Genomic DNA, 57,671 nt, shown 5'->3' with positions numbered 1-57,671 from the left:
GCTGGCCTTCGCGGGCCGGGTCGATGCGTTCAAAAACTTCGACCCTTCGTTCTCGCCCCGCGTGGCCGCCGTGTACTCGGTGGGCGAGCGCAAGCAGCATAACTTCCGGGCCAGCTACGGGCAGGCCTTCCGCAGCCCTTCGCAAACCGACCAGTACCTGCAGTCTGACCAACGCTCGTTTATTCTGCTGGGCAACGTGGGCAATGGCTTCCAGGGCTACGGTTTAACCAATGCCCAGGGCCAGTCATACAATCCGGGCGTGACGCCGCTGGCCGGCTTCCAGGTGTCGTTCGACAAGCTGCGGCTGGAGCGCGTGAACACCGTGGAAGTGGGCTACAAGGGCGCAATTCTGCCCAACGTGTACGTCGATGCCAGCTACTTCAACAGCCGCTACAACGACTTCATCGGCGGCACGGCATTTATTGGCAACCTGGACGGCAGCCGCCCCACCGAGCAGCAGGTGAACGCCGGCCTGCCGTCGGGCTTCACCGATTCCAAGGCCTCGCCGGCCCGTGCCATTTTCGTGTCCTACAACTTCGCGCAGGAAGTGCGGACGCAGGGAGCCACCTTCGCCCTGACCTACTACCTGAACCGCGCCCTGAACCTGACCGGCAACTACTCGCTGAACGTGCTGGACCGCAGCAACCTGCCCACCGGCTTCCGCACGTTCTTCAACACGCCGAAGCATAAATTCAACCTCGGAGCCAACGGTACGGTGCTGAAGCACCTGACCTACTCGGCCAACTACCGCTGGATTGAGGGCCACTACCAGGAAATGCCGCTCGCCGCCGGCCAGGTGCACACCTACCGCACCGCCGATGCTTACCTAGGCTATACCCTGCCCAAAATTGCCACCACGCTGCAGCTCGGCGGCTCAAACCTGTTCGATGACGCGAACATCCAGATTATTGGCGGCCCGCAAATTGGCCGGCTCGTCTACCTGGGCTTGCTATTCAATGTGAAGTAAGCGCCCCAATCGGAGCGAATAGTAAAAAGGCCCGCGTCATCGACGCGGGCCTTTTTAGTTGATAAACGTCGCTGAAAATAGCGACTAACCAGCTTTTTCAGCCATTGAGGCCAGCAGCGGTACCAGCGGCGCGTGCACGGTGCCGGCCCGCTCGCGCAGTGGCCGCCCGTTGCGGTGGTGCTGCCGCGCCTGAATCTCGGCCACGATGGCCAGTGCAATTTCTTCGGGCGTTTCGCTGCCCAAATCGAGGCCGATAGGGCTGTGCAAGCGGTTGTGCAGCACATCGGCAATCTCACTTTCGGTTAATTCCAGTTCCTCGCGCAGCAGCCGGCCGGCCTTGGCGCGCGGACCAAGCAGGCCAATGTAGGGCGTGGCCGTGGGCAGCAGGATTTGCAGCGCGGCTAGGTCGTAGGTGTAGTTATGGCTGAGCAAAACGTGGTAAGCGCCCGCATCGGGCACCTGCGTTTCCAGCTCACGCACCGGCACGATGCGGACCTCCGCTGCCTCAGGGAAGCGGGCGGCCGTGGCCAGATTGGGCCGGCCATCCATTACGGTGATGTGCCAGCCGAGCGAGGCCGCCAGGTGCACCAGCGGCTGTGCGTCGTTGCCCGCGCCGTAGACCACCAAGCGCAGCGGCGGCACCAGCACCTCCAGCAGTGCCCGCACCGGGCCGGCATCGGTTTCAATATCGAGCACCCGCGACAGACCCTGCGCCAGCGTGGCGCGGGCCGCCTCGGCTAGCGGGCCGGCCAATAGGGGAGTACCGCGCAGCGCGCCGGCGGCCGAGAGCAGCACCCGCTGCCCCACGGCCGCCTTCAAGCCCAAAGCATCGGTTTCGAACACGGTGGCCAGCACAGCCGGCTCAGGGTGTTGGGCGAAGCCGCGCAGCAGTTCCACGGGGTTGTCAGCGGCGGCAAAATCCAGCGGCTCCAGCAGGATGCGGACCACGCCCTGGCAGCCGGGGCCGAGGCCGTGGCGCAGGTCGTCTTCGTCGCGGGTGTCGTAGGTAACCAGCGCCGGCTGGCCCCGGAAAATGGCCTGGCGGGCCCGCTGGCGGGCATCACCCTCCAGGCAGCCCCCGCTGATGGCCCCGGTCAGCTCGCCGTCTTCGGTGACGAGCATGCGGGCCCCGGGACGGCGGTAGGCCGAACCCAGCACTTCGACCACCGTGGCCAGGGCGCAGGGGCGGGCCTCGGCGCGGTGGCGGTCGTAGGCGAGGAGCAGGCGTTGGAGTTCAGTCATGGGTCAGGCGTTGGCTGACGGAAATACGCCCCAGAGCGGGGCGGGGTTATGATAACCCGGTACCGGTGGGGGTAGTTTTATGGGGGCTTCCAGCGGCAGTAGTTTCTGAGCTATCAAACGGGATGTTCAACTACAGTTGGATAAATTGCCGCACCAACAATCAGGTGACCACAGAGATGAATCAGCAAGAGGAGCTATCTGGCAAATCCACCTAGTTTTACCGTTCCAAAAGCCCGCTTTGGGTAACCGAGGAAGTCCTCGACTTGTAGGGACACGCCCCCGAACAACTCAACGCCATGAAGGAGCACCTTGAGCGACTGAAGCAACTGGGGATTGAGGCGATTGAGAGAACCCGAAACTTAAAATCATTGAATTGCCGGCCGACAGCGTCAAATACGCTCTATCATCAAAAAACTATGACTGACCAACAGGTAAAAGAATATCATGAGAAAGTTGCGGATGCCATGAAGAAATATGGTTATCACTCAACCTTTGTCTTTGGTGATAGTACGCCTTCATTTTGTTATTCAACTGGGGTTTATAAGAGATTCGGAATACCAGAGATTTTTATTTCAGCTTTGCCCCAAAATTTATCACATGAACTCATTGCAAATTATGTGAGCAAATTCAAGGATAATGGCTTAATTCCGTTGAACGAAAAACTGCAAAACCTCACTGATAGGTTTCCAGCTTATCTGATTGAGGTATCGAAAGATATGTTAACGGATTATATCCTTTCTAGCCTTCGATTCTACGGGAATGAAGATTTTGAGTATGTGCAATTAGTCTATCCAGATACTAAGGGGCACTTTCCTGACGATATTGGTTATGATTATGACCAAGTGATATTGGGACGATTCAAAAATTAGAGCGATACATTTGATAAAGCATGCCTTCTAGTCTTTTAAAAAAAACTTCACAAACCCCAACACCATGATAAAAATTTTCAAAAAATTTGCTCTGTATTTCTTGCTTGTGTGCCTTAGTAATGGTTTTTTTAGTTGCACAAACATCTATTATGTAGGACAAACTTCTGAACCGACAAAACTATATGCGGCATCTGATACAGCTACTACACTTACTTATACTGTCCCAGTTGGAAGCAGAGTTTTAAGCAGGAAAAAATCAAAGAAATATCACTACATCATTTTTGAAACGTATACTGGTTACGCTTATAATCCTGTTCTCGGGAATTACCACAAGTACAACTCTGCTATTGATGGAAATCTTTATGGATATTCCTCAACCAAATCAACATCCACTTATAACTCTTCTTCTAGCAGCTCGAAAAGCTCTGGTGGCCCAGTTCATGTTAAAGGATATACTCGCAAAAACGGAACGTACGTTCAGCCTCATACCCGTAGTGCGCCAAGAAGGCGTTAGTTTGGAAAACGTCTGCTAGCGTAAACGGTACAAATTCTCTAATAAGAAACGCCCCGCAACAAACCAGTTGCGGGGCGTTTCTCTGTGCGGCAATAGCTGTTTCAGCTACGCGCGGGGGCTTGGTTACTTCCAGCCGCCACCCAGGGCGCGGTACACGTTCACCGAGGCGTTAAGCTGCTGCATGCGGGTTTCGATGAGGTCGAACTTCGATTCCAGGGCGTCGCGCTGGGTGAAGAGAACTTCCGTGTAGTCGGCGCGGGCGTAGCGGAAGAGGCTGTTGGAGATTTCCACCGACTGGTTGAGGGCTGCCACTTCCTTGGCTTTCGCGTCGTAGCTCTGGGCCAGGTTGCTGATGCTGGCGACCTGGTTCGACACTTCGACGTAGGCGTTTAGCACGGTCTTTTCGTAGCGGTACACGGCCTGCGTTTGCAGGGCGTTGGCGTTGTAGTAGAACGCCTTAATGCCGTTACGGTTAAACAGCGGGCCGGCCAAGTCAGCACCCAGCGCGTAGAGCAACGACTGGGGCGAGGATACCAGCAGGCCGGGTGTGAAGGCCGCCAAGCCGACGCCGCCCGTGATGCCCAGCGAGGGGTAGAAATTGGCCCGGGCCACCTGCACGTCGATTTTGGCGGCGGTGAGCTGCTGTTCGGCCTGCCGGATATCGGGGCGGTTGGCCAGCAGCTGTGCGGGCGAGCCAGCCTGGATGGTCGCCGGCAGCCGGTCGTTAAACGACTGCGCGTTGCGGGCCACCGGCTGCGGGTAGCGGCCGGCCAGGTAGTTCAGCCGGTTCTCGGTTTCGACGATGCTTTGCTGGAGCTTGAACTGCAGGGCGCGGGTGTGCTGCACCTGGGCCTCGAAGCGCTTCACGGCCAGCTCGGTGGCACGGGCCGATTCCTTCTGGAACTTCACCAACTCCAGCGCATTGGTCTGGATACCAATGTTCTGCTGCACGATGGCCAGCTGGTTGTCGTAGGCCAGCAACTCGTAGTAGGAGTTGGCGATTTCGGCAATCAGGTTGGTCACCATGAAGTTTTTACCCTCCACAGTGGCCAGGTAGCGAATGGCGGCGGCCTTCCTGGCGTTGCGCAGCTTGTGCCAGATATCGACCTCCCAGGTGGCAAACGCACCCACCTGGAAGTTGGTGAGCGGGTCGGGCGTGCGGCGGCCTTCCTTGATGTCGATATTCTCCTCGGTCGCGCCTTGCAGGGTGTAGCGACCCACTTTTTCCGCGTCGGCCCGGGCACCGAGGCGCACGAAAGGTAAATACTCGCCCTGACGGGCGCGGATTTCGTTTTTGGCAATCTCGATTTCCTGGAGCGTGATGTTCAGCTCCTGGTTGTTTTGCAGGGCGGTGCCAATCAGCGCCTGCAGGTTGGGGTCGGTGAAAAACTGCTTCCACTGCACGCTGGCCGTGTTGGCGCTATCGAGGGAAGTGGCCGAGGTGGCGGTGGCGGTCGAATAGCTGGCCGGCACGTTGCGGCTTTCGTTCTTCACCACCAGCTCGGGCGTTTTGCAGGCCCCCACGGCGAGGGCCAGGCTGGCCGCGCCGAGGCATTGATAAATTCGTTTTTTAAGCATAATGAGCTTGATTTCTTCTGGCTTGCTGGCGCGCGTCTGCGACGCGTGCCGACTGGTTTCGAGCCTGCGGCTCGGGTATCGGATTTATTGGTAATCGTGAGTGGCGGTTCATTTTTTCCAGTCGGCACGCGTCGCAGATGTGCGCCAGCAAGCCGATTGTTCTCCCCCGAGCCAAAGGCTCGAACCCAGTCGGCACGCGTCACAGACGCGCGCCAGCTATTCGGATTCCACTAGGCGTAAGGCTCCATTTCCTCCAGCGTCACGCGGGGCTCTACACCTTCGAGGATGGGCGACTCGTTTTCGTCGCGAATCAGCTTGTTGTCGCCAGCCAGGGTGCCGAAGAAGTAGTACAGGCCGGGGATGATAATTACCCCGAACACCGTGCCGAACAGCATGCCGCCGAGTGCCGAGCTACCGATGGTACGGTTGCCGATGGCGCCCGCGCCGGTGGCCACCACCAGCGGAATCAGGCCGGCGATGAAGGCGAACGAAGTCATCAAAATCGGGCGGAATCGCACTTTGGCACCTTCAATGGCCGCATCGCGGACGGACATGCCTTCCTCGTGCTTCAGGGCCGCGAATTCGACGATAAGTACCGCGTTTTTACCCAGCAGACCTACCAGCATGACCAGGCCCACCTGGGCGTAGATGTCGTTGGCCAGACCGAACATCTTGATGAACAGGAACGACCCGAACACCCCGGCTACCAGCGAGAAGATAACGGCCAGCGGCAGCAGGAAGCTTTCGTACTGCGCGGCCAGCACTAGGTACACGAACACAAGCACGACCAGGAAAATCACGGTCGATTCGTTGCCGCGGCCCACTTCGTCTTTCGACAGGCCGCCCCAGTCGATGTCGTAGCCGTGGGGCAGGGTCTTGGCTACTTCCTGCACGGCTTTCAGGGCCTCGCCGCTGCTGAAACCTTCCGCCGCGCCGCCCCGGATGGAGGCGGTGGTGTACATGTTGTAGCGGTTGATTTCGTTGGCACCCTGCGACTTCACGATTTTCATGAAGGCCGAGAATGGCACCATTTCGCCCTTGTCGTTCTTGGCCCACATGTTCAGGATGTCCTCCGGCAGCCGTCGGTATTCGGGCGAAGCCTGCACGTACACCTTGAAAAAGCGCTGGTATTTGATGAAGCCCAGCTCGTAGGTCGAGCCTACCATGATGCTCAGCGTATTCATGGCGTTGCCGATGCTCACGCCTTTCTGCATGGCCAGCTCGTTGTCGATTTTCAGCTCGTACTGCGGGTATTCGGCCGAGAAGAAGGTGAACAGGCCGGCCAGCTCCTTGCGCTTTTTCAGCTGAACCATGAACTCATTGTTCACTTTTTCCAGCGCTTTGTAGTCGCCCGAGTTGGTTTTATCCAGCAATTGCAGCTGGAAACCACCCGCCGCGCCGTAGCCCGGCACTGCCGGCGGCTCGAAGAATTCGATGGTCGCGCCGGGAATCTGCTTGGCTTTTTTCTCCAGGTTTTCCACGATTTCGGCAATCGATTCCTTGCGTTCCGACCACGGCTTCAAGTCGAGCAGCAGTGTGCCAGCGTTCGAGCCCCGGCCTTCGGTCAGTACTTCGTAGCCGGCCAGGGAGGAGATGTTGGCCACGCCGGGAATGTCCTTGGCCAGGCCGGCCAGGCGCTGCGATACGGCGTTGGTTTGCTCCAGCGTGGTGCCAGGCGGCGTTTGCACAATGGCATAAATCAGGCCCTGGTCTTCGCTCGGAATAAAGCCAGCCGGCAGCTTCGCCGCAATGGCCCAGATACCGAGGCCGAAGGCAATCAGCATCCCGAAGGTGATGAGCCGGTTGGCCACAATGCGCGACAGCAGGCCGGTATAGGCGTTGGTCAGCTTCTCGAAGCCCCGGTTGAACCAGTCGAAGAAGCGCTGCATGGGCGTTTGCTTCTTGGCCTCACCGTGGTGGTTTTTCAGAATCATGGCGCAGAGCACCGGCGTCAGCGTGAGGGCCACGATGCCCGAAATCACAATGGCCGTGGCCATGGTAATGGAGAACTGACGGTAGAAAATGCCCACCGGGCCGCTCATGAACGATACCGGGATGAACACGGCCGTCATCATGATGGTGATGCCGATGATGGCCCCGCTGATTTCGCCAACTACTTGCCGCACTGCATTATAAGGTGACAGGTGCTGCTCATCCATCTTGGCGTGCACGGCCTCAATCACCACAATGGCGTTATCGACCACGATACCGATGGAAAGCACCAGCGCAAACAGCGTAATCATGTTGATGGTGAGGCCAAACGCCTGCATCGCCATGAACGAGCCCACCAGCGACACCGGCACGGCCAGCGCCGGAATCAGCGTCGAGCGCCAGTCTCCCAGGAACAGGAACACCACCAACGCCACCAGAATAAAGGCGTCGCGCAGGGTGTGGATTACGTTCTCAATCGAGGCATCGAGGAAGTTCGACACGTCGTAGGTGATTTTGTAGTCCATGCCCGGCGGGAAGGTTTTCTTCAACTCTTCGAGCTTGCCTTTCACCTCTTTAATTACGTCCGAAGCGTTCGAGCCGTAGGTCTGCTTCAGCACGATAGCCGCCGACGGGTACTGGTTCAGGTTGGAGTAGATGTCGTAGAACTCCGAGCCCAGCTCCACATTGGCCACGTCTTTCAGGTGCAGGCTTTCCCCGTTGGAGTTGGCCTTGAGAATCACGTTTTTATACTCGTCTATTTCGTTGAAACGGCCCTTGTAGCTCAGCACGTATTCCAGCGACTGTGCCTGCCCGCCATCGGAGCGGCCAATCCGGCCCGGCGAGCCAATCACGGACTGCTCATCCAGCGCCTTCATCACGTCATCGACGGAGATATTGTAGGCCCGCATCCGGTCGGGTTTCAGCCAGATACGCATGGCGTACTGCCGGCTGCCCAGAATGCTGGCCCGGCCAATGCCACCCAAGCGCTGCAACTCGGGTATCATGTTCACGCCGGCGTAGTTGAACAGGTACTTCATGTCCGTGTTCTTGTCTTTCGAGTACAAGTTCACGTACATCAGCATGTTAGGCACCACGCGGTTCACAATCACGCCCTCGCGCTGCACCAGGATTGGCAGGCGGTTGAGCACCTGCGCGATGCGGGTGTTCACGTTCACCACGGCCTGGTCGGGGTCGGTGCCCAGGTTGAACACAATCTGGATGTTGGCCTCGCCGGCGCTCACGGCGTCGGAGGTCATGTACTTCATGCCCGGCACGCCGTTCACGGCCTGCTCCAGCGGAATCAGCACCGACTCGGTGAGCACCTTGGCGCTGGCTCCGGGGTAGGCCGCGCTCACCATCACGAGCGGCGGCGAAATCTCCGGAAACTGCGACGTGGGCAGCTTCATAATAGCCAGCCCGCCCATCAGCAGGATGACAATCGAAATAACAATGGCAAATACTGGCCTACGAATGAATTTACTAAACATATTCTGCTGGCTGGTTTGATAATAGGAAAAGGGGCCGCCTGCTCCGGTCTGACCGCCTAGGGCGGTCAGACCGGCGGACGTTACTCGCTGTACACCTTCAAATGCGAGATGACCGTCTGCGGGGCTTTGAAGTCGTAGCGTATTTTATCGCCGTCTTTCACCTTGCGCAGGCCTTCGAGCAGGATGCGGTCGGTAGCTTTGATGCCGGAGTTGATGATGTACAAATCAGGCATTTCGGAGGCGATGCCTACCTCGCGCTGGTGCACCACGTTGTCTTTGTCGACTACGAAGACATACTTTTTCTCCAGAACCTCGAAGGTGGCTTTCTGCGGGATAATCAGCGCCCCTTTCAGCGGCACGGTCATGAGCACGCTGCCGGTTTCGCCGTTGCGCAGCAGGCCATCGGGGTTGGGGAAGGTAGCGCGGAAGGCAATGTTGCCGGTTTCGTTATTGAAATCAGCCTCAATGGTTTGCACAATGCCGGTCTGGTCGAATACCTCGTTGTTGGCCATCCGCAGCTTCACATGCGCCGCCTTGTCGCTGGCTTTGGCGTGCTCCTTGTAAGCCAGGTATTCGGCTTCGGGCACGTTGTAGTACACCCACATTTTGCTGTTGTCGGAGAGCGTGGTTAGCAAGTCGCCCTCATCCACCAGGCTGCCCAGGCGGCCCTGGAAGTGGTCCATGATGCCGCTGAACGGGGCTTTCACAGTCGTGAATTGCAGGTGCGTCTGGGCCAGCGATACGTCGGCGTTGGCCTTGTCGTACTTGGCCTGGGCCAGCGCCAACTCGCTGCTGGACACGATGTTCTTGTCGGCCAGCTTCTTGGTGTTCTGGTACTCCATCTGCACGTAGTGCGCCTCGGCCTGCGACTTTTTCAGCTCGGCCTGGTATATCGTGGGCTTAATTTGAAACATGGTTTGGCCCTGCGAAACATGCTGGCCTTCATCCACAAAAATCTTCTCCAGATAGCCTTTCTCCAGAGCCCGCAGCTCGATGCGCTGGTAGGAGTGCACCTGTGCCACGTACTCCTTGGTAATGGTGGTGTCTTTCTGCAAGGGGCTGGTGGCGACCAGCTTAATCTGCTCTTCTACTTCCTTTTTCTCTTCCTTGCAGCTGGTGGTGTAGAACAAAACGCCGCAGCTCAGCAGCATGATTACTCTTTTCATAAGAACCTTGGGTAACGTGACAGGCGGGTGGTATTGCATAGGGAATGGTCATTCAGGTAGTTGCACCGGGCAGTTGGCTAGGTCCGCGATGCCTTGGGAAAGCCGGCTGGCCGGTAACTAATCAGGCCGGGGAACTGCACCGTGGCCCACTGGCACGGGGAGATTGGCAATCATCTCACAAAAGCCATCGGGGCCGGAGGTGCCTGATTGGGGGTATACATACTGCACGGAAGGCTTCGCTCAAACAGCAAAACGCCCTTGGCCGCCGGCAAACCTGCCGGCTCCAAACCAAGCCGAAAGCGCACATCGCAGGGTGGGAGGGGCGAAGCCGCGCAGCTTGTGTCGTGGGTTGACAGTACAAACTTCCCCCCGCCGGCATGAAGCGGAAATGAAGGTATCCCGGAGTGCTATTAATTTTTGCGCCCGCATCTGCCGCGTCCAGAGGTGCTTTTGGGCCTGTGTTCTAGCAATCATATGCGCCAAAAACAAGTGCTTAGATTGGCTATTGGTACACAGGTGGAGTTGTTATAGCGTGCATAACCGCCCTTTATTCTATAGATTGGGCCGTTAAAGCTATGAGGTTGCCCTTAATGGATTGGCAAAGAGGTACAGATGAACCAAACGCAGCAAAAGAGGGTCTGTAAAACAAACAAAAAATAAACCTATAGGTTGATTTAATGGAAGTCGTTTCTATATTTGCGGAGAATCTGTACTCTTTTCGCTATGACGGCGAGACAGAAAATGAGTACGACAGAATGATGGACTTATGGACAGATACAGAATATCTGCGCGAATACGCTATACAAAATGATGTAGCTGACGTATATGGGTTTATAGAAGATATATCAAGGTGTGCGGAAGTTGTTCAAGACTTCTTAGAAGATATAATTCATAGTCGAGATGACCTTGAACTATACTTTGAAGCATTGCAAGAGTCAGAAAGAAAAAGGGTAACGCTTTCTTTGCAGAAAGGAAAAATAAGAAGAAATAAGCTTAGACTATATGCAGTAAAAATTGATTCTAATTGTTTTGTGATTACTGGGGGTGCAATAAAAATGAGCCAAAGAATGGACGAGCATCCAGATACTGAAATGGAGTTAAAAAAATTAAATGCAGCAAGAGAGTATTTCAGAAGTAACGGTGTGTTTGATGAGGATTCATTCTTCGAGTTATTAATCGAAAATTAGTGATGACCAACAAAGAAAAGTTTCTGGCCTTAGTTTCTAAAGAGAAAAGTTCTACTTTAGAAAAAAACAAAGAGCGAATCAAGAATAGAGAAATGTTGCGCGAATCGCAGCAAATTGCTATTAAGGTTATGAAAAAGCTAGATGAGATGGGATGGTCGCAGAAGGACTTGGCTGCAGCAATGAATGTTAGTCCCCAGCAGGTTAATAAAATTGTGAAAGGTCAAGAAAATTTGACACTTGAGACACAGCTAAAATTGCAGCTTGTCTTGGATATACCTATTCTAGCTAGCTATTATGAGGTGAAATGGAACTCGGTTAGAGAATCTGTTTTTGCTATGGAAAAGGTGGTTCAAAATCTTGATTCATATGCAGATAATACCCCAAGTTGCTATCAGTCTTCTGCTAAAATTTTTAAATTAGAGCCGAATAAATACTCTGATGAGTATTCATACTCAGAGGTAGGATAATGGATAAGAAAGATTCACAAATAAGTTTTTCCTTCAAAGGAATCAAAGTTGAGCAATTTGCTCTTCTTGAGGAAAGCTATGGGCCTAAAAAGGAAGAAGTCAAATTAGGTACAGAACTGCAGTTCAAGGTAGAACAGAGTAATAAGCAAATAGGAGTATTTGCAAGTTTCGAATTCAGCCAAGCCAAGAATGCTTTCTTGAAAATTGTCATAAGTTGTCATTTTAAAATTCAAGAAAAATCTTGGAATAGCCTTTCTAATCTAGAAGAGCAGAAGATAATCATTCCAAAAGGCTTTCTTATTCATTTGGCAATGCTTACAGTAGGAACTTCGAGGGGTGTTTTGTTTGCTAAGACAGAAGGCACTGTTTTTTCGAAATTCATTATACCAACCGTTGACGTTACGAAGATGATTCTTGAAGATGTTGTGATTAACGTTGTTGCAGTATAACAATTAAAACTCATTTGACACAACAAGAAAACGCCCCGCAACGAATTCGTTACGGGGCGTTTCTTTTGAGGCTTCAGCTAATTCCACACCTCACGGGGCGGAAGCGCTAGCGGGCGGTATTACGACTTGGCCAGGTCGAAGCGGCCGAGGTTCATCACCTTGGCCCACACGGCTACGAAGTCCTTCACGAACTTCTCTTTTGAATCGGCGCAGGCGTACACCTCGGCCAAGGCGCGCAGCTCGGAGTTCGAGCCGAAAATCAGGTCGACGCGGGTACCGGTCCACTTCACCTGGTTGGTTTTGCGGTCGCGGCCCTGGAAGGCGTTTTGTGCATCTGAGGTGCTGGCCCAGGTGGTGTTCAGGTCCAGCAGGTTCAGGAAGTAGTCGTTGGTGAGCGCGCCGGCGTGGTTGGTGAATACGCCGTGGTTCGAGCCATCGAAGTTGATGTTGATGGCGCGCAGGCCACCGAACAACACCGTCAGCTCGGGAGCGGTCAGGGTCAGGAGCTGGGCTTTGTCAATCAGCAGCTCCTCGGCGGCGGCGCGGTGGTGCGTTTTGAGGTAGTTGCGGAAGCCATCGGCGGCCGGCTCTAGGGCGGCGAACGATACCACGTCGGTCTGCTCCTGGGTGGCATCGGCGCGGCCGGGGGTGAAGGGGACGGTCACCTCGTGGCCAGCAGCTTTGGCAGCCTGCTCGATGCCGACCACGCCGGCCAGCACGATGAGGTCGGCCATCGAAACCTGCTTGCCGCCGGTCTGGGCGCTGTTGAAATCCTGCTGAATGCCGCCGAGCTTGTTCAGCACGGTGGAGAGCTGCGCCGGGTTGCTCACTTCCCAGTAGCGCTGCGGGGCCAGGCGCAGACGGCCGCCATCGGTGCCGCCGCGCTTGTCAGAGCCACGGTAGGTGGAGGCCGAAGCCCAGGCGGTGGATACCAATTGTGGCACCGTGAGACCGGAATCGGCTATTTTGCCTTTTAGCGCGGCCACGTCCTGGTCTTCAACCACCTGGTAGGTAATGGCGGGAATCGGGTCTTGCCAGAGCAGCTCTTCAGTAGGCACCTCGGGGCCGAGGTAGCGCTCCTTGGGGCCCATGTCGCGGTGCGTCAGCTTAAACCAGGCGCGGGCGAAAGCGTCGGCAAACTGGTCGGGATTTTCGTGGAAACGGCGCGAAATCTTCTCATACGCTGGGTCGGCGCGCAGGGCGATGTCCGAGGTCAGCATGAAGGGGGCGTGCGTCACGGCCGGGTCATGGGCATCGGGGATGGTGCCCGCGCCGCCGCCGTTCACGGGGCGCCACTGGTGCGCGCCGGCGGGGCTCTTGGTCAGCTCCCACTCGTAGCCGAACAGGTTGTCGAAGTAGTCGTTGCTCCACTTGGCGGGCGTGCTGGTCCAGGCACCTTCAAGGCCGCTGGTGATGGTGTGCTCGGAGTGGCCTTTGCCGAAGCTGTTGCGCCAGCCCTTGCTCATTTCCTCGATGGCAGCCCCGGCGGGCTCGCGGTTCACGAATTTGGCGGGGTCGGCCGCGCCGTGGGTTTTGCCAAAGGTGTGGCCGCCGGCAATCAGGGCCACGGTTTCTTCGTCATTCATGGCCATGCGGCCGAAAGTTTCGCGAATGTCGCGGGCCGAGCGCTCGGGGATGGGCTCACCGTCCGGGCCTTCGGGGTTCACATAGATGAGGCCCATCTGCACAGCGGCCAGCGGGTTTTCCAGCTGCCGGTCGTCTACGTAGCGCTTGTCGCCGAGCCACTCGGTTTCGGGGCCCCAGTACACGTCTTCCTGCGGCTCCCAGCCATCGGCACGGCCGCCGGCAAAGCCGAAAGGCTTCAGGTTCATCGACTCCAAGGCGCAGTTGCCGGTCAGGATGATAAGGTCGGCCCAGGAGATTTTATTGCCGTATTTCTGCTTGATGGGCCAGAGCAGCAGGCGGGCCTTGTCGAGGTTGGCATTATCGGGCCAGCTGTTGAGGGGGGCGAAGCGCTGCATGCCCATGCCCGCGCCGCCGCGGCCGTCGGAGATGCGGTAGGTGCCGGCGCTGTGCCAGGCCATCCGAATGAAGAAGGGGCCGTAATGGCCGTAGTCGGCCGGCCACCAGTCCTGCGAGGTCGTCATCAACTCGAACAGGTCCTGCTTTACAGCATTCAGGTCGAGCTTCTTAAACTCTTCGGCGTAGTTAAAGCCCTGGTCCATGGGGTCGGACAGGGTGGAATGCTGGCGCAGAATGCTCAGCTTGAGCATATTGGGCCACCACTCGCGGTTGGTGCGGCCGCCACCGGCCGTCTGCTTCACCGCGCCGTTGAGAAAAGGGCACTGGGCGGCGTCCGCGTTTAGGTCGTGGAGGATGGAGTTGTCTGCGGGGAGGTCGTGCAGGTTGGCGCTCATCTTGGAAGTGGTTTAATATAGCCTTATGAAAAGGCTGAATGGACTAAAGGGCTGCTGTCCGTACTGTATGGAGTAACGCTTGGAACAGTTGATTTCTACAAATTTAATTGGTGTGAAATCATAATCAAAATTGATTTTATTTATAACTTTATAACCAAAGTGTATATTAGCGCTTCGGCTGCTCTTTATGAATTTCCAATAGCTTGGGTACCTCGTAGCGCTGGATAAGCATTGCCGGTTTGGCCTCGGTACAAAGCTGGGCTACCGATTTTTAGCCCGACCATTGCCAGGTTATAAACCGTTGTACATAAAAACGCCCCGCAACCAGGCAGTTGCGGGGCGTTTTTATGTCACTCCAGCGGCACTGGCCGCCGTCGTTTCTACAGCAGCTTGTCAATCGTAATGGGCATGTCGCGCACGCGTTTGCCGGTGGCGTGGTAAATGGCGTTGGCCACGGCGGCGGCCACGCCCAGCAGGCCCACTTCACCCAGGCCTTTGATGCCGAGGGGATTGACTTTGTCATCTTCCTCGCTCACGAAAACGACGTCGATGTCGTGGATGTCGGCGTTCACGGGAACGTGGTATTCGGCCAGGGAATGGTTCATGTAGCGGCCGAAGCGGTGGTCCATCACTGATTCTTCCATCAGGGCCATGCCCAAGCCCCAGACCACAGAGCCGAGCACCTGGCTGCGGGCCGTTTTGGGGTTGATGATGCGGCCGGCGGCCACGGCATTCACCACGCGGGTGACGTGCACGGTCATCAGCTCGGGGTCTACTTTCACCTCCACAAACACGGCGTTGTGGGCGTGCATGGAGTATCTCGGCGGTTTCAGCATTTCCAGCTTGGCCAGCACGGTGGAGTTTTCGGCATCGATTTTGGGCTCGCCGCTGGCCTGCACCACATCGCGCAGTACCACGGCCTGCGTATCATCAGCGCGCAGGCGCATCTGGCCGTTGGCAAACTGCACGTCGTCTATTTTGGCGTCTTTGAACGCCGGGTGGTCCATTTTCTGGGCCTGTTTGAGCAAGGCTTCACCCAGCTTGGTGCAGGCCTCCACCACGGAGTTGCCCACCGAAGCGGCCGTCCAGGAGCCGCCCTGGATTGGCGACTGGGGCAGGGTAGTGTCGCCCAGCACGAAGGTGACGGCCTCGATGGGCAGGCCCATGCTTTCGGCCGCAATCTGCGTCATAATGGTGTAGGTGCCGGTGCCGATTTCGTTCGTGCCGCTGCTCACGGTGAGGTGGCCGTCGGCGTCGAGGCTGGCTTTTACGGTGGCGGGCATCTTGGAGGCATCCCACACGCCGCCGCCCATGCCCCAGCCCACCAGTAGGTTGCCGTCGCGCATCGAGCCGGGCTCGGGCGTGCGCTGCTCCCAGCCGAATTTGGCGGCGCCTTCGTGGTAGCACTTGCGCAGGGCCTTGCTGGAGTAGGGCAGGTCCTGGGCCTGGTCGATATCAGAGTAGTTGCGCAGGCGGAATTCGAGCGGGTCGAGGCCGGCGGCGTAGGCCATCTCGTCCATCGCAATTTCCAGCGCGATGGAGCCTGAGGCTGCGCCGGGGGCGCGCATATCCAGCGGCGTGTAGATGTCGCCCTTGGCCAGGCGGTAGCCCAGCTCCACGTTTTTGCAGTTGTAAAGCATGCCCGACCAGCCCACCACGTTTTCGGTGAAATCCTCAAACTGCGAGGTTTCGGCCACGGCGAAGTGGTTGATGCCGGTGAGCGAGCCGTCGGCCGCCGTGGCCAGGGCTACGTGCTGCAGAGTTTCGGCCCGGTGGCCGAAACTGAACATCTGCTCGCGGGTGAGCGAAACGCGCACCGAGCGTTCCAACTGCAGCGAAGCCATCACGGCCAGCAACAACTGGTACTGGGGCCGCAGGCCGGAGCCGAAGCCGCCGCCGGTGTACTTCGAAATCACCCGCGCCTGGTCCTTGCTCAGTCCGAAAACTTTGGTTACCAGCAGCTGGCTGTTGAAGGCGCCCTGCGTTTTGTCGTAGATGTTCAGGTTCTTGTCGCCCAGCCACTCCACGGTGGTGGCAAACATCTCCATGGGGTTGTGGTGCTGGGCGTGGTGCGAGTACTGCGCCTCCATGTGGGCCACGCCTTCCTTCCAGCCCTTGCCGAAGTTGCCGCGCGACTTGGGCGGCTGGTAGCCGGCTTTGCCGCGGCCAGGCTCATAGGCCTCGTCGATGTGCTGGCTCAGCTCGGTTTCATGGGCAGCTTCCTCGTACTCGATGTGCAGGATGGATGCAGCGTAGCGGGCCAGCTCAAACGTGTCGGCCACTACCAGCGCTACCGGCTGCAGGCTGTACTTTATTTCGGCATCGTGTAGCGGCCGGAACGGCGAGCCGCCGGGGGCAATCTGGTCCTTGTAGCTGCGGTCGAGCAGGGCATAATGCGGCACGTTCTCGTGCGAGAAAACCTGCTGCACGCCGGGCAGTGCCAGCACCGGCGCGGCGTCGATTTTCGTGATTTTACCCTTAGCAATGGGGCTGCTCACCACATAGCCGTACAGCAGGTTCGGCACGTTGTATTCGGCGGCGTACTTGGCGGTGCCGGTCACCTTGGCCGGGCCATCCACGCGGCTGGTGGGCTTGCCGATATAGTCGGTTTGGAGAGTCATAAGGATTCAAAAGCTATTACCGTGATTGATAAGCCAGGCCGTCATGCTTCGACTGCGCTCAGCAGAACAGCCCAACGGTTACGGGTTGGAATTCAGGAAAGCATTGGTATCGACTTCCTGCTTCATTTCAGTAGCCTGCTTGAGCGCCCGCACGATGGCGCGCTTAGCCAGCTCAATCTTAAACGTGTTTTCCCCGTAGCCTTTGGCATTTGCGAGCACCTTAGCTGCCACGCGGCGGAAGGTATCGGCCGTGGCGGGCTGGCCGATGAGCATTGCCTCGGCCTCCTTATCGCGCCAGGGCTTGTGGGCTACGCCACCCAGCGCCAGGCGCGCATCTTTTATGGTGTTGCCGTCCAGCTCCAGCGCGGCCGCCACGCTCACCAGCGCGAAGGCGTAGCTGGTGCGGTCGCGCAGCTTGAGGTAGCTGAAGTTCTTCGCGAAGCCTTTTTCCGGCAGGTCGAGGCCGGTGATGAGCTCGCCGGGCTCCAGGGTGTTGTCGCGCTCGGGGTGGTCGCCGGGCAGGCGGTGGAAGTCCTCAAACTTGATGGTGCGCTCGCCGTTGGGGCCGCTTACCCGCACGGTGGTGTCGAGGGCGGCCAGGGCCACGCACATATCGCTCGGGTGCGTGGCGATGCACGAGTCGCTGGTGCCCAGAATGCCGCACACGCGGTTGTAGCCGCCGATGGCCGAGCACCCCGAGCCGGGCTCGCGCTTGTTGCAGGGCGTGGCCAGGTCGTAGAAATAGTAGCAGCGGGTGCGCTGCATGAGGTTGCCGCCGTCGGTGGCCATATTACGCAGCTGCGGGCTGGCCCCGGCCAGAATGGCCTGGTTCAGCAACGGGTAGCGTTTCTCCACTTCGGGGTGCCAGGCGGTGTCGGCATTGCTGGCGAGGGCCCCGAGGCGCAGGCCGCCATCAGGCAGGGTTTCGATGGTGTCGAGGCCCAGTTTTTTGAGGCCGATGAGGTGCGTGGGGCGGGCCACGTTTTCCTTCATCAAATCGACTAGATTGGTGCCGCCCCCAATGTAGGCCGAGCCTTCGTGCGCGGCTTTATCCTGCACGGCACCCGCCACGGCGGCGGCTTGGGTGAAAGTGAAACTGTTCATTGTATTGAATTAAAAATTATGAATTAATAATTAAAAATTTCGGGTGCGAAAAATGAGCTGCTGTCATTTGACAGGAAGTCATTTTTAATTTTTAATTCTCAATTTTTAATTCCCTTCCCACTACTTCCATTACCGCGCTGAGAATGTTGCTGTAGGCCCCGCAGCGGCAAACGTTGCCGCTCATCAGCTCCCGCACTTCGGCTTCGGTTCTGGCTTTGCCTTCGTTGATAAGGCCCTGCGCCGAGCAAATCTGGCCCGGCGTGCAGTAGCCGCACTGAAAAGCATCGTGGTCGATAAACGCCTGCTGAAGCGGGCTGAGCTGGTCTTCCGAGCCGAGGCCTTCGATGGTCTGAATCTCGCTGCCTTCCTGCATCACGGCCAGCGAGAGGCAGGAATTGATGCGCTTGCCATCGACGAGCACGGTGCAGGCCCCGCATTGGCCGTGGTCGCAGCCTTTTTTGGTGCCGGTGAGGTCGAGGTACTCGCGCAGGGCATCGAGCAGCGTCGTCCAGGGCGCAATTTGTAGGGTATGCGCCTGGCCGTTGATGGTAAGGCTGACGGGCTGGGTGGGGGCCAGGGCCACGGGCGGCGGGGCTTGGGTAACTTGGCTCATAGGGGCAGGGAAGCTTGAGATTGCGGGTGCAGTACAATTGCCTACGGGTGCTTTTTCGTCTGTGTTCTACCGGGCTTCGAAATATGAAAAAACTGGCCCTCAGGTAAGTAGGGTTGAGTTGTGTTAAAGCCTCACTATCAGCCATTATGAAGGTGAGATGAATTTTTCGACGATTCTGTGAAAAGCCATCCCGAATCCCGGCGCTAAAGCACCGGGCGAAGTCAATGAACTATCGGGTGCGGAAGTGCTGGCAGGCAGCTGGCTTTGGGCTGCACTGCGGCAAATACTCACTCATCGAGAAATACGAGGGATTCACGGGGGATTAACTTGAATTAAGCCGGAATAGTCTTGCGGAAAACCTGCAAAAGCTAATTTTGTAATGAAATGAGAATACCCAATTGCTTGCTGATGGGTTGCCCTCAGCCGTTTGCTTGCATGCTCAAAAACTTTCAACGCTACTTCCGCTATTACCTCGCACTGTTACTGTTCGGCTTACTGCTGGTGGGTGTGCGTTGGCAGTCGGCACCGCTGGGGGCGGCCATGGCAACTACCGAAACGGCGGAATCTGCTGCTCTCTCATTGCACCCGGCCACGGGGGCTATGGCGCTGCGATAGCGCCCCGAAAATGCTTTATGAAAGACGCTTAACGGGCTAATAATCTGTTTTGGTGCGTGGGCCAGCAGAATAACCGGCGGTGTTTTCGGGCCGGCGGCGCTACCTTCCGGCCCCATGAAAATCCTTTTAGTTGAAGACGAGCCCTCCGTGGCGGCCTTCCTGCACCAGGGCCTGACGGAGCAGGACTACACCGTTGACCTCGCCGCCGATGGCCTGCTGGGCCTGCGCCGCGCCCAGGAAAACAGGTACGACTGCCTGATTCTCGACCAGATGCTGCCCGGCCTCAGCGGCCTCGAAGTGTGCCGCCAGGTGCGTGCCCACGACCCCGGCGTGCCCATCCTCATGCTCACCGCGCTGGGCGAGACGGATGATAAAATCCGGGGCCTCGACGCCGGGGCCGACGATTACCTCGTCAAGCCCTTTGCCTTCGATGAGCTGCTGGCCCGCCTGCGCGCCCTCGTGCGCCGCCGCACCGAAGCCCCCGCGCCCAAAGCCGTCCTCCACCTCGCCGACCTCAGCCTCGACCCCAGCGCCAAGCGCGTGGAGCGCGCCGGACAGGCCATTCAGCTCACCGCCCGCGAGTTTGCCCTGCTGGAGTACCTGCTGCGCAACCAGAACCGCGTGGTGTCCCGCGCCGATTTGCTGGAGCACGTCTGGGATTTGAGCTTCGATACCGGCTCGAATGTGATTGATGTCTACATCAATTTCCTGCGCAAAAAAGTGGATAAGGGGTTCGAGCCCAAGCTGATTCACACGCTGGTAGGCATGGGGTACGTGATGAAGAACGAGGGGTGAGCGGTTGAGGCAGGAAAGAAACAACGAACGTCATGCTCATCTGGCGTCCGCGCAGCCGAAGCATCTCGCGTGTGGTAGTGACTCAATCGTTGTAGAGTTATTGATTAGTGGTGGCACGCGAGATGCTTCGCTGCGCTCTGCATGACGTGCTGTATAATTCGCAATCAATGTCCATTCGCCTCCGCCTTGCGTTGCAGTTCGGGTCTATTCTGGCCGTTACGCTGCTGTTGTTTGCGCTGGTTATCTACTTTGCCACGCAGCAGTCGCGCCGCAATCAGTTCACCCAAACCCTGTTTAAGCGCACGCTGGTGGTGGGGCACGCCTACGTGGGGGGGCAGAATGACCTCGACGATGTGGGCGAGCAGGCGTCGTACCGCCGCTACCTGCGCCAGCTTTACCGCACGCTGCCCGCCGAGCAGGGCAGGGTATATGATGCGAAAAACCAGCTGGTGTTCCGGGAAGGGCAGGGGACGGCCCAGCCCGCACGGCCGGCCTGGCTGGCCGAGGTGCGCCGCACCGGCCAGGCCGTGCTGGAGCCCGAAACCAACTACCACGAAACCGTGGGCCTTCTCTACCGCGATGCCCGGCTGGGCCCGCTGGTGGTGGTGGCCTCGTCGGTAGATGAGGACAGCCGCCAGCAGCTGCACGAGCTGCGGCAGCTGCTGGCCCTGGGCCTGCTGGCAGCGGTGGCGGCAGCAGGAGCGGGAAGCTGGTTTTTTGCCGGCCGGGCGCTGCGCCCGTTGCGCCGCATGGTGCGTGAGGTCGACGGCATTACGGCCACCGACCTGAGCCAGCGCCTGACCCGCACCGGCGAAGTAACCGACGAAATTGGCCGCCTCACCCAGCGGTTCAACCGCCTGCTCGACCGCCTGGAAGCAGCTTTCGTAGGCCAGCGCACCTTCGTGCGCGACGCCTCACACGAGCTGCGCACGCCGCTCACTGCCCTCATCGGCGAGCTGGAAGTATCATTGCTGCAAGCCGAGCGGCCACCCGCCGAATACCGCCGCGTGCTGCAAAGCACCCTCGACTCGGCCCGGCAACTCAACAGCCTCACCAATGGCCTGCTGCAAATTGCCCGCGCCTCCGACGACCCCTCGCAGGTACCCATGGCCGCCGTGCGCCTCGATGAGCTGCTGCTGCAGGCCCACGAGCAGCTGCTGCGCCGCTACCCCACCTCCCGCGTCGACCTCGATTTTGGCGAGGCCGACTCCTTTATCGTGCACGGCAATGAGGCGCTGCTGCTATCGGCCGTGCTCAATATTCTGGACAATGCCTGCAAGTTCTCGCGCCAGACCGGCGGCACCGTCACGGCCACGCTGGCCCGCAGCCACAAGCATCTGTCGCTGCTGGTGAGCGACGAAGGCCCGGGCCTGTCGGCGGCCGATTTGCAGCAGGTGTTCGTGCCGTTTTTCCGGGCGGCCTCGGCGCGGGCGGTGCCGGGGCACGGCATTGGGCTGCCGCTGGCGGCCCGCATCATGGCGCTGCACAGCGGCACGGTGCGCGTAGAAAGTGAGCCCGGCCAGGGCACGCAGGTGTGGCTGGAATGGCCGGTTAGTTGATTTTACGGGAAACCTGTTTAGGTCGTCATGCCGAGCGCAGCCGAGGCATCTCGCTCGTAAGCAAAATTGCTAGGCGATTGATTTACTGCTGCACGCAAATGCCTCGGCTACACTCGGCATCACGCCCTTTTTTGTTGCCTCAGGCCTGAAATCCGGTTTTAATTTCCTTTTAATTTGCCTTTAATTCGGGCTTAATAGCGCCCGCGTAACCTTGTGCTAAACTCTACCTCTCCGTTGATTCCCGGCGGTGGGCCGATGCTGCAATCCCAAGGCTATGACCCAAGTAATTTCTTCGCCGGCCCAAACCGGTACTCCCATTGCGGCCCCGGTAGCGCCCGGCAAACCCCGGCCAAAAGCCTCGCTATTCAGCACCATCGGGCAAGATGCGCCGGCGGGGCTGGTGGTTTTTCTGGTGGCGCTGCCGCTGTGCCTGGGCATTTCGCTGGCCTCGGGCGCGCCGTTGCTCGCGGGTGTGATTGCGGGCATTGTGGGCGGCTTGGTGGTGAGCGTGCTCAGCGGCTCGGCGGTGAGCGTGAGCGGGCCGGCGGCTGGCCTCACGGTGGTGGTGCTATCGGCTATTTCGTCGCTGGGCTCGTGGCCGGCGGTGCTGGCAGCCACGGCCGTAGCGGGCGTTATCCAGATGGGGTTGGGGCTGGCCCGGGCGGGCATTATTGCCCTGTACTTCCCGGCGGCCGTTATTCGCGGCATGCTGGCCGCCATTGGCATTATCCTGATTCTGAAGCAGATTCCCCATTTCCTGGGAGCTGATACCGATTACTTTGAGGACATGGACTTTCTGCAGTTCAACGGGCAGAATACGTTCTCGGCCATTGCGGCGGCGGCGCGGGCGCTCAGCCCCGGCTCGGTGCTGGTGGGCGTGGCGTCGCTGGCGCTGCTGCTGCTGTGGAATACCGCTCCCATCCGGCGGCAGTCGTGGTCGCGGCTGGTGCCGGGCGCGCTGGTGGCCGTGGTGGCCGCCGTGGGCATCAATCAGCTGCTGAGAACATTCGCGCCCGATTTGCAAGTGCTGCCCAAGCACTTGGTGAAGCTGCCGGTACTGTCGTCGCTGAGCCAGTTGGCTGGCGAAATGATTTTCCCCGATTTCAGTGCCCTGCGCAACCCCGCTACCTACGGCGTGGCCTTCACCATTGCCGTGGTGGCCTCGCTCGAAACGCTGCTCAGCGTGGAAGCCGTGGACAACCTCGACCCGCAGAAGCGCCACACGCCCACCAACCGCGAGCTGCTGGCCCAGGGCGCGGGCAACCTGGTGAGCGGCCTGCTGGGCGGCTTGCCGCTCACGGCCGTTATCGTGCGCTCGTCGGCCAACGTGGCGGCCGGGGCCCAGAGCAAAATGTCGGCCTTCATTCATGGCCTGCTACTGCTTACCAGCCTGCTGTTTCTGGGCGCGGTGCTGAATATGATTCCGCTCTCGGCACTGGCGGCGGTGCTGCTGCTGGTAGGCTTCAAGCTCACCACACCGGCCCTCTACCGCAAGCAGTGGCAGCTGGGCCGCGAGCAATTTATTCCCTTCATCATCACGATTGTGGCGGTGCTGTTTACTGATTTGCTGAAGGGCGTGAGCATCGGATTGGTGCTGGGCTTCTTCTTCATCCTGCGCGACAACGCCAAGGCCGGTTCCTACCTCCGCCGCGACGAAGCCGCCGACACCGCCGAAGGCGAAGATGGCCGCCAGCTGCATCTGCGGCTGCCCGAGCACGTTTCCTTCCTTAACAAGGCCAGCATCGTGACCACCTTGGAGCAGCTGCCCGCCAACAGCCGCGTCATCCTCGACGGCACTCGTTCCGATGTCATCGACCACGACGTGCTCGAAGCCATTGAGGCGTTCCGCCAGGCGGCCCCGGCTCGGGGAATTGAGTTGGAAACGCGTGGCATCCGCCAGGTAGCGCTGGGTACGCACTAGCGTGGCTCCCGGGTTGATGGGCTGCATCACTCACCAGCCTATGTGTCTGCCCGAAGCTTGTCAAATTATTGGTGTGCAAGGGTTTAATTGAGCATCGTGTTATCTGTTGCATCACCAGTTTCTTCTCCATTATCATGACCACCATCAGCCAGCTTCTGCAAAATAACCAACGGTGGGTGGCTGAGAAAGCCAGCCGGGACCCGGCTTATTTCACCAAGCGGGTGGCCGGCTTCGCCCCGAAATACTTGTTCATCGGCTGCTCCGATTTGGGCGTGGCTGCCAACGAGTTGCTGGGCCTGAAGCCCGGTGAAGTGTTGACGCACAGCAATGTGGCCAACCTGGTAGCGCACTCCGATATGAGCCTGCTGAGTGTGCTACAACACGCCGTGCAAAACACGGATATCGAAGACATTATCGTCTGTGGCAGCTACGATTGCGCTGGGGTGGCTGCTGCCGCCTCGCATCAGCAAAACGGCCTGCTCGATAGCTGGCTCACGCAGGTGCGCGACGTGGTGCGGCTGCACGAAAAGGAGCTGCTGCGCATCGGCGACGACACGGCCCGCCTGCGCCGCCTCGTAGAGCTGAACGTGATGGAACAGGTGCGCAACCTGGCCAAAACCAGCCTCTTTCAGAATGCCATCCAGGCCGGCCGCACGCTCCGCCTGCACGGCCTAGTATACGAAGCAGCTACCGGCCAGCTGAACAACCTGAACGTGGATGCCATCAGTGGCTGGGCCGAAATCTACGCCACGCACCCGGCGGCGGCCGCTCCCCGGCTCACGGTTTCGCGCGGGACGCGGCCGCTGGTGGCAGACCGGGCCGCCAGCGGCAGCCTGAACGGCCACCGCCGCCGTAGCGCCTGAACGGCGCGGCCGCGCCTGGCGGAGGATTCCTGCCGACGAATTGGCGCTACCTTGCCGTAGCGTTTACCTCCCTGCACCGCGCTACTTGGGCGCTGGTGCTTTACCGGGGCTGGTGGGCCGCTTCGGCGGTTTCCGGCCATCAACTTACCTGTTTTAACTATGGCTGGTATCAGCGAAATTCTCGAAAATAACAAGCATTGGGTGGCGTCTAGAAACGCGGAGGACCCCGAATTTTTCCAGCGCCTAGCCAATGGCCAGAGCCCCAAATACCTGTTCATCGGCTGTTCCGATTCGCGGGTACCGGCCTCCGGAATCACGGGCACGGGCCCGGGCGAGATGTTTGTGCACCGCAACATTGCCAACCTGGTGGTGCACACCGACATGAACCTGCTGAGCGTGCTGCAATATGCCGTGGAAGTGCTGGGCGTGAAAGACATTCTGGTGTGCGGGCACTACGGCTGCGGCGGCGTGGCCGCGGCGGCCGCCAACAAGCAGTATGGCATGATTGACAACTGGCTGGTGAATATTCGCGACGTTATCCGGCTGCACGAAGCCGAGTACCTGCGCGAGAAAGACGATACGGCCCGCCTGCGCCGCCTCGTGGAGCTGAATGTGATTGAGCAGGTGCGCAACCTGGCCAAAACCAACATCATCCAGAACGCGATGCGCGGCGAAAACCCGCCCCGCCTGCACGGCCTCGTCTACGACATTGCCGATGGCGTGCTGAAAGACCTGAACGTGGACGGCGAAGATGTGATAACTGATATGGAGCACATTTACGCCACCGAGGCACAGGACCACGACGCTGCTACCGAAGAAACGCCTGAGCTAACCCCGGCCGCAGTAGCCGAAGGCGAGTAGATTCTTCCCCGTTTCCCCAAATAGCTGCCAACCACCACCCACAAAAAAGCCCTGTCGCGCAATGCGATAGGGCTTTTTTAGTAGTGAAGAACGTCAAGCGGCACTGCTAAATCAGCAGCACTACTTGGCGGCTTGCACGGCAGCCACGGCTTGCTCCACGGCCTGCTGGGTAGTGGCGGCCTGCGGGCGACCGGCCTGCGCTTTGGCCACACCTTGCAGCAGGTTCACGATGGGGCGGTCGGCTCCGTAGGATTTGTACTTGACGCCGATTTCCTGGAGGCGGGTGATGCCTTCGGTGATGGAAGCGGCATCGTCGAGGCGGCCGGTGATGGTGGCCAGCGGCTCCATCATGTTGAACTTGCCCTGGGGGCGGGCCGCGTCGAACCGGTCACGCACGAAGGCCCACTGGGCCTGGCCGCCGTTCTTGGCATATACTTCGGTTACGGCCTGGGCTACTGCGCCCTGGGCGTTGGCCTCGTAGGTTTTGGCACGGGCCAGGGCCTGGGTGGGCTGCACGGCGGCCAGGGCGCGCAGGGCCGCACCCTGCACGTTGTACGACTGGCTGCTGAGCTGCTTGCTGATGTACGCTTCGTCCTTCTTGTCCTTCACCTTAGCCAGTGCGCCGAGCAGCGAGGACTGCACCCAGGGCTCTTTCTCAGTGGCGGCGAGCTTGCGCAGGGCGGGCGCGGCGGCTTTGGCCACGGCCTTATCGTCCAGCTTCAAGGCCTCCACGGCGGCCAGGCGGTTGTTGTAGAACTTGTCGTTGAGGGCGGCCAGCAGCGTAGCGCGGTTGGCGGCAATGGTCTGGTCCTTGGCAGCGGCGTCAATGGCCTCGCGGCGGTCCACGAACAGGGGCGCGTGGGCGTACTGGAAGGCGTACTCGGCGGCCGATTTGTTATCGGTTTTCAGCCACAGGGTTTTCTTATTGGCGTCCACGTTCACCAGGTCGGGCTTGGCCGCTAGGGGCATGGTGAAGGTCTGGCTGGCCTCCGTCATGGTCACGGGCTGGTGCAGCACCTTACCGCCCACGTAGTAGTCGATGGTGAAAGGCAGCTGGAAGGGCTGGCCCGGCTGGGTCTGCTTCACCGTCACGGACTGCATCTTTTTGGCGGCATCCCAGGCGTAGTCGATGCTCACAATGGGGTGGCCGGGGGCGAAGTACCACTGGTTCCAGAACCAGTTCAAGTCCTGGCCCGACACGGCCTCAAACGCCAGGCGCATCTGGTGGGCCTCGCCGTTGCCGAACTTGTTGTCCTGCAGATATTTCTGCAAGCCGGAGAAAAACACGTCGTCGCCCAGGTAAGTGCGCAGCATGTCCATAATGGCCCCGCCCTTCTGGTAGCTCACCAGGTCAAATACTTCCTCCTGCTCGTCGTAGTGGAAGCGCACCAGGGTTTTGGCGGCGTCGCGGGGCGAGCTCAGGTACCGGCGCAGGTAGCGGTAGTAGTGGGCATCGGCGGCGTCCTTGCCGTACTTGTGCTCGGCGTAGAGGCCTTCCGAGAAGTCGGCCATCGTTTCGTTTACGGTGATGTTGGACCAGCTTTCGGCCGTCACGTAGTCGCCAAACCACTGGTGGAACAGCTCGTGCGCAATCACCGATTCGGAGCCGTATTCGCGGTCAATCAGCTCGCGGTCAGTCATTTGTACCTGCTCGCCGTGCAGGGTGGCGGTGGTGTTTTCCATGGCGCCGCTCACATAGTCGCGGGCCACAATCTGGCTGTACTTATTCCACGGGTACTCCACGCCGAGGCGGTTGGAGTAGAACTCCAGCATGTCGGGCGTGTTGCCGAAAATCTGCTTGGCGTAAGGCGCGTACTTGGGTTCGAGGTAATAATTAACCTCCTTGCCGCGCCAGGTATCCTTGTAGATTTTGAAGTCGCCCACGGCCATCATGAACAGGTAGGGGGCGTGGGGCAGCTCCATCTTCCACACGTCGGTGCGCAGGCCGGGTCCGGCGGGCGTGCTGCTCACCATGCGGCCGTTGCTGAGCGTGACGTACTTAGCCGGCACGGTCATCGAGATTTCCTCAGTGGTTTTCTGGTTCGGACGGTCGATGGTGGGGAACCAGGCCGACGAGCCCTCGGTCTCACCCTGTGTCCAGATTTGCACCGGCTTGCCGGCCACGGCCGAGTCGGGGTTGATGAAATACAGGCCTTTGGCATCGGTGATAGCGGCCGAGCCTTTCACCTTCAGCTCGTCGGGCTTCGACACGTAGTCGATGTAGACCGTGTACTCCTCGCCGGGCTTGAAAACGCGGCCCAGGTTGATGCGCAGATTCATGCCATCGGCGTAGTCGTATTTGAGCGGGGTTTGCTTGTCGCCGCTCATCAGGGCTACAGCTTTGATGTCCATGCCTTTGGCATCGAGACGGAGCGAGTCGGTGGGGTAGCCATGGGGCTTGAGCGTGACCCACTCCTTGCCGTAGAGGTAACGCTTGGCATAGTCGAAACGAACGTCGAGCTTGGTGTGTACCAGGTCGTTGACCTTGGTGGCCGAGGCGCGGTAGGGAGATTCGGGCTTGGCAGCCGGCGGGGTGGGAGCCTGCGCGAAAGCCGGGCTGGTGGCCGCCAGGCCCAGCAGGCCCAGCGCGAAAAGGTGCTTCATAGAGAAACGAATGGTGGGAAATGAGTTTCGCGCGAAGGACGCGGGCGCGAGGCTGACGTTGCCTGACACGGGGACGAAAGTAGCGTGGACTTTGCAAGTCTGCGCGTCGCCGCAGCACGGCGACACGCGGAAATGTGATATGCTGCTGCGATAATAAGCAACGAATATTCGCTGCGATGCAGCGAGACGCGGACTTGCACCGTCCGCGCTACAGTAGCTTTGCACCCCCATCAACCCCCTTAAGAATGCGACTTACGCGCTACGCTACCCCGCTTTTCTGTACCCTTTTCACGGCTAATGCTTTCGCCCAGAGTGCCCCGGCCGACAGTACCCGCGCCCTGAATGAGGTGACCGTGTACGGCACCCGCCTCAACCAGGTAGCCGGCCAGACCGGCCGCTACGTGACCGTTGTTTCCGGCCGCACGCTCAGCCAGTATCCAGTGGCTTCGCTCGATGACTTGCTGCGCCTGCTTCCGGCCATTGAGATGCAGAGCCGGGGCAACTTCGGCACGCAGGCCGATATTACGCTGCGCGGCTCTACGTTCAACCAGGTGCTCATTCTGCTCGATGGCATGCGGCTGAATGACCCGCTCACGGGCCACTTCGCGGGCTACCTGCCCATCACCCCGGCCGAGATTGAGCAGATTGAAGTAGTGCGCGGCCCCGGCGCGGCCCTTTACGGCCCCGATGCCGTGGGCGGCTTCGTGAACATCGTCACCAAAACCTTCGCCGCCACCCACCGGCCCGATGGCGTGGAAGTGGGCGGCACGTTCATGGCCGGCGAGTACGACCTGAAAACCACCAACGCCGGCTTTTATGGCCAGGATAAGGGCCTGCGCCTGGCCGGCGGCATCCTCAACAATACCGCCAGCGGCCAGCTGCTAGGCCTGCCCGGCGGCGGGCGCAACGACTTCAAGCTGAATACTTACTCGCTCTCCGGCGCGTACCAAATCAGCAACAAGCTGAGCGCCGCTGCCCGCGCCAGCTTCGACCGCCGCGACTACAACGCCCAGAACTTCTACACGACCAACGCTGGCGACCGCGCCCGCGAAACCACTTCGCGCGACTGGTACCAGGGCCAGCTGCGCTACGACTGGAATGCCCGCGCCCGCACCGAGCTGCAAATGGTGGGCACCAGCAGCACCGATTACTACCTGTACACGCCCACCTCGGCGGCCAGCGACCACCTCATGCACTACCTCAACCTGCAGGCCCAGCACCAGCTGCGCCTCTCGGACAAGGTGCAGCTGACCCTGGGCGGCCAAGCTGATAAACGCAGCGTGCGCAGCAACGACCGCGGCAACCACGCCGTGTGGCACCAGGGCGCATTTGCCGTGGCCGGCCTCACGCCGGCCACCGGCCTGAACCTGACCGCCGCCCTGCGCCTCGACCACGACCAGGCCTACGGTACCGAGTTGCTGCCCCAACTCACGGCCAGCCAGCTGCTGGGCGAGAAGCTGACCGTGCGCGCCGCCGTGGGCCGCGCCATCCGGGCGGCCAACTTTACTGAGCAGTACAACTCGGCCATCCGGCCCGGCACCGTGCCCAACGGCTTCAACGTGGGCAATCCCGGCCTGGCCGCCGAGCGCACCTGGAGCTACGAGGGTGGCCTCGACTACGTGCTTTGCCCGGCGCTCACGCTGCGCGGCACCTACTTCAACCGCTACGGCCGCAACCTGATTGACTACGTGGCCACGCCCGGCAGCGAAGTGCAGGCCGGCACCGGCTTCACCAACCTGAACCCGGCCGCCACTTACCGCTACGCCCAGAACCTGTTTGCCGTGAGCACGCAGGGGCTGGAATTTGAAGCCAGCACCCGCGCCCAGCTCACCACCGGCCTGCGCCTCGATGGCAGCGTGGGCTACACCTACACCCACCTGAACGTGGACGGCAGCATCGTGTCGCAGTACCTGAGCAACGTGGCGAAGCAGCTCGTGAGCGGCAACCTGAGCCTGGTGCACCGCCGCTTCACGGCCAGCCTGGGCGGGGTGTACAAGCAGCGCGCCGGGGTGCCGCCGGTGGGCGACTTCACGCTTTCCTCCGACTATGTGGTCATCAACGGCCGCTTCGACGTAGCGCTGCTGCCCGAGCGCCTGTGGGTGGTGGGCCAGGCCCAAAACCTGTTCGACGCCAAATACTCCGACCTGCTGGGGGCCCAGATGCCCGGCCGCTGGCTGATGGCCGGCGTGCGCCTAGCACTGCGGCGGTAGGCCCGAAATAAGGAACGTCATGCCGAGCGTAGCCGAGGCATCTCGCTTGTGATAGTAACTCAACAGAATGGATTACTACTGCACGCGAGATGCCTCGGCTACGCTCGGCATGACGTTCTTTTTTATTCGGATTTCCCCAACCGGTGCGGTTAGCGAATCGCCGCTTTCAGCCAATCCTTGGCCTCCTCCAGCGTTCGGTGCTGGGCAGTTTCTATCTCGTACTCATCAGCTTCGGCCACGTTATGGGTGTAGCTCTGCACCGAAATCTGGCCGAACACGGTTTCCGGTACCACGAAGCTGACGTGGTTGATGCCGGCCTGCTGGGCGCGGATGTTCCAGTCGGTGCGCATCCATTCCTGGTCGGCGGGCTTCACGGCCTGCACGTCGCGGGTGTCGGCGAGCCAGCCCAAGGGCTGCGTGCGGGCGGCTTCGGCTTTGTACAGCTCCAGGCCCCGGTTCATTAGGAAGCGGAACTGCTCGCTGTTGGCAAAGCCGTGCCAGGAGATGATGAAACAGGGGACTTCGGGGGCAAAAAGCAGGCTGCCATAAGGCTCGGCGTGCACAACGGTATCGGGCATAAACTAGGGATGTCGGGCAAGTAGGGCGGCTAAACGAGGCATCAGCCAAATGCCTCGTCCATACGTGGGCTGGGGCGGCGGGGTTATCGCGGCGGCAGCAGGGTGCTGGTATGCCCGGCCGGTACTACCTTTGCGCCATCAATTCTTTCTCCGGAAGGATTGTTTTTATACAGAGGCGCTGAGAGACAGGCTCGATGAAGCGCCGGCAACCATCCGCAATCGCGGCCCGGTGCCAAGTCCTGATTATATAAAAACAACTGCCGTGCCTGCCGTTTTCGCTGCCTCGCTTGCTTTTTCTGGTGTTTTTAGTGCCTGCCCGCTGGGGTTGGGCCAACTGGTCGCGGGCTGTTGTTGCTGTTGATGCCGGGTACTAGCGGCCGGTAGCCGAGGCGGCCGGCCCCCTCTCATTCCATTTTTTACGGGCTTTTTGCTTTGCGGCACGGCCGCTCCGGGTGGGGCGGTGGCGTGGCGCGCTTCTATCTGTTTATGTTAACAAAATCACTGGAGCTGCTTCGCCAGGAAGCCGCTGAAACGGGGGCGAATACCCTCAAGCGCAGCCTGAACGGCGTGAGCCTGATTGCCATCGGCATCGGGGTTATTATCGGGGCGGGCCTGTTTTCGCTCACCGGCATTGCGGCGGCCAATAACGCGGGGCCGGCCGTTACGCTTTCCTTTATTGTGGCGGCCGTGGGCTGCGCCTTCTCGGCGCTGTGCTACGCCGAGTTTGCGGCGCTGGTGCCGGTGTCAGGCTCGGCCTACACGTATTCCTACGCCACCATGGGCGAGCTGTTTGCCTGGATTATCGGCTGGGATTTGGTGCTCGAATACTCGGTAGGGGCGGCCACGGTGGCCATCAGCTGGTCGCAGTACCTCATTAAGTTCCTGGGGAAATACGGGCTGCACATCCCGGCGCGGCTGGTGACGTCGCCGTTCGAGTCGGCCACGCTGGCCGATGGCAGCACCGTGAGCGGCTACGTGAACGTGCCGGCCATGCTCATCGTGCTGGCCATTACGGCCATCGTCACGCGCGGCACCAAGGGCTCGGCGTGGTTCAATGCGCTGGTGGTGGCCCTGAAGGTGGCCGTGGTGCTGGTGTTCATTGCCCTGGGCTGGAAATACATCGACCCGGCCAACTACCAACCCTACATCCCGGCCAACACCGGCAAGTTTGGCGAGTTCGGCCTGAGCGGCATCCTGCGCGGGGCAGGCGTTATTTTCTTCGTCTTCATCGGCTTCGATATCGTGGCCACCATGGCCCAGGAAACCAAGAACCCGCAGCGCAACATGCCCATTGGCATTCTGGGCTCGCTGGCGGTGTGCACGGTGCTGTTCGTGCTATTCGGGCACGTCCTCACGGGCCTGGCCAACTACACGGAGTTCAAGAACAGCGCCGCGCCGGTGGCCATTGCCATCGAAAAAACGCCTTATGCCTGGCTGTCGTCGGCCGTGATTATGGCCATTCTCATTGGCTACACCTCCGTGATATTGGTGGATTTGCTGGGGCAGTCGCGGGTGTTCTTTTCGATGTCGAAGGATGGCCTGCTGCCGCCGGTGTTTTCGCGGCTGCATCCTAAATTCAACACGCCGTCGCAGTCCACGCTGTTGCTGGGGTGCTTCATTGCGCTGTTTGCGGGCTTTGTGCCCATTTCGGTGGTGGGCGAAATGACGAGCATCGGCACGCTGCTGGCCTTCGTGATGGTGTGTCTCGGCGTGATGATTATGCGCAAAACCAACCCCGATGCGCCGCGTTCGTTCCGCACGCCGTGGGTGCCGGTGGTGCCCATCCTGGGCATTGTGGTCTGCGTGGTAATGATGGCCTCGCTGCCCTGGGAAACCTGGCTGCGCCTCATCGTGTGGCTGGCCATCGGCATGGTTATCTACTTCAGCTACGGCAAGAAACACAGCAAGCTGCGGCTGGCGCAGGAAGGGGTAAAGAATTAAAAGTTAGGAGTTAGGAGTTAGGAGTTAAGTATTAGGAAGAGCCTATTCTTAACTCCTAACTCCTAACTCCTAATGCGTGGTTAGGCCGTTGGCATCCAACTCATCATCATCGCGCAGCCGGCCGAGGTCGCCTTCTAGGTCAATTTCGATGTGAATCTCGCCCGTGCTGGTGGTGGGGGCGAGGGGGCGTTGCTTGTACACATCCACGGCCCCGTTGCGGTCGAGGACGGCGCGGGCCAGCTCGGCTTCTTCGACGGTGGCGGTTTCGATGGTGAGCACGGCCGTATCGGGGCCGGTGGCGGCGATGTATGCCTGGGCATCATCGAGCTGATTGCCGCTAAAAAGGTCCGTGAAAAACCGCGTCACACTGTCGAAAAAAGGCTCGGCAGATGCGCCGGCATCGGGCAGGTGCTGGGCCTGCAGGCTTGCCTGGGTGGCAATGTTGATGGCGCTGGGGGCGAGGCCGGCCGCCTGGGCCTGAGTAGCGGCGAATGTAGCTTCGGAAGCGCTGGTGAATAAACCGACAATGATGCGGGCCATGGTAAAATGGGGGGAAGGTGTTGGGTGTCTACGGCGGCCTTCGGGGCCGGTTGTGGTCGGGGCCGTTTCCAAATAAATCCTGCCTCTTGCCTACCTATTCACCAAGCCCCTACACCTACCGCATGGCCCAAGCTAGGTACGCCGCCCGGTTCGAGAATTTCTTTGAGAACCTGCGCCTGGACCACGACCAGTTTGCCGAAATGGCTGTTGCAACTGTTTATGGCACCCTTTCCCAAACTTCCCCCGCAAGGCTCACCATCCGAACCAAGCCCGCCTGACGGTCGTAGTACAGCTCCTGCATGTAGGACGAGGGCACCGGACTACAGGCAGCACCACGCGAATTCCCAATGAAAGGCACCACTTCGCCGTATGTTCGGCCGTACACGGTGAGCTGTTGAAAAGGTCCATTCAGCGCGGTGCCGTGCGGCATGCTGAGGCCCCGGCAATAGTAGGTGCTGGCGTAGCGGTCAGAATTGCCGACAAAGTCAGCCCACTCGCCCTGAGCATAAAATTCACTTTTATCGGGGTCGAACCCGCCCGCCGGATACCCGGTGCGGTGCGCTGCCTCGCGATAGAAACGTAATTCGCTGAACCCGGCAACGCTGTCGGTACGTGCTAGGCGGATATACATAACGTCCTGATATGCCTCCGGCTTTGTGGGGGTAATGTAGGTGCCGACAGAATTGTTGTAAAGTGCTTTCTGAATGTCGTGGATGATAACCGATGTGCGGTACACGCGCTGGTAGCCCCGCGTGTTTTCCATCTTCCATTCGTCGCCGGATTTGATTCCAAGCCACAGCCGGTCATTATTCGTGAAATGATAGTAAGGTACACCGTCAACGAACGACAGGCCCTCAATTTCGGGGCCCGTTTTCTTGCAGGCGCTGCTGCTGAGCAGAGCTGAGCTTAGCAACACTGTTCGAAGCGCGGAAAGTGTTTTCATGGCGTGTGAAAGGGAAGGTGCTTACCCCTGCAAGATTCGCATCATTTGCTGGTACTAACAAACCGAAAGTTGAGCGGATAAGACCTTGTTAATACGGTGATATTAGTGAAAGGCATTGATTTTTAATTGCTTGTGATATGTTTGTTAGACTTTATAAACGTTGCCCTACGACAAGCCAGACAACCACCGACGTTTCTCTGGCACAGTGCGACACCCTTACCACTACCCGCATTGTCGAACTATTCCATCACTCAACTAGTTGGCGGCTGAACTCCTCAGCTTATCCATGAACACCAACCAGTACCCGGGCCTGATACCTTCCTACGAACACGAGCGCCTGGCGGCCCTGCAGCCCTACCAGGTGCTGGGCACGCCCGGGCAGGAGGTGTTTAATGATTTTGTGAGCATCGTGGCCAAGCTCTTCGACATGCCCATTGCCCTCGTGAGCCTGGTGCGGGCCGACGACGTGGTGTTCATCGGCAACGAGGGCTTGCCCGAAGCCTTGGTGGTAGACCGTCAGGACAGCATGTGCTCGGTGGCCATTCTCAGCGACGAACTCACCGAATTCCGCGACGTGGTCGTCCAGCCCTGTGACCTCGTCAATCCCTACGTGGCGCAGGAAATGAACCTGGGCTTCTATGCCGGGCAGGCCCTGCGCTCACCCGAAGGCCTGTCATTAGGCAGCCTCTGCATCATGGACCACCGCCCCCGCCAGCTCACCCCCTTGGAGGGCCACCTGCTGAAGGACCTGGCCCGGGTGGCCCAGGAGCTGCTGCGCCTGCAAGCCGCCCAGGCCAACGGCTTTACTGTGCCGGAGGGCCTGCGCTCCCGCGTCGATGCCACCGTGCAGCAGTCGCTCACCCGCCTCAGCACCCTGGCCGCGCTGCGCCGGCTGGACCCCGCCCCCGAATCGGAGGACACCCGGCGTTACCACGAGTCACGCCTCGACGAGGCGCGCTACCTGGCCCAGGTGATGCACCGCGAGCTGCTGGCCGTGCTGGACAAGTAGGGCCGGCCGCATCATTGGGCAACTCGGTCTGGCCGTTCTGGCGCGAGTTTAGCGCAGCGTAACTCGTGCCGGCCATCCGGGGGAGGCTGCGCCTCCCATGAAACGGCCCACCAGCACGGCCCACCAGCACGGCCCGGTGCCGGCTTGCCGCTGGCGCGGCAGGGGAGGCCCAGCCTACCCATCACAGTCGGCACGAGTTACGCTTCACTGCGTTGCGCTAAACTCGCGCCAGGGGCCAGCCGGCATCAGCCGCAAGCTGCCCGAATGCGACCTTTTTCGCGGTTACCTTTGTTAATTCCCCGCGCCGAAATCAATCAGCGCCCTCCGAATTAATCAACCGAGAATCCGTGATAGTTTGCATTGCCGAAAAGCCCAGTGTCGCCCGTGAGATTGCCAACGTGCTGGGTGCCACCCGCCGCATGGACGGCTACATGGAAGGCAACGGCTACCAGGTGACCTGGACCTTCGGCCACTTCTGCCAGCTCAAGGAGCCCGATGACTACCAGCCCGAATGGAAGCGCTGGAGCCTGCACAACCTGCCCATGATTCCGGAGAAGTTCGGCATCAAGCTCATGCGCCGTGACGATGGCGTGGTGCGGCAGTTCAACACCATCAAGAAGCTGGTGGACGAGGCCACTGAAGTGATAAACTGCGGCGACGCCGGCCAGGAAGGGGAGGTCATTCAGCGCTGGGTGCTGCAGGAGGCCAAGTGCCGCAAGCCCGTGAAGCGCCTCTGGATTTCTTCGCTTACGGAGGAAGCCATTCGCCAGGGCTTTGCCAACTTGCGCGAGGCCAGCGAGTTCGACAGTCTATACCAGGCCGGTAAGAGCCGGGCGGTGGGCGACTGGCTGCTGGGCCTGAACGCCACCCGCCTCTTCACCCTCAAATACACCACCTACCAGGACAAGCAGCTGCTGAGCATCGGGCGCGTGCAAACGCCCACGCTGGCCCTGCTGGTGGAGCGCTGGCACGAAATCCAGAACTTTCGCTCGGAGCCGTATTGGGTGTTGAAGACCGAATACCGGGGTACGCTGTTCAGCCACATGGCCGCCCCCGACAAGGCCAAAGACGCCGACGCCGCGCCCGATACCAAGAGCCGCCTGCGGGCCCTGGGCTATTTTGTGACCGAAGAAGAGGCCCGCGAAGCCCTTGAAGCCGTGCGCCCCGCCCCGCTGCGTGTCACCGATGTGGAAATCAAAAAAGGACGCGAATCCCCGCCGCGCCTCTTTGACCTTACTTCCCTTCAGGTGCAGTGCAACAACCAGCTGAGCCTCTCGGCCGAGGACACGCTGAAAATCGTGCAGGCATTGTACGAGAAGAAGGCCGTGAGCTATCCGCGCGTCGATACCACCTTCCTGCCCGACGACCAGTACGCAAAAATCCCCGGCATCATGCGCGGCATCCGGGGCTATGAGGCGCTGACGGCACCGCTGCTGGCCGCCAAGATTCCCAAAACGCCCAAGGTTTTCAACAACAACAAAGTCACCGACCACCACGCCATTATTCCAACGGGCGCGGCCGGCCCCGGCGGCGGCATGGAAACCAGCGTATACGACATCATCACGCGCCGCTTCATCGCCGCCTTCTACCCCGATTGCGAGGTGAGCAACACCACCGTGCTGGCCGAAGCCGCCGAGCGCCCCTTCCGCGTGCGCGGCCGCCAGATTCTCAACCCCGGCTGGCGCGTCGTCTACGGCGACCCCACCCAGCAGGCCGCCCCCAAACCGGCCCAGGCACCAGGCACCAACAACCAGGCACCAGATGACGACGATGCCGTGGCCACCGTGCTGCCCAACTTCGTGAAGGGCGAAAGCGGCCCCCACGACCCGCGCCTGGATAGCAAGATGACCCAGCCGCCCAAGGACTACACCGAGGCCACGCTGCTGCGCGGTATGGAAACGGCCGGCCGCAACATTGACGACGAGGAACTGCGCCAGGCCATGAAGGAAAACGGCATTGGCCGGCCCAGCACCCGCGCCGCCATCATCGAAACCCTGTTCAAGCGCAACTACATTAAGCGCGAAAAGAAGCGCATCATCCCCACCCCCACGGGAGTAGAATTGATTGACCTCATCCGCAACCCCACCCTAAAATCGGCGGAGTTGACGGGCCAGTGGGAGCACAAGCTGCGCCAGATTGAGCGCGGCGAGCTGTCGTCGGAAGGCTTCCTGGGCGAGCTTTCGGGGCTGGTGAAGGAGATGGTGCAGGAAGTGAAGCAGGACAACCGTGGCCGCATGGTGACCTCCGGCAGCGCGGAAATAGCGTTAAAAGGTAAGAGTGAAGAGTCAAGAGTTGCAGACGGCAAGAGCAGAACCAAAACTCCTAACTCTTCACTCTCAACTCTTAACTCACCACCTCCCCCCGGGAATGGCCTGGGCTACTGCCCGGCCTGCAAAACCGGCCATGTGGTCCGCGGCAAAACGGCCTTTGGCTGCGTGCGCTTCCGCGAGGGCTGCACCTTCCGCCTGCCGGCCGAAGTGCACGGCAAGAAGCTGAGCGACCCGCAGGTGAAAGCCCTGCTGGCCAAAGGCCGCACGCCCGTGATGAAAGGCTTCATCGGGGCCGAGGGCCAGAAGTTCGACGCTGCCATCGGGCTCGACAACTCTTTCCAGCCCATCCTGCTGCAGGTAGCCGACAGCAAGCCCGGCGCCGCCCCCGATTCGGGCCTGATTCCGTGCCCGGTGTGCAAGCTCGGCACCATGCTCAAGGGCAAAACGGCCTACGGCTGCTCGCGCTTCCGCGAAGACTGCCAGTTCCGCGTGGGCTTCGAGTGGGGTGGCAAGCAGCTCACCGAAACCCAGCTCAAGCAGCTGCTGCGCAAGGGCGAAACCAGCGTGATAAAAGGCTTTCTCTCGGCCAAAACCGGCAAGAAATACGATGCCGCGCTGAAGGTGGAGGAAGGGCGCGTGGTGCCCGTATTTGGGTAAGGGGCAACCGCTTAGCGCCCGTTGCTGCTTTTGGTTTTGGTAGGCAGCTTGTAGCCTACCTGCAGGGCCGTGCGCTGGTACTGCGCCGAGCCGTAGGTGACGAACGCGCTGGCCTGCCAGGGCCGCCCGGCGGGGGCCAACACTACGCGGGCGTAGGCAAAGGAGCTCACCGGGCTTTGGTATTCGAGCGAGGCCGCGCTGCTCACGCCCACCACCAGCGCCAGCGGACTGCGCGGCCCGAACCCCGTGCCCACGCCTCCATACGATACCGGGTTGGCCAGGCCCAGCAGTCCATTGGAGCCGTAGCCGACTTCGTACTGAAACCAGTGGTTGTAGTTCATTTCCAGCTGGAACGTGGGCACAGCGTGGACCGTATCGACCACGCTATTGGTGCTCAGTAGGTCGAAAGAGCCTTCCTGCGCATAGTAGCCCACGCGCCCGGCCAGCACGCCGACACCTACCCGCGTCTGCCAGCGGTTGCGCTGCACATCGATGCTGAAATGGGGGTGCGCGGCCAGCAGGCTCAGCGTGGCCCGGCGACCATCGCCGATGCGCAGGCGGTCGGCCGCGCCCAGCACGTCGAGGCCTACGCGCAGGGTGGTGGTAGTGGGCCGGCCGGGCCGATGCTGGCCTATCACGTAGTCGGCCCCGAGCATAAGCCCATTGAAGCTGTGTTCGACGGCCGAGCCCGTACGCGTGTTGCCGCCGCCGTTAAAAATGCTTATGCTGGAGTGAAAATCATCGGTGCTGTGCGAGTACCGGCCGCCGGTATAGCCCCCGCGCAGCTCCACGCCATGGGTGATTTCGAGCGGGGCCGGCTCAGCCCCCACGGCCTGAGCCTGAGCGGGAATGGTTGCCAGCAAAACTGGCAGCACGGCCGCAATAGCGGCAAGGTGGCAGGAGCGGAGTGGAAAGCGGAACATGGCGTGCAGAGTCGGGGTGGTGAAGTAATGGGCCAAAGGAACTTCCGGCTACACCTGCCGCGCCAATCAAATTGTTGCCTGTTCAGACTTTTGTTCAGTGGCTTTGTTGTTGTAAATTATTGAACCTCATTTTCTTGTAATTGATTTATCTGACTTTTTGAATCGGGCTGAAACTCTACCAGATTCTTCACCATGCCCTTAAAAATAATGCCGTGGAAGGGCAGCACGGCGTACCAGTACAGCCGCCCGGCCAGCCCGCGCGGGCGGTAGGCGGCCAGCTGCTCTACGGCGTGGGTGCCGTCGGGCTGGTCCAGGATGCGGAACTGTAGCCAGGCCTCGCCGGGCAGCTTCATTTCGGCGTACAGCAGGAGGCGCTTGCCGACCTTGTCGGCCACCAGCACGCGCCAGAAGTCGAGCGGGTCGCCGGCGCGGAGGCGGTTGGGCGAGCGGCGGCCCCGGCGCAGGCCTACCCCGCCCACGGCCTTGTCCATCAGCCCGCGAATGCGCCAGAGCCAGTCGGTTTTGTACCAACCCCGGTCGCCGCCGATGCGCCAGATATTGTCCAGCACCTCCGCCACCGGCCGCCGGAAGGGCATGAGCTGGCGGTCGAAGAACATGCCGTTTTTGGGAATCTGAATGGCATCCATGTAGTTCTGGCGCATGGTGCCGCTGCTCAGCGCGTCGCTCCAGCTGCTTACCACCTCGTTCTGCTCGATGCGGGTGAAGGCCAGGGCCAGGGCCTCGCGGTAGCTCATGGGCTGGTGCGGAATCACGGCGCTGATGCTTTTTTCGGGGTCGCACACGGTATCGTTTTTCAGGCTTTCGACCAGGCTTTGGGCCAATGAAAACGTGGTACTCGTGACCAGGTACAGCCACCACGACGACAGCCGGGGCGTGAGCACGGGCACTGTCACAATCCAGCGCTTATAGCCGCGCTCGGCGGCCAGCCCCAGCAGCATCTGGCGGTAGGTGAGCACGTCGGGCCCACCCACGTCGAAGGCCCGCCCGAAGCACGCGGGGTTGTCCAGTACCTCGGTGAGGTAGTACATAATATCGCGAATGCCAATGGGTTGGCAGCGAGAGTTCAGCCAGCGCGGTGTCACCATCACGGGCAGCTTCTCCACCAAATCGCGGATAATCTCGAACGAGGCCGAGCCCGAACCGATGATGATGCTGGCGCGCAGCACCGTGAGCTTGGCGCGGGTGGCCTGGGTGAGCACGTTTTCCACGGCGCGGCGCGAGCGCAGGTGCACGCTCAGGTCATGGTCGTTGGCAATGCCGGAAAGGTAGATGACCTGCCGGGCGGTGGTGGTGTCGAGGTAGTCGACAAAATGCTGGGCCGACTGCTGTTCCTGCTGAAAAAAATCCTCGTTGCCGCCACTCATGGAATGCACCAGGTAGTAGGCTGCGTCGATGTCGGTGGGCATGGTAGCCAGCGATTTGGGCCGCAGCAAGTCGCCTTTGGCCACCGTTACCCGGGCGTGCAGGGCTTCGGGCAGCGTATCGGGCAGGGAGAAGCGGCGCGGGTCGCGCACGAGGCATACCACGTCGTGGCCCGCCGCAGCCAGCAATGGCAGCAGGCGCTGGCCGATGTAGCCCGTGGCGCCGGTGAGGAGGATTTTCATGCCGCGAAGAGGTTATGGGCCAAAAACGCTTCGTGCGATGCCCGGTAGTTGAACGGCCGCGCCGCCGGGTTGTTCGCCGCTCCGCCCAAAAGCCCTGCGCACCGGCTGCAACACCGGCCGTTCGTCCGCATCTTTGATGCTATGAAATACGCTCCGCAACTTCTCGCCGCCGGCCTGCTGCTGGCCTCCACCGCTCAGGCGCAAACCAGGCTCACCATTCCACCGCTGAGCCCGACCACGCGCATCCACCAGAATTTCTCCACGTCCTACATCGACCTGACGTATTCGCGGCCCTCGCTGCGCGGCCGCACAGCGTTTGGCGGCGTAGTGCCCAACGGCACGGTGTGGCGCCTGGGAGCCAACACCATCACCAAAGTGCGCTTCGGCGAGGAGGTGAAAATAGGGGGCCAGACGGTGCCCGCCGGGGCCTACGCCCTGCTGGCCATCCCCGACGCGAAGGAGTGGACCTTCGTGCTGAACCGCGACACCGCCCAGTGGGGTACCTATGCCTACAAGCCGGCCCTCGACGTGGTGCGTGTGCAAGCCAAACCCACCAGGCTGGCCGCCCCCGTCGAAACCATGGGCCTGACCGTGGAAAACCTCCGCCCCGCCTCCGCCGACCTCGTCCTGGCCTGGGACCGCACGCAGGTAACGTTGCCCATCACCGCCGACCCCGACCGTGTGGTGATGGCCCAGATTGAGCAGGCTATGAAGGGCGACAAAAAGCCCTACGTGCAGGCCGCGCAGTATTACTACAGCACCGGCAAAGAACTCACGCCCGCCATCGGCTGGTTTGATGAGTACATCAAAGCCAACCCCACCGAATACTACGGCTATTATTGGAAGGCCAAGCTGCTGCAAAAGGCAGGTAAAAACAAGGAGGCCATCGAAGCTGCCAACAAGTCGCTGGAACTGTTGAAGGACGATAAAAATGAGGTGTCGAAAACCGAATATACGCGCCTGAACCAGGAAGTGCTGGCGGCTGCTGGCGCGAAGAAATAGCGCGGTATCAAACAAAAAAACCGGCTCCGCGCATTTTTGTGCGGAGCCGGTTTTGTTCAGGGCAAACCAGGTTAAGCAGTGGGCTTATCGCCCTGCTGCTGCACCATCTGCGAGAAGCTTTTGGCGGCGTTGGTGAACTCCGAGGGGATGAGCACCACTGTTGTGGTGTTGTTATCGATGCCGATTTCGGCCAGCATCTGCATGCGGCGCAACTCCAGGGCAATGGGGCTTTTCTCCATTTCCAGCGCGCCCTGCGTGAGCTTTATCGACGCTTCCAATTCGGCCTCGGCCTTGATGATGCGGGCGCGTTTCTCGCGAATGGCCTCGGCCTCGCGCGCCATGGCCCGCTGCATGGATTCCGGAATTTCCACGTCCTTGATTTCGACCATCTCAATCTTCACGCCCCAGTTTTCAGTCGCGGCATCTACGATATGCAGCAGCGCCGCGTTTATTTCCTGGCGGCCGCGCAACACCTCGTCCAGCTGGTTCTGGCCAATGATATTGCGCAGAGCCGTGACGGCCAGCTGATAAACCGCCTGGTTGAAATTGGCTACCTTGATAATGGCATCGGCCGGATTCACCACCCGGAACCACAGCACGGCGTTCACCTTAATGGTCACGCTGTCCTTGGTAATGGTTTCCTGCTGCTCCAAATCCACGGTTTTGGTGCGGATATCAATGGTCTGCTGGCGCTCAATAAACGGGATTATCCAGTACAGCCCTGGCCCGCGCAGCCCCGTGAACCGGCCCAGCCGAAACACCAGCGCCCGCTCGTATTCCTGCGCCACGCGGATGCCGGTGAGGAGAAGGACAACGACGGCGATTATAAGGGTGAATAGCGACATGGCGGGTTAGGGTTGGTGAGGTTTTGGGAGATGTATCGTAGCTAGAGCTGGAGCATTACACCCACGAACAATTACCACGAAACCTTGAGTAATCTGTTCGCTTAAAAGACAGTAGCTTACAGTTTAAGCAGACGCTATGCCTTGGCCTCCGTTTTCGCATGTTCCTTTTCTTTCGAGTAGAAGCAAGGCGTAACTGCACCCGCATTTGATAACCCCGTCCGCGCTAACGGAAAGCATGCCCAAGAGAAGGATGCCGCCCTGGCACCTACCGCCCCACCACCGGCAGCACGGCTACGCTCTCGTGCCCGGCTGCATCGATGCTCACCACGCCGAAAATGAAATTGTCCTTGCTGATGGGGAAATCAGCCGTTAGGCCCGCAACGGGAAAACGCTGCTGCCACTGCGGGGCGCTGGTTTCACGGACCAGCACCACGTAGCCGCTGGGCTTGGGGCCCGTGGCGGGTGCTTCCCAGCGCAGCTCGGTGCGGTTGGTGAGGTTGGCGGTGAGGACTTCAACCTTGGCCGGGGCGGCGGGGGCCAGCGCCAGCGACGCCATGGTAGCGAGGTTGATGCCGGCATTGCGGCGCAGGTAGGCGAAGTCCACGCCCTCGGTTACGTCGCCGTAGGCGCGGCCCTTTTCGGTGCGCAGGTCCTGGTGCTGGTGGGTGTAGTCCTCGTTCATCTCCGTGAAGCGGACGGCCGCGAAGCCCTGCTGGTTGAAGGGCGTGTGGTCGCCGCCGCGCAGGAAACGGTCGGGGCGGTACTCCAGCGCCACTTTGTGGCCCCGGCCGTAGAGCTGGGCCGTGCGCTGAATGTAGCGGGCTACCTGGCGGCTGGGCGCATCGTTCTCGCTGCTGAGCTGGCGGCGTACTTTGGCCTGCTCGGGCGTTTCATTGGCTGGCACGCCTTCGCTGAATACGCGCACCTGGGTGCCATCATTGATTATCGGGTCGAAGCCGTGCGAGTTGCCCACGATGTCGTTGTTGAGCATCGCAACCAGGTTCCAGCCTTCTTTCTTGGCGCGCTCGGCCAGGTGGCTGGAGCCGTAGAGGCCCTGCTCTTCGCCCTGCACGGCCACAAATTTGAGCGTGCACGGAAACTTCTGGCCGGCCAGCACGCGGGCCAGCTCCATTACCAGCACGGTGCCGGAGCCGTCGTCGTTGGCCCCGGGGGCATCGGCGGTGGCGTTCATCACGTCCGAAACGCGGGAGTCGATGTGGCCGCTCACTAGGATGATGCGGGTGTCGGTGGGGTCGGTGCCGGGCAGGGTGGCCAGCACGTTGGCCATCAGCACGGGCTTGTTGATGCGGCGGCCGTCGGGCTTCACCGTGAATGTATCCATCTCGACGGTCATGCGGCCGCCACCGGCTTTGCTGTATTTCAGGAACTCATCGCGCACGTAGTTGCGGGCCGCGCCGATGCCGCGCGTGGGGCTCTGCGTGTCGCTCAAGGTGTGCCGCGTGCCGAAGGAAACCAGCTTGCGGATATCGGCTTCGAGGTTTTTGGCCGAGATTTCATCCACCAGCTTTTGAATGGCGGGGTCGGCGGGCGGCAGGAGTGGGGCGGGCTTTTGGGCGAGAGCGGCGAAGGGCGCGAGGGCCAGGAGGAGTGCGGCGAGTTTCATAAGGGAAAGGTAGGCCAGGAGTTGGGAAGAAAAAGCAAAAAAAGAACGTCATGCAGCGCGCAGCGCAGCATGACGTTCTTTTAGATTCGTCGGAGAGCGTAAAACTATCCCGCCTTATAAAAAGGCTCAATGGTGCGGAAGTACGGGTTCACGCCCTCTTCCGAATTCATATCCAGCAGCATCAAATCCACGAACTGGAAGGCGTCGGTCTGGCCCTGAAGCACGGGGCCGAGCTCCTGCATAAAGCTGGGGTCGGCGGCGCTGCTGGTGAAGGCGAGGAGCAGGCGGGGCACGTCGGGGTTGTTGGCCAGCTGCATCTGGGCCAGGAAGGCGGCTTCGATGTGGGGCTGGGTGGCGGCCCAGGCAGTAATGGCATCGGCCACGGCCTGTGGGTAGTCGGCGGGCTGGCTCAGCATTACCTCGGCATCGCCGCCGGCGGGCGAGAGCGGGCCGGTGAGCTGGCCGTTGAGCAGGGCCGCCAATTCGTCTTTGGGCAGGAGCTTGCCGGCGGGCGAGAAGGGGTTCAGCACGCAGTCCTGGCCCTGCACCATGTTAAAGAACGCGTGGCCGGGAATGCGCACGTAGCTCACCAGGCCATTATCCACGCCACCATCGGTGAGGCGGGGGACCGAGGAGAAGACGGGCAGCTTGCCGTCGTTGAGAATCTGCAGCTGAATTTCCTGGCCTTCGGCGAGTACGACCTCACCGGTTCCGACGCCTTCCATGGGCGCCAGAATCATCAGGATTTCTTCCTGCAGCAGCGCCTGATAAAAGGCAGGGCGGGCGTTTTCATCCGTTGCAGCCAGCAGCAGCAGCTGCTCCAGCACGTTCTGAGGCTCGAAGGGGAAGGGCTCCGGCTCAGGCATCTGGAAGGTGGGCATGGCCGGCTCGGCCTCTACCGGGGCCGTAAACTTTGCACCCTGGTAGCGGGGACCGCCAGCAGGCTTTTCGGCCGGGGCCGAAGATGTGGAGGGAGCAGCAGGAGTGGCTGGCGTTTCGTCGCCGGGTTTGTTTTTGAGGAAGTCGAAGAGGCCCATGGGGAATTCAAAGTTGCTGGTGGATTGGAGTGCAATCTACGGCGAAAAATGGGTTTTGGGAGGAGGAAATGAGGGTTAGGAGGGAATTGGAGCAGCCGCTGAATGATGTAGGGGCGAAGCGATGCTTCGCCCGTCGTGGGCACCGCCGCAACGATTCCGTTCAACGACGGGCGAAGCAGCGCTTCGCCTCTACATCGTTCAGTGGCACTTATCAATCTGAGCCTGCACATCGCTGATGGTGCGTGGAGCTCCCTCGTTGCCCCAGTGGCTCTCAATGTAGTTGAGCAAATTGGTGAGCTGGGCGGGGCTCAGGCCCTTGTTGCCGGGCATGATGTTGTGGTAGCCCACCCCGTTCACCACAATCACTTCGTTCTGTCCATTGCGGAGCAGGCAGGCCAGCTCGTCGCGGTGGTCCACCAGGTAGTCGGCCCCGGCCAGCGGCGGAATCAGGCGCGCCAGGCCCTGGCCCTGGTCGCCGTGGCAGCTGGCGCAGTGCTGGACGTAGAGCTTTTCGCCCTGGTGGCGATTGTTGCTGAAGCAGCCGGGGAGCAACAGGAGCAAAGCTGGGAGCAGAAATTGGGGGCGAAAGGGCATTGAGTAGTAAAAAACTCGGGTTGGTGCGTAGTTACCGATGTAGGGGCGGGGCTTGTCCCCGCCCGGACGGTCGCATCGTTACAACGGTGCCGTTCAATGGCGGGCGGGGACAAGCCCCGCCCCTACATCGTGCTTACTTCCCGGCCACGCCCTTTTTGCGCCCATCAATCTCGGCCAGCAGCACCGGGATTTCGGCCAGCAGGCGGGTCACTTCTTGGGGGTTGAGGCTGTCGTAGAGGCCGCGAATGCGGCCCTGGTCATCCACGAGGGCAAAGGTGCCGTTGTGGGCGAAGCCGCCGGGGGCCTGCTGGTCGGGCTGGGCGGCGGTGAAGTAGGCCTTGGCCAGCTGAAATACCGTGTCTTTCGCGGTGGGCTCACCGTGGGCGCCGGTGGTGGCAAAGTGCCAGCGGCTGGCATCCGTAATGCCGAGGCGCTGGGCGTAGTCCTTAAGCACGGGGATGGTATCGTGGGCCGGGTCGATGGTGTGCGAGAGGATGCTCAGGCGCGGGTCCTGGCCAAACTTGGCGTACACTTTCAGCAGCTCGGCCTGCATTTTGGGGCAGATGCCCGGGCAGGTGGCGAAGAAGAAATCGGCCACGTAGGCCCGGCCGGCGAAGGTCTGGTTGGTAATGGTCTGGCCGGCCTGGTCTACGAGGCGGAACCGGGGCACGGTGGCAAACACGGTATCGGCGGGGCCGCCGTCGGCGCGGGGGCACACGTCGCGCTCACCCATAATGGGCAGCGTAACGGCTTCTTTGGGTGGCTCGGTGCAGGCGGTGGTGAGCAGGGTGGCGGCCAGCGGGGCCAGCAGCAGGAGGCGTTTGAACATCGGGAGTTACTTGGATGAAGGCCGGACGTCGCCGGCGGCGGGGTGCTCGGTGGTGAAGCGGGTGGCCGAGTCGAGGGTTGATTTATACTGGCGCTGCACGGCATCGAGCACCTGCCGTTGCTGCTCGAAATAAGCCAGGCGGGTGGCGGGTGCGGCCGTGGTATCGGGCGCTTTGTACTGGTGCATCCAGCCCATCATGGCGGCATCGGCCGCCAGCAGGCCGTGAATGTAGGGCGATACCGCCTCGGTGTGGTAGCCGGAGAGCTTGGCCTTGAACTCGTAGAGCTTGCTGGTTTGGGCCATCAGGGAGTCGTGCTGGTCCATGAGAGCCATTTCGGCGGCGCTGGCGGGCGAGGCCGGGCCGTTTTCGCTGATGGGCTTGGTGGGGGAGGAGCAGGCGGCCAGAACGGGCACGGAGGCCACAACGGCGGCGCGGAGCGCATTTTTAAGGAAGCTTTTCACGGGGCAAAGGTACGGCCGGTAGCCATGAGGGAAGGATGAGGCGCGGAGGAGGCGCGGGTTTGGAGCAGGTGCGAAATCAAAAGCGGAAGTAACCAGTTTGTCATCCTGAGCGTAGCGAAGGACCTTATCACTGTTGCTGCTTCTTGTTGTTACTACAAACAGCTCAGCGGTGATAAGGTCTTTCATCTCTGCTTTAATCGCAGAATGCTCAGGATGATAGATTTAAATACACTACCCCACCAATCCACCAATCCACCAAATCACCAATCCACCACGTATGAAAACCCGCCAACTGGGCCGCTCCGGCCTCACTGTATCGGCCCTGGGCCTGGGCTGCATGGGCATGTCCGACTTCTACGCCGGCCAGGATGATGCCGAAAGCACCCGCACCCTGCACCGCGCCTTGGACCTGGGCGTCACCTTCTTCGACACCGCCGACATGTACGGCCCCTACAAAAACGAGGAGCTGGTGGGCCGCGTCCTCAAAGGCAAGCGCGATAACATCATTCTAGCCACCAAGTTTGGCATCCAGCGCGACCCCCGCGACCCCACCAAACGCGGCATCAGCGGCCGGCCCGAGTACGTGAAATCGGCCTGCGAGGCCAGTCTCAAGCGCCTCGGCACCGACCACATCGACCTGTACTATCAGCACCGCGTTGACCCAGCCACACCCATCGAGGAAACCGTGGGGGCCATGAGCCGCTTGGTGGAAGAAGGCAAAGTGCGCTTCCTGGGCCTGAGCGAGGCCGCACCGGCCACCGTGCGCCGGGCCGTGGCCGTGCACCCCATCGCGGCCCTGCAAACCGAGTATTCGCTCTGGAGCCGCGAGCCGGAGGACGAGATTCTGCCCACCATGCGCGAGCTGGGCGTGGGCTTCGTGCCGTATTCGCCGCTGGGCCGGGGCTTCCTCACGGGTCAGATTAAGCGCTTCGAAGACCTGGCTGAGGACGACTACCGCCGCCACACGCCCCGCTTCCAGGGCGAAAACTTCCAGAAAAATCTCGACTTAGTTGCCCGCATCAACGACCTGGCCCAGCAGAAGCATTGCACCGCCAGCCAACTGGCCCTGGCCTGGGTGCTGGCCCAGGGCGAAGAAATAGTGCCCATCCCCGGCACCAAGCGCGTAAAATACCTGGAAGAGAACCTGGGTGCTCTGGAAGTGGAACTGACCAAGGACGAGTTGGCCCAACTGGATGAAATTGCCCCGAAGGGCAAAGCCGCCGCCGGCCAGCGATACCCCGAGGCCATGATGGGCTCGGTGAACGGGTAATCATTTAACATTTATCAATTAACATTTAACAGCCGTTCAATGGACCCGACATGGGCAATTGAACGGCTGTTAAATGTTAATTGATAAATGTTAAATGACTAGCTCGGCAGCAAATCAATCCAGCCATCCTCGCTCACCACCACGGCCAGCACGGGGTATTTGCTGCTGCTCACGTAGCGCAGGGCCCCGTTGTAGCGCGAGCCACGGGAAGAGTCGCCTTTTTCGGTGGCCAGGCCGTCGAGGATGACGCCGATGGCGTGGCACATGGCGTTGGGCTCGATGAGCACGGCCCCGTCGATGTTGGTGACGAGGCGCAGCACGGAGGGCGTCATAATGCGCGGCACCACGCGGAAGCTTTGGCGGGTGAGGCGTTTGGCCTCATTGGCCGCCCCGGTGGTGATAACCAAGATGGTACCGTTGGGCTGCTTGGTGGCCTGCTGGGCCAAATCCCAGAGGTAGCCAATGCTGTCGCGGTCGAGGCTGGGGAATACAATTCGCACGATGCGGGCGAAGTTTTCGGCCGCCACCTGACCCTGGGGCAGGCGGGGCGTGTTGCTCACCACGCGCATGAGCACGTGGCCAGCATGGCTCACCTCCCAGCTGTAGTGGTTGGTGAAATGCACCGTCACGAGCGGCTCAAACTGCGAGTCGGACTCGGGCACGAGCTGGCCCAGGCCGAAGACGTGCGAGGCATCCGAAATCAGGGCCGTGTAGCCTTCGCTCAGCTCCAGCAGCTTCCGAATGGAGCGGTGGTCGCGCATGGGCACGGGCGTTTCCAGCGTGAGCACGGGCACCACGGCCGGGTGCTGGCGGCGGCTCACCAGCATGGTCCCAATGCCCTCGTCGCCTTCGTGGCGCAGGGCAGCCACGCCATTGCAGGCGTCGTACAGGCCGTGGGTGCCGGCGGGTGCCACGCGCAGCATCAGCCGGCGGCCGGCCGAGCGCAGCACTTCGTTGTAGTCGCGGTCGAGGACGGGCTGGTCGTTGTCGGCGGTGTCGGCTTCGCGAAGGGCCCGGGTGCAGTCGTGCAGAAACTCCAGCACGGCCGCGTGGGGCAGGTTGGCAGGGCGGCCCGCGCCGGGCTTGGGCAGGGCGTAGTAATTATCGTAGCAATCGGCCGACATCTGCAGCACCACCGTCACGAGGTAGCCCTGCAGGCTCACCGGCGTGGAGCAGAACGAGCGGCGGCTTTCGTGGCGGCTGGTATTGATGTTTTGCAGGATGCTTTCGGTGGCCTGGCACATCAGCTCGTACCAGTGCTGCTTCTCAAACCGGTCGTGGTCGTTGGGGTGCAGGTGATACACCGAGCCCTGCGGCCCTTTGTTGGCTTCGAGGGCCGTGGCATTGGATTTCACGTCCCGGAAATCGGCCGGCGAATAGCGCACGGAAGCAGGCTCCAGCACCACGGCATCGGGCTCGTCGCCTTCCTTGGCCGAGGCAAATCCCAGCAAGAAAACCTCGGGCCGCAAATTGCGGTCGAGAAGATTAAAAACCCCCTCGGCGAAGAGTTGGGCAGAAACGCGAAACAGACTTTGGTGTTCCCACATGGGCAAGTACAGAACGGCCGAACCCCGCTGCGGGCCCGACTTCAGCCCGAACTACGCAAAAAATGGCCGGATAGTGGTCTGCCGAAACAAATTTCCTGCCTGACTGCTTAAATCATTTCTCTAAAAGCCGTATCTTCGGTACCACGCCGGCTGTGGTAGCCGTCTCGCTCTCACCTCTCCAACTCCGCAAGCCTATGCCTTTCATCGACATGCTTTTTGTGGTGGTGGTGGCCATATCTTTTATTCCGATATTGACCGGGTACTGCGCCAATAGCCGGGGCCGGTCGTTCTGGCTGTGGTTTGCGCTGGGCTGGCTGCTGCCGCTGGTTTCGTTCTTCCTGCTGTTCGCCCTCATCGCCCGCGACGAACTAAATCCTGGCCGCCGTCTGCTCGGCGAAGCCCGCGAAATCCTCCGCGAGGCCGATGAAAAAGCTAAAAAGCTCCGCGTTTAATCAGGAATAAGGAAGGGCATCATCCTCATTCTTCATTAAGCGCAACGCCACTCCACGCGCCACCCACGCCCCGGTGCTGAAGCAGCCCTGCAGCAGGTAGCCGCCAGTCGGCGCCTCCCAGTCCAGCATTTCGCCGGCCACGAAGGTGCCGGGCCGCTGCCGCAGCATCAGGTGCTCGTCTACGGCCGCAAAGGCGATGCCGCCCGCCGTAGAAATAGCCTCATCTAGGGGCCGCAGGCCGGCAACGGGTAGCGGCACCGCCGTGAGCAGGGCCGCCAGCGCTTCCGGATGCAGAGCCGCCGCCTCGGGGGCTACCTCGCGCAGCAGCGTGGGCACGGGCGGCCCCAGATGCAGCGTTTTCTTCAAAAACTCCGGGAAAGAGGCTTTGCCGCGCGGCTGAAGCAGCTTCTGGAGGAGCGTGGCAGGGGGAAGGTCGGGTTTGAGATTGAGGTGCAGCACGGCCGGGCCGCCCGCCGCCCGCGCGGCCCGCACCTCGGGAGTGAGGGCGTACACCGGCGTGCCTTCCACCCCATAATCGGTGAGCATGAGCTCGCCGCGCACGGCCGGGCCATCGTTCACCCGCAGGGCAATGTTTTTGAGTGGTGCCCGGCCTACTTTCTCCTGGAAGAAGGCCGACCAGCCTACTTCCGCGCCGCAGTTGGCCGGCGCGAAGGGCACTACCGGTACCCCAATTTCTTCCAGCAGCGGCACCCACGCGCCATCGGAGCCGGTTTTGGCCCAGCTCGCGCCGCCCAGCGCCAGCACCGTAGCCGTGGGCTCGATGATGAATTCGCGGCCGGCCCCGGTGCTTTCGTCGCGCAGGCGCAGGCCGGTAGCGCCCGCAAAGCCCAGCCAGCGGTGGCGGGTATTAATTTCAACGCCCAGCTCGCGCAGCCGCCCCAGCCAGGCCCGCAGCAAATCGGCGGGCTTGTGCGCCGCTACCGGAAAGATGCGCCCGCTGGTACCCACGAAGGTCTCGATGCCCAAATCAGCGGCCCAGGCCCGCAAATCAGCGGCCGAAAAGTGTTCCAGCAGCGCCCCGAAGCGGGTGCTTTCGGCCCCGTAGCGCCCGGCAAAATGCGCGGCATCTTCCGAGTTGCTTAGGTTGAAACCGCCGTGCCCCGCCACCAGAAACTTGCGCCCCACGGTGCCCTGCGCTTCAAAAAGCTGCACTTTCCAGCCGCGCCCGGCCAGCCGCTGGGCCGCCAGCAAGCCTGCCGGGCCGCCACCGATTATCGCGATGCTTGGTGAAGAGTTAAGAATGGGGAATGAGGCGTTGAGAGTGGAAGGTGAAAATGAACAGCCTCACAAAAGTAAATCCCTCGTTCTTTATTCCTCATTAGGAACATGCCCAAATAGCACGTCATGCAGAGCGGAGCGAAGCATCTTTACCGCAACAGTAATCAGTTGCTATTGCGGTAAAGATGCTTCGCTCCGCTCTGCATGACGTGCTTTTTAGCGCAGCATCAAGCCTCACTTTCCTGAATCAGCTGCTTGCGGTAGCGCGCCAGAATAGCCGATTTTAGGATGAAGCCCAGGTAGCGGCCGTCCTCCTCGCACACCGGCAGGGCCCAGGCCCCGTGGCGGTCAAGCAGGCTGAGGGTGTGTTCCAGGTTATCATTGGGGCCTACTACGGCCGGGGCGGGCTTCATCAGCTCGCGCACATTAGTGGTGCCGTAGTGGGCATCATCAAAGAGCGCATCGCGCACCGAATCGAGGCTGACCACGCCCAGCAGCCGCCCCCCGGCCGCCACCACCGGAAACAAATTGCGCGACGAATGGCGGAAAATATCCACCAGCTCGCCCAGCGTCGTTTTGGGCCGCACAGGAACGAAATCGGTTTCGAGCAGCTTGCGCGGGTCCAGCTGGGCCAGCAGGCCCCGGTCGCGGTTGGCATACACGTCCACGCCCTTCAGCGTGAGCTTGCGCGTATACACCGAATACGGCTCGAAGTATTTGGTAATCAGGTAGGAGCTGCTGGTAACCACCATCAGGGGCACAAACAGCGCGTAGCCGCCGGTAATCTCGGCAATGAGAAAAATGGCCGTGAGCGGCGCATGAATAACGCCCGCCAGCGTGCCCGCCATGCCCAACACCACAAAATGCACCTCCGGAATGTGCACCAGCCCGCTCAAATTGATGAGCCGGGCAAAGAAAAACCCCGCCAGTGCCCCCGCAAACAGCGACGAGCCGAACATGCCGCCATTGCCGCCACCGCCCACCGTAATGCTCGTGGCCACCACCTTTAGCATCATGCTGAACAGCACCAGTACCAGCAGGAGCCAGGGGTTATTGTCCTGATAAACAGAGAATATGCTGCCATCCGTGATTTGGTCGGCGTGGCCGCGCAGCAGCAGCTCCACCGTGTTGTAGCCCTCGCCATACAGCGTTGGAAACAGGAAAATAAGCCCGCCCAGCGCACTGCCCGCTACGAGTACCTTGCGCCAGTTCAGGCCCGGCCAACGCTCAAAAAAACGGTCGAACCAGTGGTAGGTCCGAATCATATATACCGAGAAGAAGGCCGTGAACAGCCCCAGCAGCACGTAGAATGGCACCGCATCGACCGGCCAGCTGGTGGTGATAAGCACGAACGGCTGGCCTTCGTACAGAGCTTTCGAAATCACCGTGGCCGTGGCCGACGAAATCAGCAGCGGAATGAAATACTGCGCCGGCAGCTCCAGCAAAATGGTTTCGACCGCAAACAGCACCCCCGCGATGGGCGAGTTGAAGATGGCCGCCACGCCCGCCGCCGCCCCGCAGCCCGTGAGCAGCCGTCGCCGCCGCCGGTCCAGGTGCAGTATCCGGCCCGCGTTGGAGCCAATGGCCGCGCCCGTAACCGAAATCGGGGCCTCGGTACCGGCCGAGCCCCCAAACGTGACCGTAAAAAAGGCCGTCACCAGCTGCGAATACAGCTTGGAGCGCGGGACAACGCTGCCTTCCCGGGCCGTGTTGTAGATGATGGGGGCAATGCCGCGCCCCAGTTGCCCGCCCAGAAACAGCTTGGTGAAAAGCACCGTGAGCGCAATGCCGATAACCGGGTACACCGAAAGCGCAAATACCCGGTTGGGCTCCGAAATGCCCATGCGCAGCATCTCCTGGGCCCAGTGAACCGAGTTTTTCAGTACCACTGCCGCGAGGCCCGCCGCCGCGCCCACCAACACGCTCAGAATGAGCATATACATCCGCTCACTGATGTGGCGTGCCCGCCAAAGCAATAGCGGGCGCAGCAAGCGGTGAACGGCGTGATGGGGCATGGGCAAGAAAAGTGAACGGCACTTTAACCAACGCAAAATTGGGAACCGTAGATGTAAACGTTTTGCAGCCGGCCTTTACCTATCCGGCCAACAGCCTGTTCAGCAAGGAACTTTTGTTGTTTAATTATATGGAAATCAATTAGTTGTTACGTGATAAAGGCGGGCTGAATTTTTATCAAGCCTCACTTTATTTGGGTAGCGGCAGTCCCTGCACGTACGTGTTTTTGAGGTGCTCACCCACGCGCAGCAGGCTTTCATCGTGCTCATACAGCAGGTTGCGCCACAGGCTCTGGATAAGCAACAGCAGCCGCAGCGTCATCATTTCCGGGTCATCAGTACCCAGCTGTACAAAGGCCTGCTTCAAGAGGCTATCAATGGGGCTCATGAAGCGCTGAAAGTACTTTTGCACCAACGGCTTGCTAAACTCCTTGTCCTGCACTTTCCAGAAATCGGGTTCGTCATGTACCAGCTTGTAGGGCAGGTCGATGGTTTTCTCAATCAGCGCTCGGGGGTCTTTCTCGGCGAGAATGCCCCGATTGGCTTCCACAATGCGCTGGAAGCCCTGCTTAATCAGGTACTCAAAAAGCTTCTCTTTGCTCAGGAAATACTTGAACAACAAGGCTTCGGAAACCCCGGCCGTCTTTGCGATGAGCAGGGTGGAGGTATTGTCGTACCCGCGCTCACCGAAGAGCTGCAGGGCCGTTTGTTCGATTTTAGAATGACTGGTCATTGGCCAGACCGGATGAAGAAGATGAATGCCCGAAATAACGGTTTCGGGCTGGGAAAATGCGAGTTTTAGGTAAGGTACTCTAAGCCATCCGGATTAAAAACCCCAATGGCTCAGATTACCCCCAAAAGGTACAGCCGGCTAAATCGAACGTATTCGATTTAGCCGGCTGTAATAGGCTGATAAACTCGTTGTTGGAACCCTCTAGCGCGAAGGCAACGTCATTTTCAGCAAATGTTGCCAGACGGGGTGGGAGTTCATCTGGTTAAACAGAACGTGGGAATTTGGCTGCCTGGCAAATGGGTGAGATGTTGTTCGGCAGCGGGACAAAGGTAGGTAAGCTTTTGTTTTCTAAAATGAGTGTTAGCTCACTATCTGTAAGTGAACACTCACTAGATTGATAATCAGAATTATAAAATCATTGAAAATATGATGTCACTTGCAAAACTGTGGGGAATCGTGGTTGCATTGTCAAAATATGCCGAGATGATTAGTGTTTGTGCAACCCTGCGGGTGGCCGGAATGAGCGCCAGGCAATAACAAACATTTGTTAGTTTAATAGGCTGCTGTACCTTTGAGTTACCCAATTCCCACCCTTCGCTTTCTCATTGTATGGTCCTCAATTCTGATATTGAGCAATTTGCGCTGTATTGCAGCCGAACTGCCTCGCCCGGGCCTTTCCCGCTCAGCGCATGAGCAAGAAGCTAAACAAGCGCCAGATTATTCTGGACGAGGCTGCTAAGCTATTCAAGCTGAAAGGCTTCGGTGGCACGTCGATGCGTGACCTGGCGGGTGAAGTGGGCATGGAGGCGGCCAGCATGTACAACCACATCAAGTCGAAGGATGAGATTCTGGAACACCTCTGCTTTCACGTTTCCGATACCTACATCGCGCAGCTGGCCGATGTGGAGCAGATGTCCGGCTCGAACGGCGACAAGCTGAAGCAGCTGTTGCGCCTGCACATCAACCTGATGCTGGAGGACGGCGCGGCCGTGTCGGTGGCCAACAACGACTGGAAATACCTGACCAGCGGCAAGCTGGAACAGTTTAAAGATGCCCGCAAGCAGTACGAAAAGGGCTTCGCGGCGCTGATTGAAAGCGGTATCGCGGCCGGCGAGTTTCGGCCCGTGAATGCCTCGGTGGCGTTGTTCACTATTCTATCGGCGGTGCGGTGGGTGGAGCTGTGGTACCGGCCGGGCCGGGGCGTCACGGCGCAGGAGCTGGAAGATGATATCATGACCATTCTGTTGAATGGCCTGGCAAAGAACTAACAATGAGCCGTTTCCATAAAGTAAAAATCAAGCGCATTCAGCGGGAAACCCCCGACAGCGTGGTGGTGTCGCTGGACATGCCGGCGGAACTGCGCGAAACGTTTGCGTTCACGCAGGGGCAGTACCTCACGTTTCGGCGCGAGCACGATGGCGAGGAGCTGCGGCGCTCGTATTCCATTTGCAGCAGCCCGCTGGAAGGCGAATGGCAGGTGGCCATCAAAAAGGTGCCGCAGGGGCGGTTTTCGTCGTTGGCCGTAGATGGTTTGCGCGTAGGTGAGGAGCTGGACGTGATGCCGCCCGCCGGCCACTTTCACACTTCTTTACATCCGGACCAAGTCAAAAATTACCTGTTTTTCGCGGCCGGCAGCGGCATTACGCCGGTTTTCAGCATCATCAAAACCGTGTTGCTGACCGAGCCGGACAGCCAGGTAACGCTGGTATACGGCAACCGGGGCCGCAATTCCATCATTTTTAAGGAAGGCATCGAAGGGCTGAAAAACCGGTTCCTGAACCGGCTCAGCGTGTACCATGTGCTGAGCCGTGAGCAAGGCGAGTCGGACCTGTTGTTTGGCCGCATCGACCAAACGAAGGCCGCGCAGTTTCTGGACAAGATTGTGCCCGCCAGCCAGGTTGACGAGTGCTTCATCTGTGGGCCGGAGGACATGATAAACGGCGTGCGGGCTGCCCTCACTGAGGCCGGCGTGACGCCGGATAAGATTCATTTCGAGATGTTTGGCTCGGCCAATGCCGGGGCGGCCGGGGCGCCTAAGCCCAAGCTGCCGCCCGTGGGTGAAGACGACAAGCATAGCCGCGTGACGGTGCAGCTCGACGGCAACACTCGCGTGCTGGAGATGTCGTACTACGGCAATACCATCCTCGATGCGCTGCTGGAAACCGGCGTGGACGCGCCGTATTCCTGCAAAAATGGCATGTGCAGCACCTGCCGCGCCCGCGTGACGGCCGGCAAGGTGGAAATGGACGTAAACTACTCGTTGTCGGACACGGAAATAGCCAAAGGCTACGTGCTGACCTGCCAGGCCCGCCCCACCACCGAAACGGTAGCGGTGGACTTCGACCAGTAGTTGCCAACGCTTTAACGCCGCCGGATGGACCAGTTTACGCCCGTTGCTAGCCGATTGACGCAGCATGTTTTTGTGCGCCGCGTGGGCATTGCGGTTGGCATTGCCCTGGTGGTGCTGCTGATAACGGGATTGCTGGGCACGGCCTTCGCCGTATTGCTGCGGGTACTGGCGGCGCTGCTCATTGCGCTGCCGCTGCGGGCCGGTGCCGAGTGGCTGCACCGCCGTACCAAGCTACCAAATGGCCTGGCGCTGGCGGTGGTAGTATTGCTGGTGCTGGGCCTGCTGGGCGCCATGGGCTGGCTGTTCTCAGCCCGGATTGGCGAGCAGGCCAGCCAGATGCGCGAGCAGCTGCCGGAGGCGTATCGCAGCTTTCAGGAGCGCATTGCGGGCACCCGCTGGGGCGAATGGCTGTCGCAGGAAAACCTGAGCTACAAGAAGATTCTGGGGGGCGGCTCGGAGTGGCTGGGGCGGGCTACGGGCATCTTTTCGACTACCATTGGTGTGCTGGCCGATGTGTATGTGGTGGTATTTCTGGCGCTGTTCATTGCCATTCAGCCCAAGCTGTATCGGGCCGGCATGGTGATGCTGGTGCCCAAAGCCGGCCGCGACCGGGCCAACGAAGTGCTGGATAAAGTGAGCTCAACGCTCATTAAATGGTTTCTGGGGCAGCTTTTTTCGATGACGATGGTGGGCGTGCTCACCGCCCTGGGGCTCTGGGCGCTGGGCATGCCGCTGGTGGGCGCCCTAGCGCTATTTGCCGGCCTCGTCACCTTCATTCCCAACCTGGGGCCGCTGGTGGCCATGGTGCCGGCCATTTTGCTGGCTTTCTTTAATGGCGGCCCGCAGGAAGCCCTTTACATTGTGCTACTCTACTTGGGCGTGCAAGCCGTAGAGAGCAATATTCTCACGCCGCTGGCTCAGAAAAGCCTGATTTCGATGCCGCCCGCCCTCATCTTCATTGCGCAGCTGGTTATCGGCTCCTACGCGGGCATTTTGGGGCTGATTCTGGCCACGCCCATCATGGCCATCCTCATTGTACTCACTAAAATGCTGTATGTGCAGGACATATTGGGTGATAACTCGGTTAAGGTATAGGGCTTCCGCACCAAAAGTAAGCTGGTCGTAGGCTAGTTTCGGGAATGGACCCTTTCGCTTCCTTTGCCCATTTAACGGACCCGCGCGTGCAG

General features: G+C 60.2%; 45 protein-coding genes and 1 riboswitch (1 of these 46 running past the window's edge). Of the genes, 21 read left to right on the top strand and 24 right to left on the bottom strand.

Annotation, left to right across the window (positions count from 1 at the left end):
- On the top strand, window positions 1–967 hold the final stretch of the coding sequence (locus tag HBN54_RS11345; protein WP_168673329.1) for a TonB-dependent receptor. Its footprint begins 1,820 nt before the window's first position; 967 of the gene's 2,787 nt are visible here — the last part of the coding sequence; its start codon lies beyond the left edge, outside the window; its stop codon occupies window positions 965–967.
- 84 nt (window positions 968–1,051) lie between these two features.
- On the opposite strand, the gene HBN54_RS11340 is transcribed toward HBN54_RS11345, so the two are convergent.
- Window positions 1,052–2,209, bottom strand: coding sequence for an XdhC family protein (locus HBN54_RS11340; RefSeq protein WP_168673328.1), 1,158 nt, complete (start codon window positions 2,207–2,209; stop codon window positions 1,052–1,054).
- A gap of 296 nt (window positions 2,210–2,505) precedes the next feature.
- On the opposite strand from HBN54_RS11340, the gene HBN54_RS11335 reads away from it, so the two are divergent.
- Window positions 2,506–3,078 (top strand): DUF4262 domain-containing protein, encoded by a 573-nt coding sequence (locus HBN54_RS11335; protein ID WP_210428041.1) that lies wholly within the window; start codon window positions 2,506–2,508, stop codon window positions 3,076–3,078.
- 64 nt (window positions 3,079–3,142) lie between these two features.
- Window positions 3,143–3,592 carry a hypothetical protein gene (locus tag HBN54_RS11330; protein WP_168673326.1) on the top strand — a complete coding sequence of 150 codons (450 nt, stop codon included), beginning with the start codon at window positions 3,143–3,145 and terminating at the stop codon, window positions 3,590–3,592.
- 123 nt (window positions 3,593–3,715) lie between these two features.
- Here HBN54_RS11330 and HBN54_RS11325 read toward each other — a convergent pair whose 3' ends face one another.
- From HBN54_RS11325 to HBN54_RS11315, 3 genes are all read right to left on the bottom strand, one after another.
- Window positions 3,716–5,170, bottom strand: coding sequence for an efflux transporter outer membrane subunit (locus HBN54_RS11325; protein ID WP_168673325.1), 1,455 nt, complete (start codon window positions 5,168–5,170; stop codon window positions 3,716–3,718).
- A gap of 230 nt (window positions 5,171–5,400) precedes the next feature.
- On the bottom strand, window positions 5,401–8,589 hold the full coding sequence (locus HBN54_RS11320) for an efflux RND transporter permease subunit (protein ID WP_168673324.1): 3,189 nt from the start codon (window positions 8,587–8,589) through the stop codon (window positions 5,401–5,403).
- Window positions 8,590–8,669: 80 nt separating this feature from the next.
- Window positions 8,670–9,755, bottom strand: a complete 1,086-nt coding sequence (locus HBN54_RS11315) for an efflux RND transporter periplasmic adaptor subunit (protein WP_168673323.1) — start codon at window positions 9,753–9,755, stop codon at window positions 8,670–8,672.
- A gap of 677 nt (window positions 9,756–10,432) precedes the next feature.
- Here HBN54_RS11315 and HBN54_RS11310 point away from each other — a divergent pair.
- The 3 genes from HBN54_RS11310 to HBN54_RS11300 are packed head-to-tail and all read left to right on the top strand — an operon-like array spanning window position 10,433 to window position 11,858.
- Window positions 10,433–10,942, top strand: coding sequence for a hypothetical protein (locus tag HBN54_RS11310; protein ID WP_168673322.1), 510 nt, complete (start codon window positions 10,433–10,435; stop codon window positions 10,940–10,942).
- A gap of 2 nt (window positions 10,943–10,944) precedes the next feature.
- A complete protein-coding gene (locus HBN54_RS11305; protein WP_168673321.1) occupies window positions 10,945–11,409 on the top strand; it encodes a helix-turn-helix transcriptional regulator in 465 nt (154 codons plus the stop codon).
- Entirely contained in the window at window positions 11,409–11,858 is a 450-nt protein-coding gene (locus tag HBN54_RS11300; protein ID WP_168673320.1) for a hypothetical protein, read from the top strand. The genes HBN54_RS11305 and HBN54_RS11300 overlap by 1 nt, the downstream gene beginning before the upstream one ends.
- A 119-nt stretch (window positions 11,859–11,977) precedes the next feature.
- Here HBN54_RS11300 and katG read toward each other — a convergent pair whose 3' ends face one another.
- The 4 genes from katG to HBN54_RS11280 form a co-directional block, all read right to left on the bottom strand.
- Complete coding sequence (gene katG / locus HBN54_RS11295; protein ID WP_168673319.1) at window positions 11,978–14,236, bottom strand: catalase/peroxidase HPI; 2,259 nt, start codon at window positions 14,234–14,236, stop codon at window positions 11,978–11,980.
- A gap of 380 nt (window positions 14,237–14,616) precedes the next feature.
- On the bottom strand, window positions 14,617–16,857 hold the full coding sequence (locus tag HBN54_RS11290; protein WP_168673318.1) for a xanthine dehydrogenase family protein molybdopterin-binding subunit: 2,241 nt from the start codon (window positions 16,855–16,857) through the stop codon (window positions 14,617–14,619).
- A gap of 78 nt (window positions 16,858–16,935) precedes the next feature.
- Complete coding sequence (locus HBN54_RS11285; RefSeq protein ID WP_168673317.1) at window positions 16,936–17,961, bottom strand: FAD binding domain-containing protein; 1,026 nt, start codon at window positions 17,959–17,961, stop codon at window positions 16,936–16,938.
- 91 nt (window positions 17,962–18,052) lie between these two features.
- The gene (locus tag HBN54_RS11280) at window positions 18,053–18,574 is read right to left on the bottom strand and encodes a (2Fe-2S)-binding protein (protein WP_168673316.1); all 522 of its coding nucleotides are present in this window, start codon (window positions 18,572–18,574) and stop codon (window positions 18,053–18,055) included.
- 729 nt (window positions 18,575–19,303) lie between these two features.
- Between HBN54_RS11280 and HBN54_RS11270 the strand changes: the two genes are divergently transcribed.
- The 5 genes from HBN54_RS11270 (at window position 19,304) to HBN54_RS11250 (ending at window position 25,188) form a co-directional block, all read left to right on the top strand.
- A complete protein-coding gene (locus HBN54_RS11270; protein ID WP_168673314.1) occupies window positions 19,304–19,984 on the top strand; it encodes a response regulator transcription factor in 681 nt (226 codons plus the stop codon).
- 167 nt (window positions 19,985–20,151) lie between these two features.
- Window positions 20,152–21,543, top strand: coding sequence for a sensor histidine kinase (locus HBN54_RS11265; RefSeq protein WP_168673313.1), 1,392 nt, complete (start codon window positions 20,152–20,154; stop codon window positions 21,541–21,543).
- A 274-nt stretch (window positions 21,544–21,817) separates the two neighbouring features.
- Window positions 21,818–23,464, top strand: coding sequence for a SulP family inorganic anion transporter (locus HBN54_RS11260; RefSeq protein WP_168673312.1), 1,647 nt, complete (start codon window positions 21,818–21,820; stop codon window positions 23,462–23,464).
- 134 nt (window positions 23,465–23,598) lie between these two features.
- The gene (locus HBN54_RS11255; protein WP_168673311.1) at window positions 23,599–24,327 is read left to right on the top strand and encodes a carbonic anhydrase; all 729 of its coding nucleotides are present in this window, start codon (window positions 23,599–23,601) and stop codon (window positions 24,325–24,327) included.
- Between the two features lie 159 nt (window positions 24,328–24,486).
- Window positions 24,487–25,188 (top strand): carbonic anhydrase, encoded by a 702-nt coding sequence (locus tag HBN54_RS11250; RefSeq protein ID WP_210428040.1) that lies wholly within the window; start codon window positions 24,487–24,489, stop codon window positions 25,186–25,188.
- 120 nt (window positions 25,189–25,308) lie between these two features.
- On the opposite strand, the gene HBN54_RS11245 is transcribed toward HBN54_RS11250, so the two are convergent.
- Complete coding sequence (locus HBN54_RS11245) at window positions 25,309–27,792, bottom strand: M1 family aminopeptidase (protein ID WP_168673310.1); 2,484 nt, start codon at window positions 27,790–27,792, stop codon at window positions 25,309–25,311.
- Window positions 27,793–28,037: 245 nt separating this feature from the next.
- On the opposite strand from HBN54_RS11245, the gene HBN54_RS11240 reads away from it, so the two are divergent.
- Complete coding sequence (locus HBN54_RS11240; protein ID WP_168673309.1) at window positions 28,038–30,002, top strand: TonB-dependent receptor plug domain-containing protein; 1,965 nt, start codon at window positions 28,038–28,040, stop codon at window positions 30,000–30,002.
- Window positions 30,003–30,151: 149 nt separating this feature from the next.
- Here HBN54_RS11240 and HBN54_RS11235 read toward each other — a convergent pair whose 3' ends face one another.
- Window positions 30,152–30,580 carry a hypothetical protein gene (locus HBN54_RS11235; RefSeq protein WP_168673308.1) on the bottom strand — a complete coding sequence of 143 codons (429 nt, stop codon included), beginning with the start codon at window positions 30,578–30,580 and terminating at the stop codon, window positions 30,152–30,154.
- A gap of 162 nt (window positions 30,581–30,742) precedes the next feature.
- Window positions 30,743–30,834, top strand: a riboswitch (SAM riboswitch).
- 232 nt (window positions 30,835–31,066) lie between these two features.
- Between HBN54_RS11235 and HBN54_RS11230 the strand changes: the two genes are divergently transcribed.
- Complete coding sequence (locus tag HBN54_RS11230; protein WP_168673307.1) at window positions 31,067–32,521, top strand: amino acid permease; 1,455 nt, start codon at window positions 31,067–31,069, stop codon at window positions 32,519–32,521.
- 69 nt (window positions 32,522–32,590) lie between these two features.
- On the opposite strand, the gene HBN54_RS11225 is transcribed toward HBN54_RS11230, so the two are convergent.
- Complete coding sequence (locus tag HBN54_RS11225) at window positions 32,591–33,061, bottom strand: hypothetical protein (protein WP_168673306.1); 471 nt, start codon at window positions 33,059–33,061, stop codon at window positions 32,591–32,593.
- A 217-nt stretch (window positions 33,062–33,278) separates the two neighbouring features.
- The gene (locus tag HBN54_RS11220) at window positions 33,279–34,004 is read right to left on the bottom strand and encodes a hypothetical protein (RefSeq protein ID WP_168673305.1); all 726 of its coding nucleotides are present in this window, start codon (window positions 34,002–34,004) and stop codon (window positions 33,279–33,281) included.
- A gap of 286 nt (window positions 34,005–34,290) precedes the next feature.
- Here HBN54_RS11220 and HBN54_RS11215 point away from each other — a divergent pair, with 286 nt between their 5' ends.
- The gene (locus HBN54_RS11215; protein ID WP_168673304.1) at window positions 34,291–35,013 is read left to right on the top strand and encodes a hypothetical protein; all 723 of its coding nucleotides are present in this window, start codon (window positions 34,291–34,293) and stop codon (window positions 35,011–35,013) included.
- 347 nt (window positions 35,014–35,360) lie between these two features.
- Entirely contained in the window at window positions 35,361–37,940 is a 2,580-nt protein-coding gene (locus HBN54_RS11210; RefSeq protein WP_168673303.1) for a type IA DNA topoisomerase, read from the top strand.
- Between the two features lie 11 nt (window positions 37,941–37,951).
- Here the strand turns inward: HBN54_RS11210 and HBN54_RS11205 are convergent, their stop codons facing one another.
- Both HBN54_RS11205 and HBN54_RS11200 read right to left on the bottom strand, forming a co-directional pair.
- Window positions 37,952–38,863, bottom strand: a complete 912-nt coding sequence (locus tag HBN54_RS11205) for a hypothetical protein (RefSeq protein ID WP_168673302.1) — start codon at window positions 38,861–38,863, stop codon at window positions 37,952–37,954.
- Window positions 38,864–38,979: 116 nt separating this feature from the next.
- Window positions 38,980–40,488 (bottom strand): SDR family oxidoreductase, encoded by a 1,509-nt coding sequence (locus HBN54_RS11200; protein WP_168673301.1) that lies wholly within the window; start codon window positions 40,486–40,488, stop codon window positions 38,980–38,982.
- 141 nt (window positions 40,489–40,629) lie between these two features.
- Here HBN54_RS11200 and HBN54_RS11195 point away from each other — a divergent pair, with 141 nt between their 5' ends.
- Entirely contained in the window at window positions 40,630–41,490 is an 861-nt protein-coding gene (locus HBN54_RS11195) for a DUF2911 domain-containing protein (protein ID WP_168673300.1), read from the top strand.
- Window positions 41,491–41,561: 71 nt separating this feature from the next.
- Here HBN54_RS11195 and HBN54_RS11190 read toward each other — a convergent pair whose 3' ends face one another.
- The 6 genes from HBN54_RS11190 to HBN54_RS11165 all read right to left on the bottom strand — a co-directional run bounded on the left by HBN54_RS11190 (window position 41,562) and on the right by HBN54_RS11165 (window position 46,881).
- A complete protein-coding gene (locus HBN54_RS11190; RefSeq protein ID WP_168673299.1) occupies window positions 41,562–42,335 on the bottom strand; it encodes a slipin family protein in 774 nt (257 codons plus the stop codon).
- 265 nt (window positions 42,336–42,600) lie between these two features.
- The gene (locus tag HBN54_RS11185; protein ID WP_168673298.1) at window positions 42,601–43,959 is read right to left on the bottom strand and encodes a M20/M25/M40 family metallo-hydrolase; all 1,359 of its coding nucleotides are present in this window, start codon (window positions 43,957–43,959) and stop codon (window positions 42,601–42,603) included.
- 104 nt (window positions 43,960–44,063) lie between these two features.
- A complete protein-coding gene (locus HBN54_RS11180; RefSeq protein ID WP_168673297.1) occupies window positions 44,064–44,996 on the bottom strand; it encodes an enhanced serine sensitivity protein SseB C-terminal domain-containing protein in 933 nt (310 codons plus the stop codon).
- 198 nt (window positions 44,997–45,194) lie between these two features.
- A complete protein-coding gene (locus tag HBN54_RS11175) occupies window positions 45,195–45,557 on the bottom strand; it encodes a c-type cytochrome (RefSeq protein ID WP_235955500.1) in 363 nt (120 codons plus the stop codon).
- A gap of 166 nt (window positions 45,558–45,723) precedes the next feature.
- Window positions 45,724–46,419, bottom strand: a complete 696-nt coding sequence (locus tag HBN54_RS11170; RefSeq protein ID WP_168673295.1) for an SCO family protein — start codon at window positions 46,417–46,419, stop codon at window positions 45,724–45,726.
- Window positions 46,420–46,425: 6 nt separating this feature from the next.
- Complete coding sequence (locus tag HBN54_RS11165; protein ID WP_168673294.1) at window positions 46,426–46,881, bottom strand: hypothetical protein; 456 nt, start codon at window positions 46,879–46,881, stop codon at window positions 46,426–46,428.
- Between the two features lie 277 nt (window positions 46,882–47,158).
- On the opposite strand from HBN54_RS11165, the gene HBN54_RS11160 reads away from it, so the two are divergent.
- The gene (locus tag HBN54_RS11160) at window positions 47,159–48,151 is read left to right on the top strand and encodes an aldo/keto reductase (protein ID WP_168673293.1); all 993 of its coding nucleotides are present in this window, start codon (window positions 47,159–47,161) and stop codon (window positions 48,149–48,151) included.
- A gap of 98 nt (window positions 48,152–48,249) precedes the next feature.
- Here HBN54_RS11160 and HBN54_RS11155 read toward each other — a convergent pair whose 3' ends face one another.
- Window positions 48,250–49,698 (bottom strand): diadenylate cyclase, encoded by a 1,449-nt coding sequence (locus HBN54_RS11155; RefSeq protein WP_168673292.1) that lies wholly within the window; start codon window positions 49,696–49,698, stop codon window positions 48,250–48,252.
- A gap of 194 nt (window positions 49,699–49,892) precedes the next feature.
- Here HBN54_RS11155 and HBN54_RS11150 point away from each other — a divergent pair, with 194 nt between their 5' ends.
- Window positions 49,893–50,150, top strand: a complete 258-nt coding sequence (locus HBN54_RS11150) for a hypothetical protein (RefSeq protein ID WP_168673291.1) — start codon at window positions 49,893–49,895, stop codon at window positions 50,148–50,150.
- Here the strand turns inward: HBN54_RS11150 and HBN54_RS11145 are convergent, their stop codons facing one another.
- From HBN54_RS11145 to HBN54_RS11130, 3 genes are all read right to left on the bottom strand, one after another.
- A complete protein-coding gene (locus tag HBN54_RS11145) occupies window positions 50,151–51,383 on the bottom strand; it encodes a TIGR03862 family flavoprotein (protein WP_317170213.1) in 1,233 nt (410 codons plus the stop codon).
- Window positions 51,384–51,616: 233 nt separating this feature from the next.
- Window positions 51,617–53,404 carry a chloride channel protein gene (locus HBN54_RS11140; RefSeq protein ID WP_210428038.1) on the bottom strand — a complete coding sequence of 596 codons (1,788 nt, stop codon included), beginning with the start codon at window positions 53,402–53,404 and terminating at the stop codon, window positions 51,617–51,619.
- Between the two features lie 187 nt (window positions 53,405–53,591).
- A complete protein-coding gene (locus HBN54_RS11130) occupies window positions 53,592–54,134 on the bottom strand; it encodes a TetR/AcrR family transcriptional regulator (RefSeq protein WP_168673288.1) in 543 nt (180 codons plus the stop codon).
- A 689-nt stretch (window positions 54,135–54,823) separates the two neighbouring features.
- Here HBN54_RS11130 and HBN54_RS11125 point away from each other — a divergent pair.
- The 3 genes from HBN54_RS11125 to HBN54_RS11115 are packed head-to-tail and all read left to right on the top strand — an operon-like array spanning window position 54,824 to window position 57,579.
- Window positions 54,824–55,402, top strand: a complete 579-nt coding sequence (locus tag HBN54_RS11125; protein ID WP_168673287.1) for a TetR/AcrR family transcriptional regulator — start codon at window positions 54,824–54,826, stop codon at window positions 55,400–55,402.
- A gap of 2 nt (window positions 55,403–55,404) precedes the next feature.
- Complete coding sequence (gene paaE, locus HBN54_RS11120) at window positions 55,405–56,484, top strand: 1,2-phenylacetyl-CoA epoxidase subunit PaaE (protein ID WP_168673286.1); 1,080 nt, start codon at window positions 55,405–55,407, stop codon at window positions 56,482–56,484.
- A gap of 54 nt (window positions 56,485–56,538) precedes the next feature.
- Window positions 56,539–57,579 (top strand): AI-2E family transporter, encoded by a 1,041-nt coding sequence (locus HBN54_RS11115; RefSeq protein ID WP_235955499.1) that lies wholly within the window; start codon window positions 56,539–56,541, stop codon window positions 57,577–57,579.
- Window positions 57,580–57,671 lie beyond the last annotated feature (92 nt).

This window comes from Hymenobacter artigasi, from assembly GCF_012275535.1.
GTDB classification, from domain to species: Bacteria; Bacteroidota; Bacteroidia; order Cytophagales; family Hymenobacteraceae; genus Hymenobacter; species Hymenobacter artigasi.
The sequence above is the reverse complement of the archived record's forward strand: the minus strand, read 5'-3'. Positions and strand labels throughout refer to the sequence as shown.

Bases quoted from the DNA above. Each gene is read 5' to 3' on its own strand.
- HBN54_RS11340 (WP_168673328.1), bottom strand. From the start codon at position 2,209: ATGACTGAACTCCAACGCCTGCTCCTCGCCTACGACCGCCACCGCGCC.
- HBN54_RS11335 (WP_210428041.1), top strand. From the start codon at position 2,506: ATGAAGGAGCACCTTGAGCGACTGAAGCAACTGGGGATTGAGGCGATT.
- HBN54_RS11330 (WP_168673326.1), top strand. From the start codon at position 3,143: ATGATAAAAATTTTCAAAAAATTTGCTCTGTATTTCTTGCTTGTGTGC.
- HBN54_RS11325 (WP_168673325.1), bottom strand. From the start codon at position 5,170: ATGCTTAAAAAACGAATTTATCAATGCCTCGGCGCGGCCAGCCTGGCC.
- HBN54_RS11320 (WP_168673324.1), bottom strand. From the start codon at position 8,589: ATGTTTAGTAAATTCATTCGTAGGCCAGTATTTGCCATTGTTATTTCG.
- HBN54_RS11315 (WP_168673323.1), bottom strand. From the start codon at position 9,755: ATGAAAAGAGTAATCATGCTGCTGAGCTGCGGCGTTTTGTTCTACACC.
- HBN54_RS11310 (WP_168673322.1), top strand. From the start codon at position 10,433: ATGGAAGTCGTTTCTATATTTGCGGAGAATCTGTACTCTTTTCGCTAT.
- HBN54_RS11305 (WP_168673321.1), top strand. From the start codon at position 10,945: ATGACCAACAAAGAAAAGTTTCTGGCCTTAGTTTCTAAAGAGAAAAGT.
- HBN54_RS11300 (WP_168673320.1), top strand. From the start codon at position 11,409: ATGGATAAGAAAGATTCACAAATAAGTTTTTCCTTCAAAGGAATCAAA.
- katG (WP_168673319.1), bottom strand. From the start codon at position 14,236: ATGAGCGCCAACCTGCACGACCTCCCCGCAGACAACTCCATCCTCCAC.
- HBN54_RS11290 (WP_168673318.1), bottom strand. From the start codon at position 16,857: ATGACTCTCCAAACCGACTATATCGGCAAGCCCACCAGCCGCGTGGAT.
- HBN54_RS11285 (WP_168673317.1), bottom strand. From the start codon at position 17,961: ATGAACAGTTTCACTTTCACCCAAGCCGCCGCCGTGGCGGGTGCCGTG.
- HBN54_RS11280 (WP_168673316.1), bottom strand. From the start codon at position 18,574: ATGAGCCAAGTTACCCAAGCCCCGCCGCCCGTGGCCCTGGCCCCCACC.
- HBN54_RS11270 (WP_168673314.1), top strand. From the start codon at position 19,304: ATGAAAATCCTTTTAGTTGAAGACGAGCCCTCCGTGGCGGCCTTCCTG.
- HBN54_RS11265 (WP_168673313.1), top strand. From the start codon at position 20,152: ATGTCCATTCGCCTCCGCCTTGCGTTGCAGTTCGGGTCTATTCTGGCC.
- HBN54_RS11260 (WP_168673312.1), top strand. From the start codon at position 21,818: ATGACCCAAGTAATTTCTTCGCCGGCCCAAACCGGTACTCCCATTGCG.
- HBN54_RS11255 (WP_168673311.1), top strand. From the start codon at position 23,599: ATGACCACCATCAGCCAGCTTCTGCAAAATAACCAACGGTGGGTGGCT.
- HBN54_RS11250 (WP_210428040.1), top strand. From the start codon at position 24,487: ATGGCTGGTATCAGCGAAATTCTCGAAAATAACAAGCATTGGGTGGCG.
- HBN54_RS11245 (WP_168673310.1), bottom strand. From the start codon at position 27,792: ATGAAGCACCTTTTCGCGCTGGGCCTGCTGGGCCTGGCGGCCACCAGC.
- HBN54_RS11240 (WP_168673309.1), top strand. From the start codon at position 28,038: ATGCGACTTACGCGCTACGCTACCCCGCTTTTCTGTACCCTTTTCACG.
- HBN54_RS11235 (WP_168673308.1), bottom strand. From the start codon at position 30,580: ATGCCCGATACCGTTGTGCACGCCGAGCCTTATGGCAGCCTGCTTTTT.
- HBN54_RS11230 (WP_168673307.1), top strand. From the start codon at position 31,067: ATGTTAACAAAATCACTGGAGCTGCTTCGCCAGGAAGCCGCTGAAACG.
- HBN54_RS11225 (WP_168673306.1), bottom strand. From the start codon at position 33,061: ATGGCCCGCATCATTGTCGGTTTATTCACCAGCGCTTCCGAAGCTACA.
- HBN54_RS11220 (WP_168673305.1), bottom strand. From the start codon at position 34,004: ATGAAAACACTTTCCGCGCTTCGAACAGTGTTGCTAAGCTCAGCTCTG.
- HBN54_RS11215 (WP_168673304.1), top strand. From the start codon at position 34,291: ATGAACACCAACCAGTACCCGGGCCTGATACCTTCCTACGAACACGAG.
- HBN54_RS11205 (WP_168673302.1), bottom strand. From the start codon at position 38,863: ATGTTCCGCTTTCCACTCCGCTCCTGCCACCTTGCCGCTATTGCGGCC.
- HBN54_RS11200 (WP_168673301.1), bottom strand. From the start codon at position 40,488: ATGAAAATCCTCCTCACCGGCGCCACGGGCTACATCGGCCAGCGCCTG.
- HBN54_RS11195 (WP_168673300.1), top strand. From the start codon at position 40,630: ATGAAATACGCTCCGCAACTTCTCGCCGCCGGCCTGCTGCTGGCCTCC.
- HBN54_RS11190 (WP_168673299.1), bottom strand. From the start codon at position 42,335: ATGTCGCTATTCACCCTTATAATCGCCGTCGTTGTCCTTCTCCTCACC.
- HBN54_RS11185 (WP_168673298.1), bottom strand. From the start codon at position 43,959: ATGAAACTCGCCGCACTCCTCCTGGCCCTCGCGCCCTTCGCCGCTCTC.
- HBN54_RS11180 (WP_168673297.1), bottom strand. From the start codon at position 44,996: ATGGGCCTCTTCGACTTCCTCAAAAACAAACCCGGCGACGAAACGCCA.
- HBN54_RS11170 (WP_168673295.1), bottom strand. From the start codon at position 46,419: ATGTTCAAACGCCTCCTGCTGCTGGCCCCGCTGGCCGCCACCCTGCTC.
- HBN54_RS11160 (WP_168673293.1), top strand. From the start codon at position 47,159: ATGAAAACCCGCCAACTGGGCCGCTCCGGCCTCACTGTATCGGCCCTG.
- HBN54_RS11155 (WP_168673292.1), bottom strand. From the start codon at position 49,698: ATGTGGGAACACCAAAGTCTGTTTCGCGTTTCTGCCCAACTCTTCGCC.
- HBN54_RS11150 (WP_168673291.1), top strand. From the start codon at position 49,893: ATGCCTTTCATCGACATGCTTTTTGTGGTGGTGGTGGCCATATCTTTT.
- HBN54_RS11140 (WP_210428038.1), bottom strand. From the start codon at position 53,404: ATGCCCCATCACGCCGTTCACCGCTTGCTGCGCCCGCTATTGCTTTGG.
- HBN54_RS11130 (WP_168673288.1), bottom strand. From the start codon at position 54,134: ATGACCAGTCATTCTAAAATCGAACAAACGGCCCTGCAGCTCTTCGGT.
- HBN54_RS11125 (WP_168673287.1), top strand. From the start codon at position 54,824: ATGAGCAAGAAGCTAAACAAGCGCCAGATTATTCTGGACGAGGCTGCT.
- paaE (WP_168673286.1), top strand. From the start codon at position 55,405: ATGAGCCGTTTCCATAAAGTAAAAATCAAGCGCATTCAGCGGGAAACC.